Annotated in this window: 59 protein-coding genes (2 of these 59 running past the window's edge); 32 read left to right on the top strand and 27 right to left on the bottom strand. The window is 65.0% G+C overall.

Features of this window, described 5'->3' with window-relative positions:
- The 8 genes from gyrB to mutM form a co-directional block, all read right to left on the bottom strand.
- Positions 1-608: the beginning of a DNA topoisomerase (ATP-hydrolyzing) subunit B gene (gene gyrB / locus N3C64_RS07685; protein WP_260013666.1), read on the bottom strand. The gene continues 1,843 nt to the left of window position 1, outside the view; only the first 608 of its 2,451 coding nucleotides appear in the window; the start codon lies at positions 606-608; its stop codon lies beyond the left edge, outside the window.
- Positions 609-690: 82 nt separating this feature from the next.
- Positions 691-1,128, bottom strand: coding sequence for a VOC family protein (locus N3C64_RS07680; RefSeq protein WP_260013664.1), 438 nt, complete (start codon positions 1,126-1,128; stop codon positions 691-693).
- Positions 1,125-2,186 (bottom strand): DNA replication/repair protein RecF, encoded by a 1,062-nt coding sequence (recF, locus tag N3C64_RS07675; protein WP_260013662.1) that lies wholly within the window; start codon positions 2,184-2,186, stop codon positions 1,125-1,127. Before recF ends, N3C64_RS07680 begins: the two co-directional genes overlap by 4 nt.
- A 46-nt stretch (positions 2,187-2,232) precedes the next feature.
- Positions 2,233-3,351, bottom strand: a complete 1,119-nt coding sequence (dnaN, locus tag N3C64_RS07670; RefSeq protein ID WP_218629993.1) for a DNA polymerase III subunit beta — start codon at positions 3,349-3,351, stop codon at positions 2,233-2,235.
- 114 nt (positions 3,352-3,465) lie between these two features.
- Positions 3,466-4,839 carry a chromosomal replication initiator protein DnaA gene (dnaA, locus tag N3C64_RS07665; RefSeq protein ID WP_260013659.1) on the bottom strand — a complete coding sequence of 458 codons (1,374 nt, stop codon included), beginning with the start codon at positions 4,837-4,839 and terminating at the stop codon, positions 3,466-3,468.
- 477 nt (positions 4,840-5,316) lie between these two features.
- On the bottom strand, positions 5,317-5,583 hold the full coding sequence (gene rpsT, locus N3C64_RS07660; protein WP_218629995.1) for a 30S ribosomal protein S20: 267 nt from the start codon (positions 5,581-5,583) through the stop codon (positions 5,317-5,319).
- A 164-nt stretch (positions 5,584-5,747) separates the two neighbouring features.
- Positions 5,748-6,524, bottom strand: coding sequence for an enoyl-CoA hydratase (locus N3C64_RS07655; protein ID WP_260013651.1), 777 nt, complete (start codon positions 6,522-6,524; stop codon positions 5,748-5,750).
- Positions 6,525-6,607: 83 nt separating this feature from the next.
- The gene (mutM, locus tag N3C64_RS07650) at positions 6,608-7,453 is read right to left on the bottom strand and encodes a bifunctional DNA-formamidopyrimidine glycosylase/DNA-(apurinic or apyrimidinic site) lyase (protein WP_260013649.1); all 846 of its coding nucleotides are present in this window, start codon (positions 7,451-7,453) and stop codon (positions 6,608-6,610) included.
- A 75-nt stretch (positions 7,454-7,528) separates the two neighbouring features.
- Here mutM and ubiE point away from each other — a divergent pair, with 75 nt between their 5' ends.
- Complete coding sequence (ubiE, locus tag N3C64_RS07645) at positions 7,529-8,281, top strand: bifunctional demethylmenaquinone methyltransferase/2-methoxy-6-polyprenyl-1,4-benzoquinol methylase UbiE (RefSeq protein WP_218629998.1); 753 nt, start codon at positions 7,529-7,531, stop codon at positions 8,279-8,281.
- A 1-nt stretch (position 8,282) separates the two neighbouring features.
- Complete coding sequence (ubiB, locus tag N3C64_RS07640; protein WP_218629999.1) at positions 8,283-9,812, top strand: 2-polyprenylphenol 6-hydroxylase; 1,530 nt, start codon at positions 8,283-8,285, stop codon at positions 9,810-9,812.
- Here ubiB and N3C64_RS07635 read toward each other — a convergent pair.
- Positions 9,809-10,471, bottom strand: a complete 663-nt coding sequence (locus N3C64_RS07635; RefSeq protein ID WP_260013646.1) for a flagellar hook capping FlgD N-terminal domain-containing protein — start codon at positions 10,469-10,471, stop codon at positions 9,809-9,811. The genes ubiB and N3C64_RS07635 overlap by 4 nt on opposite strands.
- Positions 10,472-10,485: 14 nt before the next feature.
- A complete protein-coding gene (locus N3C64_RS07630; protein ID WP_260013645.1) occupies positions 10,486-11,310 on the bottom strand; it encodes a flagellar hook-length control protein FliK in 825 nt (274 codons plus the stop codon).
- Between the two features lie 688 nt (positions 11,311-11,998).
- Here N3C64_RS07630 and N3C64_RS07625 point away from each other — a divergent pair.
- The 8 genes from N3C64_RS07625 to N3C64_RS07590 all read left to right on the top strand — a co-directional run bounded on the left by N3C64_RS07625 (position 11,999) and on the right by N3C64_RS07590 (position 19,084).
- Entirely contained in the window at positions 11,999-12,280 is a 282-nt protein-coding gene (locus N3C64_RS07625) for a rod-binding protein (protein ID WP_218630002.1), read from the top strand.
- Positions 12,273-12,617, top strand: a complete 345-nt coding sequence (locus N3C64_RS07620) for a flagellar protein FlgN (RefSeq protein ID WP_260013642.1) — start codon at positions 12,273-12,275, stop codon at positions 12,615-12,617. Before N3C64_RS07625 ends, N3C64_RS07620 begins: the two co-directional genes overlap by 8 nt.
- 206 nt (positions 12,618-12,823) lie before the next feature.
- Complete coding sequence (locus N3C64_RS07615; RefSeq protein ID WP_260013640.1) at positions 12,824-14,092, top strand: flagellin N-terminal helical domain-containing protein; 1,269 nt, start codon at positions 12,824-12,826, stop codon at positions 14,090-14,092.
- Between the two features lie 86 nt (positions 14,093-14,178).
- Positions 14,179-14,559 carry a flagellar biosynthesis regulator FlaF gene (gene flaF, locus N3C64_RS07610; protein ID WP_260013638.1) on the top strand — a complete coding sequence of 127 codons (381 nt, stop codon included), beginning with the start codon at positions 14,179-14,181 and terminating at the stop codon, positions 14,557-14,559.
- Entirely contained in the window at positions 14,556-14,960 is a 405-nt protein-coding gene (flbT, locus tag N3C64_RS07605; protein WP_260013636.1) for a flagellar biosynthesis repressor FlbT, read from the top strand. The genes flaF and flbT overlap by 4 nt, the downstream gene beginning before the upstream one ends.
- Complete coding sequence (locus N3C64_RS07600) at positions 14,957-15,775, top strand: DUF1217 domain-containing protein (RefSeq protein WP_260013635.1); 819 nt, start codon at positions 14,957-14,959, stop codon at positions 15,773-15,775. Before flbT ends, N3C64_RS07600 begins: the two co-directional genes overlap by 4 nt.
- A 172-nt stretch (positions 15,776-15,947) precedes the next feature.
- A complete protein-coding gene (locus N3C64_RS07595; protein WP_236021136.1) occupies positions 15,948-16,475 on the top strand; it encodes a putative pterin-binding protein in 528 nt (175 codons plus the stop codon).
- Positions 16,476-16,666: 191 nt separating this feature from the next.
- On the top strand, positions 16,667-19,084 hold the full coding sequence (locus N3C64_RS07590; RefSeq protein WP_260013634.1) for a hybrid sensor histidine kinase/response regulator: 2,418 nt from the start codon (positions 16,667-16,669) through the stop codon (positions 19,082-19,084).
- On the opposite strand, the gene N3C64_RS07585 is transcribed toward N3C64_RS07590, so the two are convergent.
- Positions 19,081-19,698 carry a response regulator transcription factor gene (locus N3C64_RS07585; protein ID WP_218630009.1) on the bottom strand — a complete coding sequence of 206 codons (618 nt, stop codon included), beginning with the start codon at positions 19,696-19,698 and terminating at the stop codon, positions 19,081-19,083. The two genes, N3C64_RS07590 and N3C64_RS07585, sit on opposite strands and share 4 nt — an antisense overlap.
- Before the next feature lie 84 nt (positions 19,699-19,782).
- Positions 19,783-21,099, bottom strand: a complete 1,317-nt coding sequence (locus N3C64_RS07580; protein ID WP_260013633.1) for a FliI/YscN family ATPase — start codon at positions 21,097-21,099, stop codon at positions 19,783-19,785.
- Between the two features lie 80 nt (positions 21,100-21,179).
- Between N3C64_RS07580 and N3C64_RS07575 the strand changes: the two genes are divergently transcribed.
- The 9 genes from N3C64_RS07575 to N3C64_RS07535 are packed head-to-tail and all read left to right on the top strand — an operon-like array spanning position 21,180 to position 25,716.
- Positions 21,180-21,560, top strand: coding sequence for a FlgB family protein (locus N3C64_RS07575; protein ID WP_260013632.1), 381 nt, complete (start codon positions 21,180-21,182; stop codon positions 21,558-21,560).
- A 2-nt stretch (positions 21,561-21,562) separates the two neighbouring features.
- A complete protein-coding gene (gene flgC / locus N3C64_RS07570; protein ID WP_260013630.1) occupies positions 21,563-21,955 on the top strand; it encodes a flagellar basal body rod protein FlgC in 393 nt (130 codons plus the stop codon).
- A gap of 17 nt (positions 21,956-21,972) precedes the next feature.
- A complete protein-coding gene (gene fliE, locus N3C64_RS07565) occupies positions 21,973-22,257 on the top strand; it encodes a flagellar hook-basal body complex protein FliE (protein WP_233677031.1) in 285 nt (94 codons plus the stop codon).
- Between the two features lie 2 nt (positions 22,258-22,259).
- Entirely contained in the window at positions 22,260-22,526 is a 267-nt protein-coding gene (locus tag N3C64_RS07560; protein WP_218630195.1) for a flagellar biosynthetic protein FliQ, read from the top strand.
- A gap of 3 nt (positions 22,527-22,529) precedes the next feature.
- Positions 22,530-23,243: a flagellar hook-basal body complex protein gene (locus tag N3C64_RS07555; protein ID WP_260013620.1), complete on the top strand. Its 714-nt coding sequence runs from the start codon at positions 22,530-22,532 to the stop codon at positions 23,241-23,243.
- Positions 23,244-23,251: 8 nt separating this feature from the next.
- The gene (flgG, locus tag N3C64_RS07550) at positions 23,252-24,037 is read left to right on the top strand and encodes a flagellar basal-body rod protein FlgG (protein ID WP_260013619.1); all 786 of its coding nucleotides are present in this window, start codon (positions 23,252-23,254) and stop codon (positions 24,035-24,037) included.
- Positions 24,037-24,456 carry a flagellar basal body P-ring formation chaperone FlgA gene (flgA, locus tag N3C64_RS07545; protein WP_260013617.1) on the top strand — a complete coding sequence of 140 codons (420 nt, stop codon included), beginning with the start codon at positions 24,037-24,039 and terminating at the stop codon, positions 24,454-24,456. The genes flgG and flgA overlap by 1 nt, the downstream gene beginning before the upstream one ends.
- Positions 24,457-24,466: 10 nt before the next feature.
- Complete coding sequence (flgH, locus tag N3C64_RS07540; RefSeq protein ID WP_260013615.1) at positions 24,467-25,195, top strand: flagellar basal body L-ring protein FlgH; 729 nt, start codon at positions 24,467-24,469, stop codon at positions 25,193-25,195.
- Between the two features lie 5 nt (positions 25,196-25,200).
- Positions 25,201-25,716, top strand: coding sequence for a flagellar basal body-associated FliL family protein (locus N3C64_RS07535; protein ID WP_260013894.1), 516 nt, complete (start codon positions 25,201-25,203; stop codon positions 25,714-25,716).
- On the opposite strand, the gene N3C64_RS07530 is transcribed toward N3C64_RS07535, so the two are convergent.
- The 8 genes from N3C64_RS07530 to N3C64_RS07495 all read right to left on the bottom strand — a co-directional run bounded on the left by N3C64_RS07530 (position 25,701) and on the right by N3C64_RS07495 (position 34,499).
- Complete coding sequence (locus N3C64_RS07530) at positions 25,701-26,057, bottom strand: hypothetical protein (protein WP_260013610.1); 357 nt, start codon at positions 26,055-26,057, stop codon at positions 25,701-25,703. The two genes, N3C64_RS07535 and N3C64_RS07530, sit on opposite strands and share 16 nt — an antisense overlap.
- On the bottom strand, positions 26,054-27,133 hold the full coding sequence (flhB, locus tag N3C64_RS07525) for a flagellar type III secretion system protein FlhB (protein ID WP_260013608.1): 1,080 nt from the start codon (positions 27,131-27,133) through the stop codon (positions 26,054-26,056). The genes N3C64_RS07530 and flhB overlap by 4 nt, the downstream gene beginning before the upstream one ends.
- Positions 27,130-27,885 (bottom strand): flagellar biosynthetic protein FliR, encoded by a 756-nt coding sequence (locus tag N3C64_RS07520; RefSeq protein ID WP_260013606.1) that lies wholly within the window; start codon positions 27,883-27,885, stop codon positions 27,130-27,132. The genes flhB and N3C64_RS07520 overlap by 4 nt, the downstream gene beginning before the upstream one ends.
- On the bottom strand, positions 27,882-29,966 hold the full coding sequence (gene flhA / locus N3C64_RS07515; protein ID WP_260013893.1) for a flagellar biosynthesis protein FlhA: 2,085 nt from the start codon (positions 29,964-29,966) through the stop codon (positions 27,882-27,884). The genes N3C64_RS07520 and flhA overlap by 4 nt, the downstream gene beginning before the upstream one ends.
- Positions 29,966-30,718 carry a transglycosylase SLT domain-containing protein gene (locus tag N3C64_RS07510; protein ID WP_260013605.1) on the bottom strand — a complete coding sequence of 251 codons (753 nt, stop codon included), beginning with the start codon at positions 30,716-30,718 and terminating at the stop codon, positions 29,966-29,968. Before N3C64_RS07510 ends, flhA begins: the two co-directional genes overlap by 1 nt.
- 75 nt (positions 30,719-30,793) lie before the next feature.
- Positions 30,794-31,591, bottom strand: coding sequence for a 3'(2'),5'-bisphosphate nucleotidase CysQ (locus tag N3C64_RS07505; RefSeq protein WP_260013600.1), 798 nt, complete (start codon positions 31,589-31,591; stop codon positions 30,794-30,796).
- Complete coding sequence (locus N3C64_RS07500; RefSeq protein ID WP_260013598.1) at positions 31,578-32,927, bottom strand: TldD/PmbA family protein; 1,350 nt, start codon at positions 32,925-32,927, stop codon at positions 31,578-31,580. Before N3C64_RS07500 ends, N3C64_RS07505 begins: the two co-directional genes overlap by 14 nt.
- A 60-nt stretch (positions 32,928-32,987) precedes the next feature.
- Complete coding sequence (locus N3C64_RS07495) at positions 32,988-34,499, bottom strand: DUF2125 domain-containing protein (RefSeq protein WP_260013595.1); 1,512 nt, start codon at positions 34,497-34,499, stop codon at positions 32,988-32,990.
- Positions 34,500-34,613: 114 nt separating this feature from the next.
- Here N3C64_RS07495 and N3C64_RS07490 point away from each other — a divergent pair, with 114 nt between their 5' ends.
- Complete coding sequence (locus tag N3C64_RS07490; protein ID WP_260013594.1) at positions 34,614-35,225, top strand: enoyl-CoA hydratase/isomerase family protein; 612 nt, start codon at positions 34,614-34,616, stop codon at positions 35,223-35,225.
- A 52-nt stretch (positions 35,226-35,277) separates the two neighbouring features.
- Here N3C64_RS07490 and N3C64_RS07485 read toward each other — a convergent pair whose 3' ends face one another.
- The 3 genes from N3C64_RS07485 to ahcY form a co-directional block, all read right to left on the bottom strand.
- Positions 35,278-35,619, bottom strand: coding sequence for a DUF2853 family protein (locus N3C64_RS07485; RefSeq protein WP_260013593.1), 342 nt, complete (start codon positions 35,617-35,619; stop codon positions 35,278-35,280).
- Between the two features lie 142 nt (positions 35,620-35,761).
- Entirely contained in the window at positions 35,762-36,298 is a 537-nt protein-coding gene (locus N3C64_RS07480; protein ID WP_260013592.1) for a class I SAM-dependent methyltransferase, read from the bottom strand.
- Between the two features lie 156 nt (positions 36,299-36,454).
- A complete protein-coding gene (gene ahcY / locus N3C64_RS07475; RefSeq protein ID WP_260013590.1) occupies positions 36,455-37,852 on the bottom strand; it encodes an adenosylhomocysteinase in 1,398 nt (465 codons plus the stop codon).
- 130 nt (positions 37,853-37,982) lie between these two features.
- On the opposite strand from ahcY, the gene N3C64_RS07470 reads away from it, so the two are divergent.
- A complete protein-coding gene (locus N3C64_RS07470; protein WP_260013588.1) occupies positions 37,983-38,573 on the top strand; it encodes an HD domain-containing protein in 591 nt (196 codons plus the stop codon).
- A 181-nt stretch (positions 38,574-38,754) separates the two neighbouring features.
- The gene (locus N3C64_RS07465) at positions 38,755-39,633 is read left to right on the top strand and encodes a LysR family transcriptional regulator (RefSeq protein ID WP_260013587.1); all 879 of its coding nucleotides are present in this window, start codon (positions 38,755-38,757) and stop codon (positions 39,631-39,633) included.
- On the opposite strand, the gene N3C64_RS07460 is transcribed toward N3C64_RS07465, so the two are convergent.
- From N3C64_RS07460 to N3C64_RS07450, 3 genes are all read right to left on the bottom strand, one after another.
- Complete coding sequence (locus N3C64_RS07460) at positions 39,634-39,948, bottom strand: H-NS histone family protein (protein WP_218630031.1); 315 nt, start codon at positions 39,946-39,948, stop codon at positions 39,634-39,636. It abuts the gene before it with no gap.
- A gap of 74 nt (positions 39,949-40,022) precedes the next feature.
- Positions 40,023-40,577 carry an ActR/PrrA/RegA family redox response regulator transcription factor gene (locus tag N3C64_RS07455; protein WP_218630032.1) on the bottom strand — a complete coding sequence of 185 codons (555 nt, stop codon included), beginning with the start codon at positions 40,575-40,577 and terminating at the stop codon, positions 40,023-40,025.
- 65 nt (positions 40,578-40,642) lie between these two features.
- Positions 40,643-41,278 carry an SCO family protein gene (locus tag N3C64_RS07450; RefSeq protein WP_218630033.1) on the bottom strand — a complete coding sequence of 212 codons (636 nt, stop codon included), beginning with the start codon at positions 41,276-41,278 and terminating at the stop codon, positions 40,643-40,645.
- 109 nt (positions 41,279-41,387) lie between these two features.
- Here N3C64_RS07450 and regB point away from each other — a divergent pair, with 109 nt between their 5' ends.
- The 8 genes from regB (at position 41,388) to trxA (ending at position 53,234) form a co-directional block, all read left to right on the top strand.
- The gene (gene regB, locus N3C64_RS07445) at positions 41,388-42,773 is read left to right on the top strand and encodes a sensor histidine kinase RegB (protein WP_260013581.1); all 1,386 of its coding nucleotides are present in this window, start codon (positions 41,388-41,390) and stop codon (positions 42,771-42,773) included.
- Positions 42,774-42,855: 82 nt separating this feature from the next.
- Entirely contained in the window at positions 42,856-44,385 is a 1,530-nt protein-coding gene (locus tag N3C64_RS07440) for a PAS-domain containing protein (RefSeq protein ID WP_260013579.1), read from the top strand.
- Between the two features lie 42 nt (positions 44,386-44,427).
- A complete protein-coding gene (tsaE, locus tag N3C64_RS07435) occupies positions 44,428-44,907 on the top strand; it encodes a tRNA (adenosine(37)-N6)-threonylcarbamoyltransferase complex ATPase subunit type 1 TsaE (RefSeq protein ID WP_260013576.1) in 480 nt (159 codons plus the stop codon).
- On the top strand, positions 44,900-45,901 hold the full coding sequence (locus tag N3C64_RS07430; protein WP_260013570.1) for an aminoglycoside phosphotransferase family protein: 1,002 nt from the start codon (positions 44,900-44,902) through the stop codon (positions 45,899-45,901). Before tsaE ends, N3C64_RS07430 begins: the two co-directional genes overlap by 8 nt.
- Positions 45,877-46,569 carry a nucleotidyltransferase family protein gene (locus N3C64_RS07425; RefSeq protein WP_260013568.1) on the top strand — a complete coding sequence of 231 codons (693 nt, stop codon included), beginning with the start codon at positions 45,877-45,879 and terminating at the stop codon, positions 46,567-46,569. Before N3C64_RS07430 ends, N3C64_RS07425 begins: the two co-directional genes overlap by 25 nt.
- Positions 46,562-49,492 carry a double-strand break repair protein AddB gene (gene addB, locus N3C64_RS07420; RefSeq protein WP_260013566.1) on the top strand — a complete coding sequence of 977 codons (2,931 nt, stop codon included), beginning with the start codon at positions 46,562-46,564 and terminating at the stop codon, positions 49,490-49,492. Before N3C64_RS07425 ends, addB begins: the two co-directional genes overlap by 8 nt.
- The gene (gene addA, locus N3C64_RS07415) at positions 49,489-52,860 is read left to right on the top strand and encodes a double-strand break repair helicase AddA (protein WP_260013564.1); all 3,372 of its coding nucleotides are present in this window, start codon (positions 49,489-49,491) and stop codon (positions 52,858-52,860) included. Before addB ends, addA begins: the two co-directional genes overlap by 4 nt.
- A 56-nt stretch (positions 52,861-52,916) precedes the next feature.
- The gene (gene trxA / locus N3C64_RS07410) at positions 52,917-53,234 is read left to right on the top strand and encodes a thioredoxin (protein WP_218630040.1); all 318 of its coding nucleotides are present in this window, start codon (positions 52,917-52,919) and stop codon (positions 53,232-53,234) included.
- 45 nt (positions 53,235-53,279) lie between these two features.
- On the opposite strand, the gene N3C64_RS07405 is transcribed toward trxA, so the two are convergent.
- Entirely contained in the window at positions 53,280-54,188 is a 909-nt protein-coding gene (locus N3C64_RS07405) for a hypothetical protein (RefSeq protein ID WP_260013560.1), read from the bottom strand.
- Between the two features lie 89 nt (positions 54,189-54,277).
- On the opposite strand from N3C64_RS07405, the gene hslV reads away from it, so the two are divergent.
- A complete protein-coding gene (gene hslV / locus N3C64_RS07400; RefSeq protein ID WP_260013559.1) occupies positions 54,278-54,835 on the top strand; it encodes an ATP-dependent protease subunit HslV in 558 nt (185 codons plus the stop codon).
- Positions 54,832-55,690: the 5' portion of an ATP-dependent protease ATPase subunit HslU gene (gene hslU / locus N3C64_RS07395; RefSeq protein WP_260013558.1), read on the top strand. Its footprint extends 449 nt past the window's final position; 859 of the gene's 1,308 nt are visible here — the first part of the coding sequence; its start codon is at positions 54,832-54,834; its stop codon lies off the right edge, out of view. Before hslV ends, hslU begins: the two co-directional genes overlap by 4 nt.

Here is a 55,690-nt window from a genome sequence, read left to right as displayed (position 1 = left end):
GTCTTGAACACATAGTCGAGGTTCGAGAACGTGCCCTCGGGGTCGTTGATCTTGGACGAGGCCATGAAGCGCACCTCGGTGCCCTTCTCGCCGGGCGCATCGCCCACTTCGCGCACATGCTCGACGCATTCGCCCTTTTCGAAACGGGCGTAATATTCCTTGTCGTTGCGCCAGACGCGCAGTTCCAGCCAATCCGAGAGCGCGTTCACAACCGACACGCCCACGCCATGCAGACCGCCCGAGACCTTGTAGGCGTTGCCGCCCTCATCGGTGTTGTTGAACTTACCGCCCGCATGCAGCTGGGTCATGATGACCTCGGCCGCCGAGACACCCTCTTCGGCATGGATATCGACCGGAATCCCGCGCCCGTTGTCGCGCACCGAGACCGAGCTGTCGGCGTGAATCTTCACCGCAACGTAGTTGGCATGGCCCGCCAGAGCCTCGTCGATGCCGTTATCGACGACCTCGTAGACCATGTGATGCAGACCCGAGCCATCGTCGGTATCGCCGATATACATGCCCGGCCGTTTGCGCACCGCTTCCAGGCCCTTGAGAACCTTGATGGAATCGGCGCCGTATTCGGCCTTGTTCTTGGTGTTCTCGGTCATGCCCGCCCATCCTCAATATCACCGGCGATTTATAGTGGGTCGGCGGGGGAATGTCACGTCCAAGACACAAGATTTGGTGGGCTTATGACGTGGGCGGAATGCTGAGCGCCCCATCGGCAGAGAGCGCCCAGAACGGGTTCATCGCCAATTCCCAGACATGGCCGTCGGGATCGGTGAAATAGCCCGAGTATCCGCCCCAGAAGACCTTTTCAGGCGCCTTCAGCGCCGTAGCCCCCGCCGCCAGCGCGGCAGCAAAAGCGGCATCCACCTCGGCCTCGGTATCGAAGTTCTGTGCCAGCGTCATCGCGCCGGTGCCAAGCGCGGCGCCCGGCCGCCCCTGATCGGCCGCCAGATCCGCGCGCCCGAAGAGGCCCAGGGCCATCCCGGAAAGCTGGAAAAAGACCACGCTATCGAGCGCCTGAACCGGGCGCCAGCCAAGCGCCTCGTAAAACGCCCGCGCCCGCGGGATGTCAGCCACGCCGAGGGTGATCAGGGTGACGCGCTGCTTGGGATAACTCATAGTGCGCTCCTTTCGTTGACCTGCGAGACGCCTTCGTGCTCGACGACCTCGTAATAGCGCCCACGCGGCCCGAGGCTGTCGTAAAGTTCGGCCCCCGTCCCGGTCATCACGACCTGCGCGGGCAGGGTGCAGATCTCGTCATAAAGCGCCGCGCGCCGCCCCGCATCAAGATGCGCGGCCACCTCATCAAGCAGCACCACGACCGGCTCCCCCGCCAGCGCGCGGGCATTCGCCAGCACGAGCGAAATCAACAGCGCCTTTTGCTCTCCGGTCGAGCAGAGCGCGGCGGGCACGTCCTTCTCGGCATAGATCGCCTCAAGATCGACGCGGTGCGGTCCTTCGAGCGTGCGCCCCGCCGCCATGTCGCGCCGCCGCCCCTCTGCCAGCGCGGCGGCCAGATCCTCGGGGCCGCCATTGACGATGGCCAGATGCGCGGCGGGAAAGGCGGTGGCCCCGCCATCCTGCGCGGCGGTGATGCGCGCCAGCGCCTCGGCACGATTGGCGGCGATCTGTGCGGCGGCCTCGGCCATCTGGCCCTCCAGCGCGTGATACCAGCGCTGATCGCTCACCTGATCCTTGAGCAGCCGGTTACGTTCACGCATGGCCTTCTCATAGGCCAGCACCGCCTCGGCATGGGCGGGCACGAAGGACAGGGTGATCCGATCGAGAAACCGTCGCCGTCCCTCGGCCCCCTCGATCCACAGCCGGTCCATCGCGGGCACCAGCCAGAGCACCCGCAGGATGCGCCCAAGCGCTACCTGAGGCGCCGCCTTGCCGTCGATCAGCACCTCGCGCGAGGCACCAGGTAGGGCCGTGGTTTCGATCTCGTGCAACTCGGTCTCGGCGCGGATCTTCCAGCCCACCGCCTCGGCGCGGCGCATCAACTCTTCGGCCGAGGCCCGCCGCAACCCGCGGCCGGGGCTGAGCAAGGAAATCGCCTCAAGGATATTGGTCTTGCCCGCGCCATTCGGCCCGTAGATCGCCACCGGCCGCCCGTCGAACGCCAGATGCGAACGCCGATGCGAGCGGAACTGCAATAGAGTCAGCTCCCTCAGCATCGGCGCCCTTTCACTGCATTGGATCGCAGGCCGGAACCGGCCCCGATCACACGCGCATCGGCATCACGACATAGACCGCCGAGGTATCGTTACCCTCGCGCATCAGCGTCGGATCGCCGGAAGAGTTGAACATGAAGACGGCGTTCTCGCGGTCCACCTGGCTTGCGATTTCAAGCAGATACTTGGCGTTGAAGCCAATTTCGAGCCGCTCGTCGCCATAGGCCACGGCCAGTTCTTCCTCGGCCGCGCCTGCGTCGGGCGCATTGACCGAAAGCACCAGCCGGTCTTCGTCGAGGCTGAGCTTGACGGCGCGCGAACGCTCGGACGAGACGGTCGCCACGCGGTCCACGGCCTTGGCAAATTCCGAGGCATCGACCTCAAGCCGGCGGGTGTTACCCATCGGAATGACGCGCGTGTAATCAGGGAAGGTGCCGTCGATGACTTTCGAGGTCAACGTGATCACCGGGGTGGCAAAGCGCACCTTGGTTTCGGAAACAGAAACCGCGATGGCGGTTTCGTCGTCATCCAGCAGCTTGCGCAGCTCGTTCACCGTCTTGCGCGGCACGATCACGCCGGGCATGCCTTGCGCACCATCGGGCAGGGGCGCATCGATCCGCGCCAGCCGGTGGCCATCGGTCGCCACGCAGCGCAGCGCCGGGCCATCTTCGCCCGTCGCGACATGCATATAGACGCCGTTGAGGTAATAGCGCGTCTCTTCGGTCGAGATCGCGAATTTCGACTTGTCAAAGAGGCGCCGCAGCACGCCCGCCTTGGCCGAGAAATTCGCCGTATATTCCGACGAGGCCATGACCGGGAAATCTTCCTTGGGCAGCGTCGCCAGGTTGAAGCTCGACCGCCCCGCCTGAATCGTCAGCCGCCCCGCCGCCGCATCATCGGTCAGCGAGATCAGCGCGCCATCGGGCAGTTTGCGCACAATCTCATGCAGCATCACCGCCGAAACGGTGGTGGCACCGGCGCGCTCGACCTGCGCGGGGGCCTTGTCGACCACCTCGATATCAAGGTCGGTGGCGCGGAACGATACCGTGCTGCCTTCCGCCTCGATCAGCACATTCGCGAGGATCGGAATCGTGTTGCGGCGCTCGACGACCGACTGAGCCTGAGCCACCGCCTTCAGAAGCGCGGCACGTTCGATGCTGAATTTCATTTCCATCCCCCACGGCAGACCGGAACGGAAAGGTAACATCTCTCCGCTCAGGCTCAAGATTTTTCAGGACATTCGGCCGCTTTGGCGCGGGCGTCAAGGGCTCGGCGTGTCGCGTCAGCTTTCCAGAAGCCGACGCAGCAGCGCGATATCCTCGGCCAGTTGCCGATCGCCGTCCTTCAATTCCTCGATCTTGCGGATGCCATGCATGATCGTGGTGTGGTCACGGCCACCGAAACGACGCCCGATTTCGGGCAGGCTGCGGGTGGTCAGCTGCTTGGACAGATACATCGCCACCTGACGCGGACGCGCGATGGTGCGCACGCGCTTGGGCCCGATCATATCGGACAGGCGGACGTTGTAATGCTCGGCCACCTTGCGCTGGATCTCCTCGATCGACACCTTGCGATCCGAGGCTCGCAGGATGTCGGTCAGGCATTCCTGCGCCAGATCCAGCGTGATCTCGCGCCCGACCAGCGAGGCGAAGGCGAAGAGACGGGTCAGCGCGCCTTCCAGCACGCGAACGTTGGTCGTGATGCGATGCGCGAGGAACTCCAGCACGCCCGGGGCCAGCTTGAGGCCGGGATACTGGGCGCGGTAGGCCTCGGTCTTGGTCTGAAGGATGCCAAGGCGCAGCTCATAGTCGGTCGGGTGCAGATCGACCACGAGGCCGCATTGCAGGCGCGACTTGATACGCTCTTCGAGATCCTTGATCTCGCCCGGCGCGCGGTCGGCCGAGATGACGATCTGCTTGCCCTGATCGACAAGCGCGTTGAACGTGTGGAAGAACTCTTCTTGCGTGCTGTCCTTGCCGGCGATGAATTGCACGTCATCGACCATCAGCACGTCGACCGAGCGGAACAGCTCCTTGAAGTCCATGATCTGGCGCTCACGCAGGGCCTGCACGAAGCGATACATGAACTGTTCGGCCGAGAGATAGAGCACGCGCAGGTCGGGGCGGCGGATCTGCAGCTCATGCGCGATGGCATGCATCAGGTGGGTCTTACCAAGACCCACGCCGCCATAAAGGAACAGCGGGTTGAAGGTAACCGGACCGCCCTCGGCCACGCGGCGCGCGGCGGCATGGGCCAGCTCGTTCGGTTTGCCGACAACGAAACTGTCGAAGGTGAAGCGCGCATCGAGCGGCGCGCCGGGAAGCTCGGCGCCATCGACCGGGCGCGCAACACGGGCGCGCGCCGGAGCCGGGGCCACGACGGGTTTTGAGATCTCGGCTGCGGGAATCGCACGCAGGGCAGGCACACGGATGTCGATCCGCTCGGCCGCGACACCAGCCGCGCGCAGCTCGCGCAGAATCGGTTCGGCGAAATTGCGCGACACCCAGTCACGCATGAATTTGGTCGGTGCTTCGAAGGCCGCGATGCCTTCGGACATCTCGATCAGCCGAAGCGGCGCGATCCAGGTCGAGTAGTTGTTCTTGCCAACGCTCTTGAGAAGCTCATCACACACCCGCCCCCAGGTCTCGTCCGTCATTTTCTTGCCTATTCAAAACACACACGGTCAGCCGCATCCGCATCCCCTGGCATTGCTGGCCTTAACCCCGCGTGAGCGGAGCGCGCAGCCTGCGATTGGGACACAGAAAACCGGCCCGGGAATCCCGAGTCAGGCAGTATCTGCCGATGGCGAGGGCGCAGAGCCCTCAGGAATCGGATTCGCATCATTCGAGGCCAGGAGACCCGGCTGTTTTTACTTGTCGTGGCAGACGTTTATGCCTGCTCCAGTCCCGAAAAGATGCGTCATGTCCCCCAAGGCGACGTGAATCGCAAGTAGACGCTAGCGCGCTGCGGAGCCCCCACGCAACCGATCTTCACTCTTGACGCAGGATTCGTGTCACCGAATCTGCGCCAGTTGGTCAAACCTGCAACACTTCATTTTAAACATTTGAAAAACAACAAAAAATAAAAGGCGCCCGATTGGGCGCCTTTGGCAACAGTCTGTTTCAGCGGACAATCAGACCGCGAGAGCTTTCACGCGCGCAGCAAGGCGCGAGATCTTGCGCGACACGGTATTCTTGTGCAGCACGCCCTTGGTCACGCCACGGGCCAGTTCCGGCTGAGCGGCACGCAGAGCAGCAACGGCAGCTTCGGCATTGCCCGAAGCGATCGCTTCTTCGACCTTGCGCACATAGGTGCGGATGCGCGAACGGCGAGCTTTGTTGATGTCGTTGCGGCGCTCGTTCTGGCGGGCGCGTTTCTTGGACTGGGGCGTATTGGCCATGTGTTTTTCCGACTTTCCGGGTCTGTTACAATTTCGATTGCGCAACAAAGCCCGGTCGTCCCAGCGAACCGGTTGATTCTAGCCTGAGCGGGCTCCACGCGCATGTGAGGCGGCCTCATAAGCGAGAATCGCCAAAAAGAAAAGCCCCGAAGGGGGCCTTTCGCTTATTTGTCGCGGAACTGCGGCTGGCGCTTTTCGAGGAAGGCCGACATCCCTTCCTTCTGATCCTCGGTCGAGAACAGCGAGAAGAAGATCCGGCGTTCGAAATGCACGCCCTCTTGCAGCGTGGTCTCGTAGGAGCGGTTGACGCATTCCTTGACGACCATCGAGGTCAGCACCGACTTCTCGGCGACCTTCTGGGCCACGGCCATTGCTTCCTGCATCAGCTTGGCGGCGGGTACGACGCGGCTCACCAGCCCCGAGCGCTCGGCCTCGGCGGCATCCATGAAACGGCCGGTCAGGTGCATGTCCATCGACTTCGACTTGCCGACAAAGCGCGTCAGGCGTTGCGTGCCCCCGATCCCGGCGACGACGCCCAGGTTGATCTCGGGCTGGCCGAACTTGGCGTTGTCCGCGCAGATGATGAAGTCGCACATCATCGCCAACTCGCAACCGCCGCCAAGCGCATAGCCCGCGACCGCCGCGATGATCGGCTTGCGCGTGCGCAGGATGCTGTCGGAATTGTCGGAGAAGTAGTTCTGGGTATACATGTCGACAAAAGACTTGTCGGCCATTTCCTTGATGTCAGCACCGGCCGCAAAGGCCTTCTCGGAGCCGGTAATGACGATGCAGCGCACCTTTTCATTGGCGTCCGCCGCCTTCAGCGCCTCGGCCAACTCTCCCAGCAGGGTCGAGTTCAGCGCGTTCAGGGCTTCGGGGCGATTCAACCGGATCAGGGCGACATAGTCTTCGATCTCGACGATCAGGGTCTGGTAGGCCATGTGGCGTTGCCTTTCCTTGTGATGGCAGGAGTCCTATCAGGACCGCCGCGATTATCAAGCCTGACTTCGCGGATGCAGCATCACTAGCGCTGGCAGCTGGGGCAGAAGAAGCTCGAGCGCCCCGATTGCACGATGCGCCGGATGGGCGTGGCGCAGGTGATGCAGGGTTCGTCCTCGCGGTCGTAAACGCGGAAGCTGTGTTGGAAATAGCCCAGCTCTCCATCGGCCTGGCGGTGGTCGCGCAGGCTCGATCCGCCCGCCTCGATCGCCTCGGCCAGAACCTCGCGAATGATCGGCACAAGGCCCGCCACGCGCTTTGCAGCGATCTTGCCGGCCTGGCGGCGTGGGTCGATGCCCGCGCGAAACAGCACTTCGGAGACGTAGATATTGCCCAAGCCCGCCACCACGCGCTGATCGAGCAGCACGGCCTTGATCGGTGTCGCGCGGCCTTTCAGGCGCGCCACAAGGTAGTCTTCGTGGAAATCGTTGCCGAAGGGTTCGGGGCCAAGGCCCGCAAGCAGCCAGTAGGCCTCTTCGCGGTCGGTACGCACCAGATCCATCGCACCAAAGCGCCGCGCGTCATTGAAGGTCACCCGTGCGCCGCCCTCCATGTGCAGAACGACGTGATCATGCTTTTGCGGCGCGGGATGGTCGAGGTGAAAGCCCCCCAGCATCACCCCCGACACCAGCATCCGCCCCGACATGCCCAGATGGATCAGAAGGCTCTCGCCCCGGTCCAGATCGGCCAGGATATATTTCGAGCGCCGCCGCAGCTGCACCACCCGCGCGCCGGTCAGCCGCCCGGCCATGTTCTCGGGCAGGGGCCAGCGCAGATCGGGGCGATTGACCTCGGCCTGCACGATCAGTCGCCCCTCCATCGCAGGCAAAAGGCCGCGCCGGACGGTTTCTACCTCGGGCAGTTCGGGCATCGTTGCTCCTGTCGCATTGTCATGGCCGCTGGGGTCCCTATAAGAAGGGGGAGTTTTTCAGATCGGCAAGAGCGCATGAGCACGGATCAGACCAGGACCACGCATTTCGGCTTCAAGACCGTCGATGAAGGGGAGAAGGCCGGGCTTGTCCATGGCGTCTTCTCACGCGTGGCATCGAAATACGACATCATGAACGATCTGATGAGCCTGGGCATCCACCGGGTCTGGAAGGACGCGATGATGGACTGGCTTGCGCCGCGCCCCGGACAAAAGCTGCTCGACGTGGCGGGCGGCACGGGCGATGTGGCTTTCCGCTTCCTCAAGCGCGCGCCGGGTGCCAGCGCCACGGTCTGCGACATGACCGAGTCGATGCTGATCGAGGGCCAGAAGCGCGCCGAAGCCGAGGACATGGCCGATCGCCTCAAATGGGTGGTGGGCGATGCGATGGCCCTACCCTTCGAGGACAACACCTTCGACGTCTATACGATCTCGTTCGGCATCCGGAACGTGACCCGCATCCCCGACGCGCTGCGCGAGGCCTACCGCGTGCTGCGCCCCGGCGGGCGGCTGATGGTGCTTGAATTCAGCCAGATCCCGAATGACATGCTGCAATCGCTTTATGACGCCTATTCGTTCAACGTCATCCCGGTGATGGGCCAGATCGTCGCCGACGACCGCGACAGCTACCAGTATCTGGTCGAATCGATCCGCAAGTTCCCGACGCAGGAAATCTTCGCCTCGATGATCCGTGAGGCGGGATTCGAGCGCGTGAAATACCGCAACCTTTCGATGGGGATTGCGGCGCTCCATTCCGGCTGGAAGATCTGAGATGCGGGGACCTCATAACATCTGGCGGCTGATCCGCACCGGCGCCACCTTTGAGCGCACCGGGGCGATGAAGGTCGCACTCGAGGCCGTTGAAGCGCCGCCGCGCCTGCGGTTGGTGGCACGCATCATGGGCTGGCCGTTCAAATGGCTGGGTTACAAGGGCGATCCGAATCTGCCGCCGGTGACCCGCGCGATCACCGCGCTCGGACCGGCTTATATCAAGTTCGGACAGGTCCTCTCGACCCGCCCCGATGTGGTGGGCGAGGAACTGGCCGATCAGCTGCGTGTGCTGCAAGACAAGCTGCCGCCCTTCCCGACCGAAGTCGCCAAACGCATGATCGCGGCCGAGCTTGATCGCCCGGTGGACGAGATGTTCTTCGATTTCTCGGAACCCGTCGCCGCCGCCTCGATCGCGCAGGTCCATTCCGCGCGCCGCGCCGATACTGGCGCCTGCGTCGCCGTCAAGGTCCTGCGCCCCGAGATCGAGCGCGCCTTCCGCCGCGACCTCGACGCCTTCCATTTCGCCGCCGACATGATCGAGCGGCTCTCTCCCGCCTCGCGCCGACTGCGCCCGACCGATGTCGTCAAGCATTTCGAAGGCGTGGTGATGGGGGAGCTTGACCTGCGGCTCGAGGCCTCGGCCGCCTCGCAGTTCGCGGCCAACACGGCAGGCGACACGGGTTTTGCCGTGCCGCAGCCGATCTGGTCGATGTCGAGCCGCCGCGTGATGACCATGGACTGGGCCGAGGGCGTGTCAATCGGCGACCCCGACGCGATCCGCGCCGCGGGCCACGATGTCGTGGCGATCTCCGAGCGCGTGCTACAACTCTTCCTCAGTCACGCGCTGCGCGACGGTTATTTCCACGCCGACATGCATCACGGCAACCTCAAGGTGGCCGCGAATGGCGATGTCATCGCCTATGATTTCGGCATCATGGGGCAGATCGACGAATATACCCGTCGGGTCTATGCCGAGATCCTGATGGGCTTCATCCGCCGCGATTATCGCCGCGTGGCCGAGGTACATTTCGAGGCGGGCTACGTGCCCGCCGACCGTGACGTGAACGAATTCGCCCTGGCTCTGCGCGCCGTGGGCGAGCCGATCTTTGGCATGGACGCCACGCATATCTCGATGGCGCGCCTGCTGGCCTACCTCTTCGAGGTGACCGAGCGCTTCGGGATGCAGACCCGAACCGAGCTGATCTTGCTGCAACGCACCATGGTCGTGGTCGAGGGCGTCGCGCGTTCGCTCAACCCCGCGATCAACATCTGGGAAACCGCGCAGCCGGTGGTCGAGAAATACATCCGCGAGAACCTCGGCCCGCGCGCGGCGATCCGCGATCTGGTGCGTACGGTAATGATCTTGGGCGATTTCGGTCCGCGCCTGCCCGAGCTTCTACGCTCGGCGCTGGAACGGCAGGCCGCGCCGGTCGCACCGCCCGAGCCGAAAAGCCGGATGCACATTGCCGGGCTTGCGGCAGTCGGTCTCGCGTTGCTGGCGGTTGGCGTGGCCGTCGGGCAGATCCTCTAGGACCTGCCCGCCTCGCGCAGCGCGGTGACATCGCTGGCCGCAACGGTCGCCCCCCCGTCAAGCACCAGCATCGTGCCGTTGCCGGTGCCTTGCGCCTCGACGATCCGGCTATAGACCTCGACCGTGTCCGTCGAGATCAGCGTGCCGTTATTGTAGCTTTCCAGCCGGAACGAATAGTTGCCCGCAGGCAGCGGTGCGCCATTCGCATCCGTCCCCGCCCAGTCGAGCGTCTCGGCGCTGGCTGCAATCGTCTGGCGCATGACCTCGACCCCGCTTGCGTCATAGGCAACCAGCACCGCCTGATCGGCCCCAACAGCCGGGTTCGGCGCCAGGGTAATCGGCGCGCCATCGAATCGGGCGGGTGCGGCCACGCGCGCCTCCATCCCGACCCAGCCAGCCATCTCTGCCATCCCCGCGACCCCCATCTGCGCTGCAAGCGCCTGCAGCAGCGTATTGGTCTGGACCTGCTGCTCGACCCCCGAGAAGGTCGCCAATTGCACCGCGTAATCCGAGCTTTCGATCGGGTTCAGCGGATCCTGGTTTTGCATCTGCACCGTCAGCATCTTGAGAAACGTCTGAAAGTCCGAAGTCAGCGCACCCTTGCTTTGGGTCGCCGTGCTGGTGGCGGGGGTGCTGGTAACCGGGGCAACGCTGGTCATGGCGGAGAACTCCTTCACATTCGCAAATCGAGGCCGCGTCCTGCGGCGGAGGGTTTCGGCGGGATCGGCAACGGTCGGGCGGGATCGATCGTCGGGGCCAACTCCATCCCTTCGTCGGGATCGGGAGGCGGGGCGGGCCTCTGGCCTGAATGCTCGGCAAAGCTGAAAGCCACGTCGCGAAATCCGAGGTCGCGAAAATCGCGCGCCAGAAGATCCGCATGGCGGCGCATCAGATCCAGCGTTTCGGGGCGTTCGGCCTGAATCGAGACGCTCATGACCCCGTCATGGGCCTGCAATCGCAGTTTCACCTTGCCCAGTTCCTCGGGGGCCAGCGCCACTTCAACCATGCCGTCGCGCTGCGCGCCCGCTGCCTCGGCCAGTTGCCGGGAGACGTGAACCGGGGTTGCGGGCGGTTCGGCCGCACCTGGGCGCGGCGACAGGGGCACAGCCTGAACCTCGACAGCGGGACCGCGCGCGGTCGGGGCCACAACCTCGGCAATCCCCCCGAGGCTTTCCGCATCCCCCCGCCCGCGCTGCTGGCGCTGATCGGCCCCGTCCCCCACCATGAACGCCTGCATCGGCATTCGCGGCGAACCTGCCGCCCCTGACACGGGAGAGGAGGCAACCTGATCCTCCGGCTTGTCGGGGACGGGTGACGAAGGCACGACCATCGCGCCGGAGGTTTCGCCCTTCGGCACATCAGGCACGTTGCGCGGCGAGATTTCTGCAAGACCCGGCGCGGGCACGCCGCCGTTTGCAAGTTCCGCGCGGCGGGCCGATTCCAACGCGGTAGCGGATGTAGGGTTTTGCGCCGCAGCGGGCGCGGGATCACGTGCCACCCGCTGCGTAGAACCGGGCGTGAATGCTGGCCCAAACGCCACCGCAGCCGCAAGCGCGGCGGCCGCCGCCGGAAGCTGCGAACCTGCCGGGGGCGGATCAACGCTGGCAGCGGGCCCCACAACGCAGGCGCTATCGGCAGGCTCTGCGGGAACCATGGCAGCGAGCTCCGGGCCAAGGGAAACTGCGTTCCCAACGACATTATTCCGGGCTGCTGGCGGCTCTGAAGCGGGGAGGTCGGATGGGACCTGATCCGACGTGACCAGCGCCCCCCTGTCGGGCAGCGGGGATGTTCGGATGAGCGCTTCGGCGCTGCCCCCCGCGCCGGGCGCGGCCGGGTCAGGCATGGCAGGGGCGGAGGGCAAGGGCAGGACAAGCGCCGTGCAACTCAGCGACTCGGGGCGCGGGCCGACATCCGTTTTCGCCGGATCGTCCTGTCGCGGCGAGGCGAGATCTGCCCCACCCTCAAGCAAGTTCCCGAACGCGTAGTCTGGCAGACCAAGGCCTTTCGCCTTGCCTCCCGGATTGGCGGCAAGCGGCGCTCCCGTCGCCAGGCGGTCTGCGGGTATCAACTGCGGCATCGTCCCCTCGACTTCTGTCGATCCGCCGCCAGCCTGTCAGCGAGAGGTTACCGCTTCTTTACTCCTGACGCGGATAGTGGACGAAATCGATTCAATTGGAGCGACCGCCATGTTCGATCCGACCGCCCGCACCGGTGCCGCGACAGCGCCGAGCGCCCCGAAACCCGCGCTGCGGCAAGCCGCGCAGGATTTGGAGGCCGCTTTCCTGGCCGAGATGCTCAAACAGGCGGGCCTTGGCAAAAGCCAGCAGGCCTTCGGCGGCGGCGCTGGAGAAGAGCAGTTTTCCTCGTTCCTCGTGCAGGAACAGGCAAGCCTGATGGCGCAGCGCGGCGGCATCGGCCTGGCAGAGCGGCTGTTCGCGGCCATGCAGAAGGATCAGGCCAATGGCTGAGCCCAAATCCCCCGCCGATCAGATGCGCGCCGTGTTGCAGGCTGAACGTGAGGCCATCCGCAGCGGCGATTTTGCTGCGCTCGAGACGCTGGTCCGGCGCAAGACCGACCTGCTTGCGCGGCTTGAAGGCGAATCGGGGGCCGCGCTTTCAGCCCTGCGTGATGCCGCGCAACAAAACGGCCGGATGCTGGCCGCCGCACTTGAGGGCGTGCGCGCCGCGCAGCGCCGGCTTAGCCTGATCCGCGAGGCCGTGCGCGGCTTCCAAAGCTATGACAGCACCGGGCGCGCGCAGCGCATCAGCCGCGAGGGCGGCTCCGGCCTCGAGCATCGCGCCTGAGGCAATCGACTAAAATCCAAACGATTCAGGGGCCGGCAACTTGCCGACCTTAGCTTTCTGTTAGGTGATCCGCTGCAAGGATCGCCTTGCATCCTTGGGATGGCGCGGCACCCGACTCAGCGCCGCATCGGTCAGAACGCCACGAGCGCCGTTTGAAAACGGCAAGCGAAACCCGGCGCAAAGCGCCGTTTTTGGAAGGACATGACATGTCGAGCATTCTGACGAACTCCAGCGCGATGGTGGCGCTGCAAACGCTCAAGGGCATCAACTCGGGTCTGGCCAAGACCCAGGCCGAAATCTCGACCGGCAAATCCATCGCCTCGGCCAAGGATAACGCGGCGATCTGGGCCATCTCGAAAGTGATGGAATCGGATGTGAAGGGCTTCTCAGGCATCTCCGATAGCCTTGCGCTTGGCGAATCGACCGTTGCTGTGGCGCGCCAGGCTTCGGAAACCATCACCGACCTGCTGACGGACATGAAGGGCAAGATCGTCGCGGCGCAGGAATCGAACGTCGATCGCGGCAAGATCCAGAACGACATCAACGCGCTCAAGGATCAGATCAACTCGGTCATCGGCGCGGCACAGTTCAACGGGCTGAACCTGGTCGATGGCAGCAATTCGAGCGTGAACGTGCTTTCGTCGCTCGACCGCACCGCGACGGGGGTGAATGCTGCCCATATCCAGGTCGACGGGCAGAACCTGTCGACCGGCGGCTACACCGCCAAGGCGGTGTTCAGCTCGGCCAACGCCTCGACGACCAAAGATGTCGCCGCCGCCACGCTGGCCAAGGCGGATACCAGCACCGTCTCGTTCACCCTCGACCGGACGATCACCTATGCCGAGGGCGACGCGATCTCGATGCGGATCGGTGAACAGGAAGTGCGCTATACCGTCAGTGCGGGGGACGCGGCACAGACGGCAACCGAACAGTCGAACCGGATCCTTGCCGGGCTTGCCTCGGCGATCGATTCGCTTGGCATTGCCGACCTCGAGATCACCACCAGCGCTGCGGACGGCTCGAACGACGGCGCGATCACGCTGACGGTTACCGACACCGCAATCGACGGTCTTGCCACCGATACCCCGGCCGATGTGGTCGGGCTCGACCAGGACCTCAACATCACCGCGCAGTTCCATTCGGCGGGCGCGGGTGGCCTGTCGGCGCTGACCGGCCTTGATGTCACGACCAACACCGGCGCAACTGCGGCGCTAGGCGCGATCGAATCGCTGATCGACACGGCCACCAATGCCGCGGCCAACTTCGGTTCGATCGAGGGGCGCATCCAGACCCAGTCGGAGTTCATCTCGAACCTTTCGGACGCGATGAAGACCGGGATCGGCTCGCTCGTCGATGCGGATATGGAAGAGGCCTCGGCCCGCCTGCAGGCACTGCAAACCCAGCAGCAGCTTGGCATCCAGGCGCTGTCGATCGCCAACCAGCAGCCTCAGAACATCCTGTCGCTGTTTCGCTGATACGAACGGGGGGCGCCTGACACGGGCGCCCCCTTCTTCGCGGCAAAGCCGCGTTCCGATGCATCCAGCCACAGGAAGGACTTCCCGTGTACGCAACGACTCTGGCCAAAACGGCCTATGGCAACCCCGCTCAGCCGACCCGCACCCTGCGCGGCACCGAATACGAACTGTTCGCCCGCATCACCCATAGCCTCAAGCAATCGAGCGCGGGCGGGCCGACGCAGTTCGCAGCGCTTGCCGCGGCGCTCTATGAAAACCGCCGCCTCTGGACGACGCTGGCCGCCGATGTGGCCTCGCCCGAGAATGGCTTGCCGTCCGAACTGCGCGCGCGGCTTTTCTACCTGAACGAATTCACGCAGATCCACAGCCGCAAGGTGCTTGCTGGCGCGGCCTCGGCGGATGTCCTGGTCGAGATCAACACCGCGATCATGCGCGGTCTGCGCCATGAAGACGGGGCCGCAGCATGAGCGGCCTTGTCCTGAAACTCGCCCCCAAGGAGCGGGTGCTGATCAACGGCGCGGTGATCGAGAATGGCGACCGGCGCTCGCGCCTCGCGATCATGACGCCCAATGCGCATATCCTGCGCCTTCGCGATGCGATCCACCCCGAAGAGGTCAACACGCCCGTGCGCCGCGTGTGCTACATCGTACAGCTGGTGTTGTCAGGGGATGCCAACCCGCAAGAAGCGCGAATGCAGCTCTTGCGCGGGATCGAACAACTCAGCCAGGCCCTGACCGATCACGACAGTCGGGCGCAACTGACATTGGCCACCGAGGCGGTACTTGAGGCGCAGTATTACCAGGCACTCAAGGCCCTGCGCAGCCTCTTGCCGCGCGAGGCGCGTCTGCTGGCGGCAGCGCGGGCATGAGCTACGCGCCGGTGATACCGATGGGCGGCTACGCCGGCTGGAAGTTCCTCAACCGGACGATGGAGAAGCAGCAGGCGGCCTTTACGGCCTCGGCCCAGATCCAGCGCAACGAAGATTATTTCCGCGAAAAGATAGGCTCGGTGACCACGGCGGCCGAGCTTGTCGCGGACCGGCGCCTGCTGTCTGTGGCGCTTGGGGCCTTTGGCCTCGATGACGATATCAACAACCGCTACTTCATCCAAAAGGTGCTGGACGAGGGGTCGCTTGACGGCGACGCATTGGCGAACAAGCTGGCCGACAAGCGCTATCTGGCCCTGACCAAGGCCTTCGGTTTTGGCGATTTCTCGACCCCGCGCACGGTGCTGAGCGACTTTCCCGACGAGATCGTGGCGCAATACCGCGAGCGCCAGTTCGAGATCGCGGTGGGCGAGGCAGATAATTCGATGCGGCTCGCACTGTCGCTGCGGCGTGACCTGCCCGAACTGGCGGCGCAGGGCACTTCGGAAAAGACCAAATGGTTCACCATCATCGGCTCCAACACCATGAGCACGGTGTTCCGCACCGCTCTAGGGCTACCCGAGAGCGTCTCGTCTCTCAATATCGATCAGCAGCTTGAGATCTACCGGAGCCGGACCGAGCAAGCCTTCGGCTCATCTGATCCCGGCCAGTTCGCGCAGCCCGACAGGATCGAAGAACTGATCAAGACCTACCTGCTGCGCGCGGAACTGGGGAGCGGCGCGGCTGCAAGCTCGCAATCGATTGCGCTGCAATTGCTCAGCGCCTCGGCAGGATCGGGTCTGTCCATCTTGCTCTAGCACGGCATTGCGTCGAATCTGATGCGCCCCGAACCGGTTTGCGGCACTATCCCAAAGAATAGGCCGCTAGCCTTCTGCCCAGATAGCAGCGGCATCGTGTCAAAGCTAGGATTTCCGGGTGCCGGAGGTGCTCCGGTGCGGCGCGGCTGATTTGCTGCCCCACGAGGTGAAAATGAATTTTGAACTGCGAATTGGTAGGGGCGGCATTTTGCAGGCAGTCGCATTTGGCTGCCTGATGTGCGGCGGGGCATTTGCCGGAACCCTGCCGACGCCGCAATCCAATGTCTTGCTGACCATTGCGGGGGAAATCGCCAATACCAACGCCGAAGGGCGGGCCGAGTTTGACATGGCGCTGCTGCAGACGCTGCCTGCGGTGACAATCCGCACGAACACGATCTGGACCGAGGGCGTTCAGGAGTTTCGCGGCGTTCAGCTAAGCGACCTGCTGGAGGTCGTGGGCGCGCAGGGCGACATGATCTACGCCACCGCAGTGAATGACTATGCGATCGAGATCCCCGTGAGCGACGGAGTGGACGGGGGCCCGATCATCGCCTACCAACAGAATGGTCAGCAGATGTCCGTCCGGACGCAGGGGCCGCTGTGGTTGGTGTATCCGTATGATGCGAACGCCGCTTACCAGAGCGAGGTGATCTACTCGCGCAGCATCTGGCAACTGGTTCGAATGGACATAAGCGATTGACAGAACACAGGAAAAGATAGCCGAAAACCACTGTTTTGACTCACGGAACAGAAAAACCAACAAGCTATCTCAGAGAGCTCAGGGGAATCACTCTTCTCCTGGCTCTCGCAATTTTTTTGCTCCCCATTCTTTACCTGGCGCGTGATGTAAAAGCTCAGCTCGACCTTTTGGCGGCATCGCGCTCCGACAACGTGCAGTGGTCGCTCTCGCAGGTCGAGCTTGAGTACTACCGCTACGAGAACAACCTGCTGATGGCACAGGAGAACCCGGAGGACTCGCTCGACGAGTTGCGCCGGTCGTTCGACGTGTTTTTCAGCCGCATCCGGATCGTAAAGAGCGGCGATGCCTATTCGTCGATCCATGACGAGCCCCAGATCGCCGAGGCACTGAACTCGGTCAGCACCTACCTTGAATCGGCCGCCCGCCTCATGGACGGCGACGACCAGACGCTTGTTGCGGCGCTGCCGACACTTCTGAGCAATGCACGCGCTCTGCACGCGCAGCTTCGGGCGATATCGCTGCGCGGCATCATGGTTTCCGCCGCGCGTTCGGACCAGCAACGCGAGGATATCTCGCACACCCTTCTGCGACTGGCGGCCGGTACGCTGTTTCTGATCTTCGCGCTGACCGCGCTGCTTTTGTGGCTGATCCACCTGACCCGGCTGAACGCAAGGCGCGAACAGCAGCTCAAGCGCTCCAGCCAGCAGACCGAGGCGATCGTGGCGACATCGCTTGATGCCGTCATCGTGGCAAACCGCTGTGGCCAGATAATCGAGTTCAACGGCGCCGCCGAACAGATCTTTGGCTATGCCCGGGCCGAGGCCATCGGCCAGCCGATGCAGGAACTGATTATCCCCGACGATCTTCGCGCACGCCACAAGGGGGCGATGGAGCGCTACCTGCGAACGGGAGAGAAGCGCTTTCTGGGCGCTGGCCGGATCAGATTGCGCGCCAAGCGCAAATCGGGCGCGGTCTTTCCGGTCGAGGTCTCGGTCTCATCGGTGCTGGCCGGCAAGGATGAGATCTTCGTTTCCTATATCCGCGACATCACCAAAAGCCTCGAGCACGAGGAGGCCCTGCAGAGGGCGCGCGACGATGCGCTGGTGGGCGAGCGCGCCAAGACGCAATTCCTCGCGGTGATGAGCCACGAGATGCGCACCCCGCTCAACGGTCTCTTGGGCACGCTGGAGCTGATGGACGATACCGCGCTGACGCCACAGCAGCGCAAATACCTCGACACAATGCGGGTCTCGGGGCGCCTGTTGCTGCACCATGTGAATGACGTGCTGCAGATTTCGCGTTCGGACTCGGGCACCGAGACCCTGTCCGAAGCGCCGTTCGATATCGACACCACCGTCGCCGAAATCGTCGAGTCGCAGCGTGCACTGGCGCATCGCAACGGCAATATCATCCGGACAGAACGGATCGGCGCCTTGCCGCGCGCCGTCTCGGGCGATGAGCGCAAGCTGCGTCAGATCCTGCTGAACCTGGTCGGCAACGCGGTGAAGTTCACCACGGACGGCACCATCACCATCGAGATCGAGCGCGTCGGCCAGATCCGGGGCGCTGCCATGATCGAGTTTCGCGTGATCGACAGCGGTATCGGCATCGCCGAGGCCGACCTGACGCGCATCTTCGACGATTTCGTGACGCTGGACACGACCTACGGCCGACGCGCCGAGGGCACCGGTCTTGGCCTGGGCATCGCGCGCCGCTATGCCGAGGCGATGGGCGGCGAGATCGGTGTGGAAAGCGAGGAAGGGGAGGGTTGCGCCTTCTGGCTGCGCGTGCCTCTGACCGAGGTCACGAAAGCCGCCGCTACCGAACCTGCGCAAGAGCCTGTGCCGCGGGTTGCCGCCAAGCCGCTCGACATCCTGATCGTCGAGGATAATGAGATCAACCGCTTCGTGCTGCGCGAGTTGCTTTACAAGATGGGCCATCGCGTGGACGAGGCGCATAACGGGCGCGACGGCGTCGATAAAGCCGCCTCTCGCCATTATGACGTGATCTTCATGGATGTCTCGATGCCGCAGATGGACGGTTTCGAGGCCACGCATGCGATCCGTTCGGGCAATGGCCCCTCGCACGCCACGCGCATCGTTGCCGTGACCGCCCATGCCCTGCCCACCGAGGTCGCGCTGTTCGAAGCGGCGGGCATGAACGACTGGGTCATCAAGCCGGTCAGCAGACAGAAGCTGCAGACACTCTTCGGTGCGCCGCCCACGGCGACAGCGCGCAAGGCCACTGGTGCCGCGCCGAGAACGCTGGACCACGACGCCTTGCAGGAACTGCGCGACAGCCTGCCCGCAGGCAGCTTCGCCAAGCTGCTTCGGGGTTTCATGGAGGAAACCGATGCGGCCATCGCGGCGCTGCCGGACCGTGTCTCGGCCAGCGAAACGCCCGAGGCGGTGTCACTGATCCATCAGACCGCCGGCGCCTGCGGCACCTTTGGCGCTGAACGCCTACGCAAGGCTCTGAGCGGGATCGAAACCCGCTGCAAGGCTGGCGAGACGGTCGAGATTGACGGCAAGCTGACCCCGATCTGGAACGAGACCCGCGAAGCCCTGCGACCGCTGCTGTCGCGCGCGCAGGCCGCAGCCGGAAACTAGTGGAAATGCGCTTCCTTGGCGATGATCGCCGCCTGCGTGCGGTTGCGCGCGCCGATCTTGCGGCACAGCGTTTTCACATGCAGCTTCACGGTCACTTCCTGAATGCCCATGTCGCGCGCGATTTCCTTGTTCGACTGACCGCGCAAGAGCCCGCGCATGACCTCGCCTTCGCGCTCGGTCAACTGCTTGGCCAGTTCGGTCTTGTCGTCATCCTCATCGCCCGCGAGGAATTCGAAGGGCGCATAGACCTCGCCCGAGGCCATGAAGCGCACCGCGTTGATCAGGGATTTCGCCGAGAGGCTTTTGGGCAGGAAACCCGCCGCCCCAAGTGCCAGCGCCTCATTGGCCACATGGCGCGTCGCGGTGCCCGAGATCAGGCCCACCGGGCGCCCGCCATTGGCGCGCATCGCCTCTTGCAACCCGTTCAGACCGTTCATGCCATGCATCGTATAATCCAGCAGCACCAGATCGAAGCCGCCGTGATCGACGGTCTTTCTCAGTGCACTGGGCATGTCTTTCGCGACTTCGGTCTGAATATCCTGTTCGTTCTCAAGATATGCCGCAATCGAGTCGCGTACCATTTCATGATCGTCGGCGATCAGGACCGTGATCATTGTAATGCCTCTTGGATCAAATGACTTGTCTTACGAACGATATAATACACCGCCGAAGCGCGCGACCAAAAATCTTAATGAATTCTACCGTTGCGTCAGAATCCCCGCCAGGGTTCGGAAGCTTGCCTGAATATCGGCCGGCTCATCTTGCGAAATGAACCCGTCGAGTGCGGGCCAGAGCGCAATCGCGCGATCCACCAGCGCGTCCGAACCCTGCGCATAAAGCCCCGCCTGAACCATCATCTCGGCCCGGTCATAAGCACCGAGCAAGCGCCGCGCCGTGCCGATCATATCGTTCTCCTCGGCGCTTGCCGCATCGGGCAAGGAACGCGAGACCGAGCGCAACAGATCGATCGCGGGAAAGCGTCCGCGTTCGGCGATCGCTCGATCCAGCACGACATGCCCGTCAAGCACACCGCGCAGGATGTCTGCCACCGGCTCGTCCATATCCGACCCCGCGACGAGCACGCTGAAGATCGCTGTGATGTCGCCCGTGCCCTCGGGCCCCGGCCCCGCGCGTTCGGCCAGTGCCATGATCTGATGCGAGGTAGAGGGGGGAAAGCCCCGCAGGCTTGGCGGTTCGCCCCCGGCGAGGGCAACCTCACGATGCGCCTCGGCGAAGCGGGTGACGCTGTCGGCAAGGAACAGCACGTGCTGCCCCTGATCGCGGAAATGCTCGGCCACGGCCATCGCACTCCAGGCGCAGCGGCGCCGCACGAGGGGCGACTGATCCGAGGTTGCCGCCACGACGACCGAGCGCGCCATCCCCTCGGGGCCAAGAACGCCCTCGACGAATTCGCGCAGCTCGCGGCCACGCTCGCCCACCAGGGCGATGACGACGACATCGGCACGCACCCCACGCGCGAGTTTTCCAAGCAGCGAGGATTTGCCCACGCCCGAGCCAGCGAAAAGCCCGACGCGCTGACCGCGCACCAGCGGCAGAAATGTGTTGAAGACCGCAAGCCCCGTCTCAAGCCGCTCGCCAAGACGTCGCCGTTGCGCGGCGGGCGGCGGCGGGGCGCGCAGCGCCCGTTCATGCTTGCCGCGCGCCAGCGGCCGACCGTCGAGCGGACGCCCGAAAGGATCGACGATCCGCCCGACCCAACTGTCATCCGGCGCGAGGCCAGCCTGCCCCATCAGCTCGACCCGGTCACCGATCGCAAGCCCCTCGGCCCCGCCATCGGCCAGAAGCGTCACGATCTGCGGCCGCAGCGCCAGAACCTCGGCCCCGACCACACGCCCCTGACACCAGATCCGCGCCCGATCCCCAAGCGCCGCATGCGCCGCGAGGCCCGACACCTCGATCATGCCCCGCCCGACCTCGCACACGCGCCCGACCGGGCGGGCCACGACAATATCCGAGATCTCGGCCTGCAAGGGTTCAAACCCGATGAATGCCATTCTGGCCTCCCTGCTGCATGAAACGGTTTCTAAACGATTCGCTCTTAAGCCTTGGTTGATAGCTCGGAGGAGAAGCCCCGATGTTCGACAGGCTCGAAATCATGCAGATGGCCCAGTCCATGGCGCGCCACGCCGCGCTGCGCCAGACCGCCGTCACGCAGAACATCGCCAATGCCGATACGCCCGGATACCGGGCGCGCGATGCGGCATCCTTTGCCCAGACCTACGAGGCGGACGATGCCATGGCCCTGCGTCAAAGCCGGGCGGGTCATATGGGCGCCGAGGTTTCGGCCAGTGCAAAACTGCTGGTTCAGGACGGCACGCCCTCGCCCAACGGAAACTCGGTCTCGCTGGAGGAAGAGATGGTGCGCGCGGTCGATATCCGGCGCGAACACGATCTCGCGCTGAGCATCTACAAAAGCTCGCTCGGTATTCTGCGCAGCTCTCTGGGCCGGAGTTGAGCATGAGCGATTTCTCCAACGCCCTCTCGCTCTCGGCGTCCGGCATGAAGGCCCAGGCGGCGCGCCTGCGCCACGTGTCCGAGAACATCGCCAATGCCAACACGCCCGGCTACCACCGCAAGACCGCCGCATTCGAAGAGGTTGTGGCAGAGGGTCAACGGACGGGCGCAGTGGCGCTCGGCCCCGTGACGCTCGATCCGCGCGCGCTGGAGCGGGTCTATGACCCCGGCCACCCGCTGGCCGATGACGCTGGCTATTACGACGGATCGAATGTCGATCTGGTGCTCGAGATCGCCGACGCCCGCGAAGCGCAGCGTAGCTACGACGCAAATCTGAGGATGTTCGACCAGACGCGGCAGATGTCGTCCTCGCTGCTCGATCTCCTGCGCCGATAACCGGAAGGCTGTTCAGAATGGACATCAAGACCTCATTCGCAACACAGGGCTATACACAGGCCCGCGCGGCGGCCGCAGCCCGCCCCGAGGCCGCGCAGCAAAGCATCGGCAAGGTCGCGACCAGCTTTGCCGAGACGCTGCGCGCGGGCGAAGAAACCGCCAAATCCGCGATGCTGGGCGGGGCCGACCCGCACGCGCTGGTGCAGGCGCTGGCGCAGACCGAACTCGCCGTCGAGACGGCGGTGACCCTGCGCAACAAGGTGGTCGAGGCTTATCAGGAAATCCTTCGGATGCCGGTGTGATGATGCAGGAGGCCGTCTTCTTCGACACGATGCGCCAGGGGCTGTGGATCGCCGTGATGATCTCAGCGCCGATGCTGGGTGTGGCGCTGGTCGCCGGGGTGGCAATCGGCCTCTTTCAAGCGCTGACCTCGGTGCAGGAGATGACGCTGACCTTCGTGCCCAAGGTGGGAGCGATGCTGATCGTCTTCTGGGTGTCGATGTCCTTCATGTCGGACACGCTGGTGGATTTCTTCACCACGCGGATCGTGCCGCTGATCGCGGGGGGCTGATCCATGGACAACGCAATCTACGCCACGCTCGCCCGCCAATCCGGCCTAATGCAGGAAATGCAGGCCGTCGCGAACAACATCTCGAACCTCTCGACGTCCGGGTTCCGCCGCGAAGGCGTGATCTTCTCGGAACATGTGAAGGCGCTTGAGGGCGATGAGAGCCTGTCGATGGCCTATGCGCATGGTCGCAATGTCTCGCTCGTGCAGGGGCCTCTGACGCAGACCGGCGGCAGTTTCGATTTCGCGATCGAGGGCGAGGGCTTCTTTCTGATCGAAACGCCCCAGGGCAACCAGCTGACCCGCGCGGGTAGCTTTTCTGCGAACCCCGAGGGCGAATTGGTGACGCCCGACGGGCACCGGCTACTCGATATCGGCGGCGCGCCCGTGTTCGCGCCCTCCGACGCCGGGCCGATCACGCTTGCACCCGACGGCACGCTGTCGGCTGGTGCCACGCCGCTGGCGCAGGTCGGCATCTACCTGCCCGCCGATCCGACGGGCCTGATCCATACCGGCGGCACGCGGTTCACCGTCGAGGCTGGCGTGATCCCTGCCGAGGGCGCCACGCTGCTGCAAGGTTTCATCGAGGAATCGAATGTCGATCCGGTCGCCGAAATCGCCCGAATGATAGAGGTCCAGCGCGCCTATGAGTTGGGCCAGACCTTCCTCGACCGTGAAGACGAACGTATCCGCAGCGTCATCTCGACGCTCAGCCGATAGGAGGCCCCATGCGTGCCCTGCAAATCGCCGCAACTGGAATGAGTGCCCAGCAGATGCGGGTCGAGGTGATCTCGAACAACCTCGCCAACATGTCCACCACGGGCTACAACGCCCGCCGCGCCGAGTTCGCTGACCTGCATTACCAGCAGTTGACGCGCCCCGGCACGATCTCGGCCAGCGACGGCACGGTGATCCCGGCCGGGGTGCAGCTTGGCCTTGGCGTGCGCCCCAGCTCGGTCACCGTGAACCTCGCGCAGGGATCGCTGTCGCAAACCGGCGGAGATCTCGATGTGGCAATCGACGGTCAGGGCTATCTGGAGGTGACGCTTCCCTCGGGCATCTCGGCCTATACCCGCGATGGCGGACTCAAACGCTCGCCCGATGGCCAGGTCGTCACCTCGGACGGCTATCCCGTCGCCCCCGGCATTACCATTCCCGAGGACGCGCGCACCCTGTCGATCAACGCCGCGGGCGAGGTTTACGCCTATTTCAGCGACCGGGTCGAGCCCGAGCTGCTCGGGCAACTGACGCTGGCGGGGTTCCCCAATGAAAAGGGGCTCGAGGCGACGGGCTCGAACCTGTTTCTGGAAACCGGCGCCTCGGGCCCGCCGCAGGTCTCGACGCCCGGCGAGAACGGGCTTGGCACCCTGCGCCAGGGCTATCTGGAGGAGAGCTCGGTCGATCCGGTGCGCGAGATCACCGAGCTGATCAAGGCACAGCGCGGATATGAGCTGAACGCCAAGGTCATCACCGCCGCCGACCAGATGCTGGGCGCAACAACGCAGGTGCGCTGATGCGCTGGCTGCTCTTCATGCTTGCGCTGATCCCGGGTAGCGCGCAGGCCGACACGCTGATCGCAACCCGAACCCTGCGCGCGCAGACCGTTCTCACCCCCGCCGATCTTGCGCTTGAGCCGGGCACTCTGCCGGGTGCGCTGACCACCCCCGAAGAGGCCATCGGGTTGGAAACCCGCGTAGCGATCTATGCCGGGCGGCCGCTGCACCCCGAGGAACTCGGCCCCCCCGCCATTGTCGAGCGCAACCAGATCGTGCCGCTGACCTATCGTCAGGGCGGACTTCTCATCCAGACCGAGGGGCGGGCTCTCGACCGCGCCGGGGTCGGCGACACGATCCGGGTCATGAATGTCGGCTCGCGCTCCACCGTCTTTGCCCGGATCGCCGCCGATGGCACGGCGATCGTCTCAACCCAGTGAAAGGCCCATCATGCGCCCCTTTGTGATCCTGCTTGCCGCCACCGCGCTTGTTGCCTGCCAGCGATTGGAAGACGTCGGCAAGGCGCCCGGCTTCACCCCGGTCGAGAGCGGCAGCGAGTTCTTCGCGATGAACACGCGCCCCCTGCCCGAGACCCTGGGCTACCCGCAACCCGCCGCGCAGGAGGCCTCGCTCTGGTCCGGCACGCGCGGTTCGCTGCTCGGAGACCGGCGGGCAGCGCAGCGCGGCGACATCCTGACCGTCGTGATCGAGATCGACGACAAGGCAGAGATCTCGAACAGTTCGGGGCGCAGCCGCAAGGGGTCGGATTCGATGGGGATCCCCGCGATGCTCGGCTTGCCGCAACGCATCGACGCCGAACTGCCCGAAGGCGCCAGCATGGCCGATGCCTTCTCGACCAACTCACGCTCATCCTATCAGGGCGATGGCTCGGTCAGCCGGAAGGAAAAGCTGACGCTGCGCATTGCCGCAACCGTGCTCGACCGGCTGCCCAATGGCGCCTTGCAGATTCAGGGCAGCCAGGAGGTGCGCGTGAACTTCGAGATGCGCGAGTTGATCGTGACCGGCTTCGTGCGCCCCGAGGACGTCAGCCGCCAAAACGAGATCACCTATGACAAGATCGCGGGCGCACGGATTTCCTACGGCGGGCGCGGACAGATCACCGATGTGCAGCAACCCCGGATCGGCCAGCAGGTCGCCGATGTGCTGCTGCCGTTCTGAGGCCCCTGATGCGCAAGCTCTTGCCCATCCTTCTTGCCCTGATCGGGGTTCTCGCCGGTGGCGGCGCGGGGTATTTCCTGCGCCCGCCCCCCGCTGACGAGATCAGCCCCGCGACAGACGCACATGCGCTGACGCCCGAAGCGCATCCGACCGACCACGCCGCACCCGAGGGCGACGGCCATGGCGAGGGCGCGACGGTTGAGTACGTCAAGCTCAACAACCAGTTCGTCGTGCCGGTGGTCGAGGATGGCCGGGTTGCCTCGCTCGTCATCTTGTCGCTTAGCCTGGAAGTCGGGCTTGGCGCGACCGAGCGTGTCTATGCGGTCGAGCCGAAGCTGCGCGATGCCTTCCTTCAGGTTCTGTTTGACCACGCCAACGCCGGTGGCTTTCGCGGCGCATTCACCGATGCCAGCCAGCTCGACGACCTGCGCCGCGCGCTATTGGAGGTCGCACGCAAGACCCTCGGAGCCGAGGCGAAAAGCGTCCTGATCTCGGATATCGTGCGTCAGGATAACGGCTGACGCCGCCCTTTTATCGCCTGGCGGGCGGCAAGCTTTTCCAGCGCCTCATTGCGGCCGAATGCCTTTGCGGCAGCCGCGCGCTGTTGCGCGATTTCCGGGCCAAGGGCCGCCTCTTGCCGCGCAAGTGCCGCGCATTGGCCCTGCACCCAATCGAGATACTTCCCGAGCGTAGCCGGGTCGGACAACCCCGCGCCCTCCTGAGCACCAAGACCCGCGCGCAGGGCCCGCTGCTGCTCGCGCAGATCTGTTTGCTGTTGCGCAAGCTTTGCCAAGCGGGCCAGTTCGATCTCTTGGCGAAGCTGTGCGAGCATCTGCAGATTGGCCAGCTTCTTGCCTGTCATCTCCGCATCCCTTTCGCGCGCCGACGCATCTTCTCGGCAAACCGGATCGCGGCGGCCACGGGCTTGTAATGTTCGGGCCGGATTTCCTCGCCAACCTGCATTGCCGCGTGCAGGGCCCGCGCTGTGGGCGGATCGGAATGGATCGGAACGCCGTTTTCCATTGCCACGGCCCGGATCCGCGCGGCGAGCTCATCAACGCCCTTGGCCACGCAAACCGGCGCGCGGCCGCTTGACCGCTGCCATTTCAGCGCAACCGCGTAATGGGTGGGGTTCACGATCACGACGTCTGCGGTCTTTACATCGGCAATCATCTGGCGTGTCGCGATCTCGACGCCTTTCTGGCGGCGCTGCGCCTTGAGATGCGGATCGCCCTCGGATTGCTTCATCTCATCCATCAGTTCCTTGCGGTTCATGCGATTGCGGCGCAGGAACTCGGCCCGCTGCCACAGGAAATCGAGCGCGCCGACGACCAAAGCGATCAAAAAGACCAGGGCCAGGAACTCGCGCAACATGACCATCGCCGCGACCGAACTGATCCCCGGCGCGGTGCGTTGCATCGCCAGGATCCCCTCGATCCGGCTGCTGAGGAAGACCCCGAGGATACCCGCGATGACCATCAGCTTGACGAAGCTCTTGGCGAATTCAAACAGCCCCGCGCGGCCGAACTTCTGCGTCGCATTGGCGAACGGGTTGATCCGGCTCAGCTTCGGCTGGATCTTGTCGGGGGCAAAAACCAGTGCCCGCTGCGCCGCGAGAACCGCAAGCACCAGTACCAGCGGCAGCGCGAACCACGGGGCAATCGCCACGACGATGCCGCCGATCATCCCGCCGACCGGCGCGGTAGACGAGCCGAAGACCAGGCTCGAAAGGCTGTCAGCCTGATCGAGGAGCACCATCGCCCGCTGGCCGAACAACGTCAGGCTGCTCGCCCCCAACCCCATCGCGACCAGCAAAACACCGCCATAGCTTGCCGCCACGCTCAGCTCGGCCGAGCGGATCAGATCGCCTTTGCGCCGCGCCTGCTCAAGCTTTTGCGGGGTCGGTTCGAACTCCTTTTCGCCGTCGTCCTCGCTCATGGGGCCACCTCGAAGGGATTGCCAAGAAACCCCTCGAACGCGCCGAGCCAGACCATCAGCCCGGTCGGCGCGGCGATCATCAGCAAGACGAGCCCCCCGGCGGTCAGCGCAGGCGCACCCACGAAAGCCACCATCAACTGCGGCATCGCCCGGTTGATCGCGCCAAGGGCGACGTTGTAGATCAGCCCCGCCACCACGAAGGGCGCGGCGATCGAGAAGGCCAGCGCGAAAGCCTGCGCAACCCCCGCCAGCCCCCAGGCGCGCACCAGCGCCGCATCGGGAAAACCGCCGGGCGGCAGTGCGTCATAGGACCCTATCATCAGCTGGGCAAAGCGGACATGCAGCCCCGATTGCACCGCCAGCGCCAGCCCGCCCAGCATCAGCAGATGGCCGATCGCGGGCTGCGGCTCTCCGCTCGAACCCCCGAAGAGCTGCGAGAGCGAGGTCGCCTGCGCGGCAAGCGTGCCCGCGATCTGCAAGGCGATGACGAAAAGCCGAAGCACCGCGCCGATCAGCAGCCCGATCATCACCTCGGCGGCACAGATCAGCGCGGTTGGCACGGGCACCTCGACGGCGGGCAGAACGACGACGGTGAAGGCAAGACCAAGCGCAAGGCGCACTCGCGTCGGGATGCTTTGTTCGCCGAAGGCCGGAAGCAGGGCCATCATGCCGCCGATCCGCAGGAACACGACAAAGCCCGTAACAAGCAGCGTCTGGCTGATCTGCAGCAGCTCGGCCAGTGCGGCGCTCATGCCGGCACCACGCCGACCATGGCGGGTTTTGCGTCGATGCCGATCTCTTCGAAGCTAAGCACCGGGGCCGAGATGCCCTTGGCCGCCAGCACCGTGCGCAGGAAACGGCGGCGGCGGGTCGAGGTGATGATGGCGGGGAAAACGCCGGTCTCGCCCGCCCGCGCGATCTTGTCCGAGACATTGGCGACCAGCCGGTTGAACTTGTCGGGCGGCAGGGCGACATCGGCCGGGCCGCGATCAGTCTGGAGCTGGTAGGTGGTAAAGGTGTCCTCCCACTCGGGCGCGAGTTGCAGCAGCGGCAGCGTGCCGTCCTCGCGTCGGTATTCGGCCACCAGCTGGAACCCGAGGCGCTGGCGCACATGCTCGCAGATCGCCTCGGGCGATTGCAACCCGCGCACCTCGGCGATGGCCTCGACGATCAGCAGGAGGTTGCGGATCGACACGCGCTCTTCCAGCAGCAGGCGCAAGACCGCCAGCAGCAGGTCGAGAGGCACCTTCTCGGGGATCAGCTCATCAAGGATGCGCCGGTTGGCGTCGGCGCGCGTGGGGTCGGAGAGGTTCGCGGTCTCTTCCAGCAGGCGGCGCAGCGCGCGCAGCCCCATGAGGCGCGCGAAGTTGCGCTTGATGACCTCAAGCAGATGGGTTGCCAGCACCTCGGTCGGGGACACCACGGTCGAGCCGGTCAGCACGGCCTCTTCCTGCGCGGCGGCGGGAACCCATCGCGCGGGGGCGCCATAGACCGGCTCGCGCACGTCCTCGCCTGCGGGCAGCAGATCGCGATTATCGGCGATCAGGGCCAGCACGCGCTCGGGGCGGAGGCGGTCGCGCGCCTGCTCGACCCCCTGAATTCTGATGCGATAGGTGCCCGGAGGCAGGGCGCCGTCATCGGTCAGGCGGATCTCGGGCAGGATCAGCCCGAAGGAGGCCGCCACGTGGTTGCGCATATTGGCAATCCGCGCATCGAGGCCCGTCGCCGGATCCAGCGCCATCGCGACCAGGTCGGGCGCGAATTCGACGTGGATGTCATCGACATCCAGAATGTCGCCCATGGATTTGCGCCGCGCGGGCTCGGGCGGGGGCATCTTCATTGCCTCGCGCCGCGCGCGTTTCTGATCGGCGCGGCGCAGCAGTTGCGCGGCGCCCCCCAGCACCAGCGCCCCCACCATGAAGGGCAGGAACGGCAGGCCCGGCACCAGCGCGAACAGCGCCATCAGCACGCCCACCGTCATCAGGGCGGGCGGATATTTTCCGAGCTGGCGAAACAGCTCCATATCGGCCGAACCCTTCGCGCCCCCCCGCGACAGCAAGATGGCCGAAGCAATCGAGATGATGACCGCCGGTATTTGGCTGACCAGCCCGTCACCCACGGTCAGGATCGCATAGGTCTCAAGCGCGCGGCCAATCGGCATACCATGCACCGCAGTGCCGATGATCAGCCCCATGACCAGATTGAGCAGCGTGATCAAAAGCCCCGCCACCGCATCGCCCTTGACGAATTTCGACGCCCCGTCGAGCGAACCGAAGAAGGTCGTCTCGGCCTGTTCGCGTTCGCGCCGGGCGCGCGCCTCGGCATGGTCGATGGCGCCCGCGTTCATGTCGCTGTCGATGGCCAATTGCTTGCCCGGCATCGCGTCGAGGGCAAAGCGCGCGCCCACCTCGGCCATGCGGCCCGCGCCCTTCGTGATAACGATGAAGTTCACGATCAGGATGACGCCGAAGACCACGAGGCCGATCAGCACCGACCCGCTCATGATGAAATTGGCAAAGCCCTCGATCACATCGCCCGCCGCCCCGGTGCCGGTATGCCCCTGCCCGATGATCAACTTGGTTGACGAGACGTTGAGCGACAGCCGCAGCATCAGCGAGGCCAGCAGCACCGTCGGGAAGGCCGAGAAATCGAGCGGCCTCTCGATGAACAGCGTCACGGTGAAGATCAGGATGGCCATGGCGAAGGACGCCGCCAAACCCACGTCGAGCACCCAGGCAGGCACCGGCAGGATCATCATCACGATGATCGCCATCAGCGCGAGGGCCAGCAGGATCGTCGGCTGAAAGATCGCAAGCAGCGTGACGCGCGGCATCATTCGGCCTCGACGCGCCGCAACGCCGAGGCAAACAGGCTCGCTCCCGGCGCGCCGCCCAGAGGCGGGCGCACATCGCCGCTGCGCTGCAAGAGCGGATAGGTGTTCACCCGGGGCGGCCCGACCTCGAGCCCGCCGCCATTCGCCGCCAGAACGATATCGGGAATGTCGGGGATCGCATCGCCCGGCTGGATCGGTGCCTGCCCTACATCTTCGGCCAGATAGCGGCGGCGCAGCTCGGCGAAGCGAGCGGAGTAGCGATCCGCATATTCGCGGGTGCGTGAATGATAGGCCCCGGCGGCGGCGTTCCAAGACCCTGTTTCAGCGTAAAGCTCGCGCAGGAAGCGCGCGGCATAGAGCGCGTTGGCCATCGGATCGAACATCTCGTCGATCGAAGAGAACCCCTCTTTGTGCCATTTGTAATTGATCTGGAAGCAGCCGACATCAAAGCTGCGCGCCCCGCGCTGGTATTCGCGCACGACAAAGGCGCGGGCCTCGGGGAGGGTATCAAACCAGTGTCCCGCCCCCTCCATGTTCACCGTCCAGGGCCAGGGGCGGAACTGGCCTTCGAGCTTGCGACCCGTCTCGGTCAGCGAGATCGCCTTCATCACCGACACCGGCACACCCGAGCGCCGCGCGGCTTCGGCCGCGACCTGCTCGCAGACCGAGGCGAGGCGCGCGTTGCTGGCCAGCGCCCATGACGGCGCCAGCAGCGACAGGATCACGATCAGAATGCGCCCGATACCCGGCATGGGATTCGCCCCGCGACAGCAGTTCTTGCTGGGGGCAGGCTAGGGGCCAAGTCTTGCCAATTGGTTAGCCGCGTCTCACTCGGGCCAGTGACGCAGTTGCGCGATGTAATCGGCGTGCAGCCGAGGCGCGGCGACGACAAGGCCGTTCGACTGCGCGTTGGGCCGGTTGAAGCGCAGCGGGCTGCCGTTGCGATCGGTCGCCATCGCGCCCGCGCATTCGGCGATCAGGCTGGCGGCGGCGATGTCCCACTCCCATGCGGGCCGCAGCGAGATTGTCGCGTCATAGCGCCCCTCGGCCACCAGGCACAGCCGCCACGCCAGCGAGGGCCGCAGGCTACGCCGATAACGCGGCACGCCCCGCCGCCAATGCCCCGGATCATCGGACAGCTTCGAGGTCAGCACGGTGCTACCCTCGACATGCTGCGCCGTGCTCGGGCGGATGGGTTCGCCATTGAGCAGCGCCGGGCCGCCAAGCGCCGCCGCATAGGTCAGTTCGAGCGCGGGCAGATGCACCACACCAGCCACCGCGCGGCCATCTTCAACCATCGCCAGCGCATGGGCAAAACCGCCGTCATGGGCAAGGAAGGCGCGCGTGCCGTCGATCGGATCGACGATGAAGACCCGCTTGGCCGCGAGACGCTCGGTGCTGTCGGCGCTTTCCTCGGACAGCCATCCGTAGTCGGGCCGCGCGGCGCGCAGATCGCGCTCCAGCATCGCGTTGACTGCCAGATCGGCCTCGGACACCGGACCGGCGCCACCGCCCTTGTCCCAGGCCTCGGGGCCCTGCTTCCAGTAACCAAGCGCGATTTCACCCGCAGCCTTCGCAGCGTCGGTCAACAGCGCCAGATCCTCCTGATAATCACTGGCCGGCAAGCGTCAGCCCCTCGACCAGAAGCGACGGCACCAGATGGCTCAGATGCGCGCGGGCATCATTCGCGGGGATGATCCGCATCAGCATCTCGCGCAGATTGCCCGCCACGGTGCATTCGTTGACCGGATACTGGATCTGTCCGTTCTCGACCCAGAACCCCGAGGCACCGCGCGAATAATCGCCCGTATTGGGGTTGACCGTCGCGCCGATGAACGAGGTCACCAGAAGCCCCGTGCCCATGTCGCGCAGCAACTCCGCGCGGCTCTGCACGCCCGGCGTCAGGGTGACATTGCCCACCGAGGGCGCCGGCGGCGAGGCCGTCCCGCGCGTGGCATTGGCGGTACTGTCCAGCCCCAACTTGCGCGCCGTCGCCAGATCCAGCGTCCAGCTGCGCAGCACACCGTTTTCCACGATTGCACGGCGGCGCGTCGCCAGCCCCTCGGCATCGAATGGGCGCGAGCCCGAGATACGCGGGCGGTGCGGCTCTTCGGTCAGCGAAAGCGCCTCGGGCAGAACCGGCGTGTCCATCGCGTCGCGCAGCCACGAGGCGCCGCGTGAAATCGCCGAGCCGTTGATCGCCGCCAGCAGATGCGCGATCAGGCTGCCCGAGATCCGTTCATCGAACAGCACCGGATAGGCGCCGGTCTTGGGGCGGCGGGGGTTGGCGCGCTCGACCGCGCGCTGACCTGCCTGTGCGCCAATCGAGGCCGCATCGGGCAGATCGGCCTGAAAGGTGCGGCTTTCGGCGGCCCAGTCGCGCTCCATCGACAGCCCCTCGCCCGAGATCGCGACGGCCGACACCGCGCGCGAGCTGCGCCCGTAGCCGCCGGAAAACCCGTTCGAGGCCGCGATATGCACGCGCTTGCGCGAGTAAGAGGCCGAGGCGGATTGCACCTGCGAAACCCCCGCAACCTCCAGCGCCGCAGCCTCGGCGGTACGCGCATCGGCCTCAAGCGCGCTCGCGGCGGGTTCGGCGGAATTATCCTCAAGCTCGAAGGCGGCGATGTCCCAGCTTTGGGCCAGTTGCGCGGGATCGGCCAGACCCGCATAGGGGTCGTTCGGCGCCTCGCGCGCCATGGCAACCGCGCGTTCGGCCATGTCCGACAGGGTCCGCGCCGAGATATCCGAGGCCGAAACGCAGGCCTGACGCCCGCCGATCAGCACACGCAAACCGATCTCGACACCTTCCGACCGCTCGGCCTGCTCCAGCTTGCCGCCGCGCACGTCGATCGAGATCGAACGGCCATCAACCGCCATGGCATCCGCGGCATCCGCCCCGGCGCGCTTGGCCACTTCCAGCAAGGCCTGGGTCAGGTCGGACAGGCGAGTATCGGACATGCTATCTCCGCAATGAAAAGGCCGCCCGGAACGCCCGGGCGGCCTGACGTGTCGATTGTCTTACTGGATACGCTGGCCGTTGGCGAGGATTTCGCCGCCCTCGTTGAACTCGATGGTCGAGGTATAGGCATCGTCACCCGCGGGCTTGGCGTAAAGGCCCAGCATCATGTTCACGAACATGGTCTGATCCTGCGGCACCATACCCATCGCCACCAACTTCTCCATCAGCGCATTGCTGCCGGTCAGATCAAGCGTGATCGACCCCAGAGGCATCGGCACGCCCATGGTGTTGTCAAAGGTCAGCGCACCCTTGCCCGACAGGTCGGCGCCCAGCAGGGTCAGCTGCACCTTGTTCACATCGAGGCTCTGAAGCTCGGCCGGCGGGCCTTCCAGCGTCGCCATCTCTTCCGAGAAGAAGTCCACGAGCGGGCGCAGCGAACCGGTCAGATCGATGATCAGCGTCGCCGGATCATGCGGCAGTTGCCCGGTCGGGTCGAACAGGCCCCAGATATCGTCCGAAACGGTCAGATCCTTCATCGTCAGCTTTGCGGTATAGGGCGCGGCCTCTTCACTTTTCGCGACCGGTGCGGCCAGACGGAACTCGCTGTCTCCCATGGCGCCTGCAATCGGGAAGGGAACGTCAGGCGAGCTGAGGCTGAAGGTCGAGGGGCCCGATGTCACACCGTAATCGAAGGTTTCGCCGTTCAGCAGAACGTCGATGCGCCCGGATTCAGCGGCGCTTTCCATATAGACCGGGCCCTCCGCCGCGGTGCCCTCGATCACGAATTTCGACGCGCCATAGCCGACGTAGCCTTTAACCTCGGCACCGCCCGCCATCATGCTGAAGAAATCCGCCTTGCCCGGCGCAAGGTTCATGCGGCTCGTGCCCTCGGTGCGCAGGTCTGCCATCTGGCCGCTCATCGTGAAATTCTCGGAGGCGGTCGGGTCACTGACTTCCATCGAGAACTTGAGCGCCGACATGCTCATGTCCGAGAGCGTCTCGGTCATCTCGCCCTGCGTCACCTCATAGAAGCCCGAGGTGCCGGTCATCGTGGCCGCCAGCTTCATCGCAGGTTGATCCCCTTCGGCCGAGGATTCCATGTCCCCTTCCACGACCATTTCGGGCGCGGTGATGTCATAGCGGATCTTCTCGGGGCTGCCCGAGGCCACGGCGACCGAATTCGCCTGCGTCATGACCATGTTCATATTGGTGGTGACGGTCTCCTGCTCGGCCTGCACGGCCGACGAGGTCACCATGGTGATCTTCTCGGCGCCGGTGATCTCTACCGTGCCATCGCCGCGCTCACGCAGGCGCAGCTCATCCAGGCTCATCTCGCTGCGGGTTTGCATCTGCAGCTCTTCCTGGTTCTGCTCGGACACCACCGTCACGCCGCTCAGAACCAGCGTATCGCCCGAACGCTCGCTTTTCTCGGCGGAGATAACGGAACCATAGTCGGCATTGCTCTTCTGGATGCTTTCCCAGACCTGCTCGGCGGTGACATCGGCATAAAGCGCGGTCGTACCCATCAGGGAGAAAATGGCGCCGAGACTGGCGAGACGCGTCGATTTCATCTGAAATTCCCTTCCGAATTTAATGTCGGCGGCATCCTCTTTTGATGCCGGGCAATGGTCAAGACCCGATGGCCTTGTTAACAGGGAAACAGCGTTGCCTTACAGGGGACAGTGATGATCCGACTTGACCAGACCGACGGGCTTTGGACCGTCACCATCGACCGGCCCGAGAAAGCCAACTCGCTGACCCGCGGGATGCTTGCCGAGATCGCCGATATCGCCGAACGCGCCGCGGCCGAGGGTGCGCGCGTCTTCGTGCTGCGCGGCGAGGGCAAGGTGTTTTCCGCCGGCGCCGACCTTGACGAGGCCCGCGCGGGCCTCGCGACCGACCCGGTGTGGGAGCGCTTGTCTGGCGCCATCGCCGCCCTGCCCTGCCTGAGTATCGCGGCGCTCAATGGCACGCTCGCGGGCGGCGCGATGGGGATGGTTCTGGCCTGCGATCTGCGCATCGCGGTGGCCTCGGCCAAGTTCTTCTATCCGGTGATGAAGCTGGGCTTCCTGCCGCAGCCCTCGGACCCGAAACGTATGGCCGCGCTGATCGGCCCCGCACGGGCCAAGATGATCCTGATGGCAGGCCAGAAGGTCGAAGCCGAAGAAGCGCTGATCTGGGGCCTGATCGACCGCATCGTCGCCCCCGAGGCGCTGATGGATACGGTGACGGCACTCGCCGCCGATGCCTGCGGCGCCAGCGCCGCCCATGTCGCCGGGATCAAGAACCTGATCTGAAACGCAAGACGCCCGGAGACCGGCCCCGGGCGTCGCATCCGCTCGCTTCGGCTCAGCCGTAAACGGCTTCTTTGCGGAAATGCTTGGTCAGCATGTAATAGACCACGGCGCGATACTTGTTGCGCTCCGAGCGGCCATAGGTCTCGACCACGGCGTCGATCGCATCCATCAGCTCGGGGCCATCGGCCAGGCCCAGCTTCTTGACGAGGAAATTGTTCTTGACGGTTTCGAGCTCGCTCTTGTCCGAGGCGGCGACGGTTTCGGCATCGGCATTGTAAATCGCCGGGCCACAGCCGATGGTCACCTTGGTCAGAAGATCCATGTCGGGCTCCATCCCGCATTTGGATTTCAGATCCGCGGCATATTTCGCGATCAGCTCGTCACGTTTTCCCATTTATCCACTCCCACAAAGTCCGGTTGATCAAAATGCACAGGCAGCCCCCATGTCGGTGCAGAGGGTAAGGCGAAACTTTGGCCCTCTCCAAGGGAAAACTGACGCGAACTTCCCCTGCCCGTAGCGACCGGCGGCAAATGGCTCAGCTACGATTGAGTTGAATGAAATACTGGTTCGCCATCAGAGTCAGTTTTGCCCGATTGCCGAGCAGTCCCAGCACCGCCTCGACCGCACGCTTGACTGGCGCACCGCTGCGCTCGCTTTGCCAATTGAAATCGTCACCGGCAATAATCCCGTCCAGCTTCACCTTGCGCAGGCTCATTTCCAGATCCTGGCCGATAAAAGGCTCGTTGTGGTTGCCGTCGAGATAGACCCAGTCAAGGCTGTGATCGGGCAGCGCGGCAAATGCTTCCTCGGATTTGGCGCGATGGATGGAAACACGCGGGTCATCCTTGAACTTGTCGACGACCGTAAGGTAACGCTCTTCCATCAGATGCTCGTTCTTGCGGCGACCAAACGCCGTATTGCCGAACTCGGGCTGATAGAGCCAAGGGTCGATCAGATGCAATGCGCTCGGCTCACATTCGTTCAGGATGCGCTCAGAGAAATTGCCTTCCCAGACCCCCACCTCGGCACAGACCGCCCCTTTAGGCATCATGGCCAAAAGCCGGCCGCGCATCTGATGCCGCCTCGAGTTCTCCATTTATAACCTCATGCTCGGAAAGGGTCACTGGTCCGGGAATTTTGCGCAGATTAGCGCGCAGCGCCTGATGCGCAACCCGAGTGCAAGCCGGCGGCGGAGGGAAACCCTGCTCCGCCGCCGGCACGTATGCAATCAGTAGCGGTAGTGCTCCGACTTGAACGGGCCTTCGACGGTGACGCCGATATAGGCGGCCTGGTCGGGGCGCAGTTCGGTCAGCTTGACGCCGATCTTGGCGAGATGCAGGCGGGCGACCTTCTCGTCGAGATGCTTGGGCAGGATATAGACGCCGGGGCCGTAGTCGTCGCCCTTGGTCCAGAGCTCGATCTGCGCCAGTACCTGGTTGGTGAAGGAGGCCGACATCACGAAGCTCGGGTGGCCAGTCGCGTTGCCGAGGTTCAGGAGGCGCCCTTCGGACAGCAGGATGATCCGCGCGCCCGAGGGCATCTCGATCATGTCCACCTGGTCCTTGATGTTGGTCCATTTGTGGTTGCGCAGGGCGGCGACCTGGATCTCGTTGTCGAAGTGGCCGATGTTGCCGACGATCGCCATATCCTTCATCGCGCGCATATGCTCGATGCGGATGACGTCCTTGTTGCCGGTGGTGGTGATGAAGATGTCGGCGCTGTCGACCACGTCCTCAAGCACGACGACCTCGAAGCCGTCCATCGCGGCTTGCAGCGCACAGATCGGGTCGACCTCAGTCACCTTCACACGGGCGCCGGCACCACGCAGCGAGGCAGCCGAGCCCTTGCCCACATCGCCATAGCCGCAAACCACGGCAACCTTGCCGGCCATCATCACGTCGGTTGCGCGGCGGATGCCGTCCACCAGCGATTCCTTGCAGCCGTACTTGTTGTCGAATTTCGACTTGGTGACGGAATCGTTTACGTTGATCGCCGGAAAGGGCAGCAGGCCCTTCTTGTGCAGGTCGTAAAGGCGATGCACGCCGGTGGTGGTCTCTTCGGAGACGCCCTGGATCGCGTCGCGCTGCTTGGTGAACCAGCCGGGGCTGGCGGCAAGACGCTTCTTGATCTGGTTGAACAGGCACACTTCCTCGTCCGAGGTCGGCACGGCGATCAGGTCGGTCTCGCCCGCTTCGACGCGCGCGCCCAGAAGGATGTAGAGCGTCGCGTCCCCGCCATCGTCGAGGATCATGTTGCAGGTGCCGCCCTCGCCGCCGAACTGGAAGATCTTGTCGGTATATTCCCAATATTCCTCAAGGGTTTCTCCCTTGACCGCGAAAACCGGCGTGCCACCCGCCGCAATCGCCGCCGCCGCGTGATCCTGCGTCGAGAAGATGTTGCACGAGGCCCAACGCACATCCGCGCCAAGCGCCTTGAGCGTCTCGATCAGCACGGCGGTCTGCACCGTCATGTGCAGCGAACCCGCGATCCGCGCGCCCTTGAGCGGCTGCGATGCGCCGAATTCCTCGCGGCAGGCCATCAGACCCGGCATTTCGGTTTCGGCAATGTCCAGCTCCTTGCGGCCGAATTCGGCCAGAGCGATGTCCTTGATGATGTAATCAGCCACGGAAGGCCCCCATTCCTTGATTTGGGCGCTATGTAGCACCGCCACCCTTGCGCGGCAATGCAACGCCGGAAGGGCGGTTTACAGCCAACCGCGCATTCGCTAGCACCATTGCCAGAAACAGGGGGCCGCGATGGCACGCGCATGGCAAAGGATGCTCTCGGGGCGCAGGCTTGACCTGCTGGACCCGACGCCGCTCGATATCGAGATCGAGGACATCGCGCATGGGCTGGCCTTCGTTGCGCGCTGGAACGGGCAGACACTTGGCGATTTCGCCTATTCGGTGGCCGAGCACTCGCTACTGGTCGAAGAGATCTTCGCCCGCCAGAACCCTGGCATCGGCGCGCGCTGGCGTCTGGCCGCGCTGCTGCACGACGCACCCGAATATGTTCTGGGCGACATGATCAGCCCGGTGAAGGCCGCGATCGGGAAAGGGTATAACGAACTCGACACGCGGCTGACGGCTGCGGTTCATCTGCGCTTTGGCCTGCCCGCCACCCTGCCCGCCCCCATCAAGAAGGCGATCAAGGTGGCCGACCTGATCTCGGCCCGGCTGGAGGCCGAGCAGATCGCAGGGTTTTCCAAGGCTGAGGCGGATAGGTTGTTCGGAAAGACCGATGCTTCGGTCATCCGGGGGCTGACGATCCGCCTGCGTCCGCCCGCCGAGGTGCGCGCGGCCTATACCGCGCGCCACACAGAGTTGCTTGCCGAAATCACCGCGTGAATTTCTGGACGCGGTTCCGCGGCGCACGCTGCGCCTGGCCACCCATGGCAAGAGTGAGCACATCTGCAAGAATCCGGATCATTTTCTGATCTCCTTTGTTATGGTCATGCCCCTTATTTGCATTGACTTGCGGTGATTTGCGAGTCAGGAATTTTTCATCATCTGTTAGATAAATTTACATATGAGCGAAATCGACTGGAGAAAGATGCCGGCCCTGACCTCGTTGCGCGCCTTCGCGGCGACCGCACGCGAGGGGGGATTCAGCGCGGCTGCGCGGCGGCTGAACGTGACTCATGCGGCCATCGCCCAGCAGGTGCGTGCGCTGGAATCCGACCTCGGGCTGAGCCTCGTGTGGCGCGAGGGGCGCAACCTGAACCTCACGCCCGAGGGCGAACGCCTGGCCGCCGCGCTTGAGGATGGCTTCGGGCAGATTCAGTCGACGCTTGAAGCACTGCAAAGCCAGAAGACCGACAAGCCGCTGACCATCACCCTGCCGCCGACCTTCGCGGCCGAGTGGCTGATGCCGCGTCTTGCCAAGTTCTGGAAGGCCCACCCCGAGATCGCGCTGTCGCTGCTGCCCGACCCGCGCAATGTCGAGCTGCGCGAGGTGGGCGCAAGCCTCGGCATCCGCTTTGGCACCGGACGCTGGCCCGGTGTGGTCTCGGAATATCTGACCGCCGCGCCGCAGGTGGTGGTGGCCGCGCCGGAATTGCTGAACGGGCGCTCGAAGCTCTCGCTGCGGGAAATGTCGATGATGCCCTGGATCCGCGAGCGCGGCTGGCCCGAGCTGATGCAATTGCTGGAATCCATCGGGCTAAAACCCGCCGCGCTGAAATTCACCGATTTCCCGAATGAGGAATTGGCGCTGTCCGCCGCGCGCGAGGGAATTGGCTTGCATCTCGAAACCGAGGCGCTGATCGAGGAAGATCTCGAGAACGGCTGGCTCGTGAAAATCCACGAGATGAATGACGAAAGCCTGGGGTATTATGTGGTCAGGCCGCCGGGGCCAATAAGCCCGGCGGCCCGAACGCTGATCGACTGGCTCAGATCGCAGGTCTGATCAGATCGCCAGATCTTCAAGCGATTTACCGGCATCGAGTGCGGCCTGCACCCATTGCGGTTTGCGCCCGCGCCCGGTCCAGGTTTGCGAAGGATCGGCCGGGTTGGCATATTTGGGCGCGACGGGCTTGCGGGTTTTCGCAACTGAAACCCCGGTCAGTTCCGCGAGGGTAAAACCCATTTTCTTCGCGGCTTCTTCCAGCTCGGCCAGGGCTTCGTTTTTCTTGCGCTCTTCGAAAGAGGCAATCGCACGATCCACCTTGGCGCGCAGCGCCTTGAGTTCGTTCATCGAGAGGTCGTCGAGTTTGATATCCATGATCTTCCCTGAAATGTTTTTCAGAGATAACCATTTAATGCCCGAAAAGGCCAATTGTACTTTTGTCAGCTTAATTAACGCGGGCTGCGCTTGGCCAGAATACGCTGAAGCGTCCGGCGGTGCATATTCAGACGCCGCGCGGTTTCCGAAACATTGCGGTCGCAAAGCTCGTAAACGCGCTGAATATGTTCCCAACGCACGCGATCCGCGCTCATCGGATTTTCGGGCGGGGGCGGCAGGGTTTCCCCCTTTGCCAGCAGCGCATTGGTAATATCGTTGGCGTCCGCGGGTTTCGACAGATAATCGGTCGCGCCCATTTTCACCGCCGCCACGGCGGTGGCGATGGCGCCATAGCCGGTCAGCACGACGATCCGCGCATCGGGGCGCCGCTCGCGCAGCGCCTCGACCACGTCGAGGCCATTGCCGTCCTCCAGCCGCAGATCCACGACTGCATAAGCCGGGGGGCGGCTTTGCGCGATGGCCTTGCCCGCCGAAACCGTCTCGGCCGTTTCGGTCTGAAAGCCGCGTTTCTCCATGGCGCGCGCGAGGCGGGACAGGAAGGGAACGTCGTCATCCACCAGCAAAAGCGTGCGGTCAGACCCGAGTTCGGCAAATTGATCGTCGGCCATGTGCTCTCCCCATGCGTTCCGAAAGTCTTAGGCGGTCGGAACCGTCTGGTCAAATTCCCTTTATGTTACTGGGAGTTTTTCCATGCATCGACGAAACAGGAAACCTGCTCCGCCATTTGCTCGGGCGTCGTGTCACGATTGAAGAATTCGACGAAACCGATTTCGGGGAACACCAGATAGGTCTGGGTCGAATGGTCGATCAGAGTATAGGGGTCGCCGGGGTTCTGAACCTTGAAATAGGTCCGATAGGCTTTGGAAGCGACCGCGATCTGCTCGGCCGAGCCGGACAGGCCCAACATCTTCGGATGCATAATCTCGGTGAACTCGGTCAGAAGCTCGGGCGTGTCGCGCTCGGAATCGACCGAAACGAATACCGGCGTCACGTCATAGCCGCGCTCATCAAGAAGGGTGACCGCTTCGGCATTGCGCGAGCTGTCCAGCGGGCAGACGTCGGGGCAATAGGTATAGCCGAAGTAAAGCAGGCTCGGTTTGGTGAAGACATCCTTGTCGGTAACCGTCGCGCCGGTTTCCGAAACCAGCGTGAACGGCCCGCCCAATTGGCCCGTCCCGCCCACCACGCCACGACGGCACTGGGCGAAAATATCCTCATCGCCGCCCTGCGTGAACAGCACGGTTGCGCCAAGACCGGCGACGACGGCGGCCGAGGCCAGAATGGCGGCGAAGCGCGGAGTAAGTGCCATGGGTAGTTCGTTCCTTGTCCTGCATTGATCGCTTGGGCGCACCCTACTATCAAGTTAGGCGGGATAAAATGTGACAACCAGACCCATCTTTGGGTCGATCGGGGGCAGAATGGCGGAACGGCTTGAAGCAGGCGCGCAATTCGCCGAGGCGCATCACGACTGGGTTCGCCTGCGCACGCTGATCTTTCTGCGCTGGACCGCGATCATCGGGCAGCTCGGCGCGATCTTCGTGGGCTGGTGCTGCTATGATATCGCGCTGGATCTGCCGCTAGCGCTGGCAACGGTGGGCGCGGCGGTCGCGGCCAATATCGTGGCGATCTTCCTGTTCCCGCACAGCCGCCGCCTCAGCCAGGCCGAGGTGACCGCGACGCTGCTCTTTGATACCGCGCAGCTTGGCCTGTTGCTGGCGCTCACGGGCGGGCTGAACAACCCCTTCGCGCTGCTGATCCTCGTGCCAGTCACCATCGCCGCCACCGCGCTTGAACGGCGCCCGACAATCCTGCTCGGGATCGCGACGATCCTGATCATCTCGATCGTCAGCCAGTTCCACCTGCCGCTGATCACCCGCGACGGCACCATGATCGAGATGCCCAGTGTCGTCGAGTTCGGCTTCTGGGTCGCCATCGTGATTGGCGTCGTCTTTCTGGGCGCCTATGCCCATCGCATCTCGAGCGAGATCCACTCGATGAGCGATGCTCTGCTGGCCACGCAGCTTGCGCTGGCGCGCGAGCAGAAACTGACCGATCTGGGCGGGGTTGTCGCGGCGGCAGCGCATGAACTGGGCACACCGCTGGCGACGATCAAGCTGGTGTCCTCCGAGCTTGCCGATGAGCTGACGGACAGCCCCGATCTGCATAGCGACGCCATCCTGATCCGCGAACAGGCCGACCGCTGCCGCGATATTCTGCGCTCGATGGGTCGGGCGGGCAAAGACGATCTGCACCTGCGCTCGGCCCCGGTTCTGGCCGTGTTGCGCGAGGCGGCAGAGCCGCATCTCGATCGCGGCAAAGAGATCCTGTTTGACGTGAACCCCGGCGAAGCCGGCGCCGAACGCCAGCCAACCGTCTACCGCTACCCCGAGGTGATCCACGCCCTGCGCAACCTGGTGCAGAACGCCGTGGATTTCGCGCGCAGCACCGTCTGGGTCGAGGCCGAATGGACCGACCAGACAATCCTCGTGCGGATCACCGACGACGGGCGCGGCTATGCGCCGGGCGTAAAAAACCGGATCGGGGATCCGTTCCTGCAAAACCGTTCGGGCGACCGGAGCCAGCGCCCGGAATACGAGGGCATGGGCCTTGGCCTCTTCATCGCCAAGACGCTGCTTGAGCGCACCGGCGCCCATCTGCGCTTCAGCAACGGCCCCGAATCCTTCATCCCCGAGGTCAGCCACGCGACCCGCTCGGGTGCCATGGTCGAGGTCAGCTGGCCGCTCGCGCGTCTTGTGATTGAGGATGGCACCGGGCTTGGAGAGAACCAGCCGATCACCGCGTGAGGCTCGGTTTTCCTACGGATTAACCGGCTGTTAACCATTCTCTCGCGAAACTCCGCCGGATACGGGGCGGAAGGGCGCGCGGATGCAGTTCGAGTGGATGCAGGCACTGGTCATCGTGGTAACCTCGGTCGGTGCGGCCTTTCTGGCCCTGTTTGGGCTCAGCGTTCTGGCGCCGCGCAGACCCGCCGGGTTGGCGCCGACCGAGGGCCATCTGGAACCCGTCGTCTTCCTGTTTGACGAGCACCGGCTTGTCGATGCCACCGCTCCGGCCCGCGCGCTGCTTGACGGCGCCGCCACCGGGCAAAATGAATGGGCGCGGCTGTCGGCCTTCCTTGCGCCCCGCTTCGACGATTTCACCCAAAGCCTCGCGCAACTGGCGCAGCGCGGGCGGATCGAGTTGACCGGGCGCGACGGCGAAGATGCGCTGCGCCTGACCGCCGAGGATGTGAACGGCCTTGCCCGCATCACCCTGGCCGATCCCGCGGCCGAAGGGGCTGGCGTGATGGTTGACGGGTTGTCACATCGCGCGCAGGGGCTGGAACTCGATCAGCTGCGCCAGACGCTTGATCACGCGCCCTGCCCGATCTGGCGTGAGGATGCAGGCGGGGCAGTCATCTGGGCCAACCGCGCCTATGCGCAGCAGGCGGGTGTGCTGGACGCGCTGGCGTGGCCCCTGCCCCGGCTGTTCGAAACGCCGGGCAGCCCGGTCTCGAACCCCGCCCGGCTGCGCAGCATCATTGACGGCCATTGGTTCGACTGCCACAGCCACGCTCTCGGGCGCGAGGCACTGCATTTCGCCCTGCCCGCCGATGCCACCGTACGCGCAGAGACCAGCCTGCGCGAATTCGTCCAGACGCTGACCAAGACCTTCGCCGACCTGCCCATCGGCCTTGCGATCTTCGACCGCCAGCGCCAGTTGCAGATGTTCAACCCCGCGCTGCTTGATCTGACGCATCTGACGCCGCAGTTCCTCTCGGCCCGACCCACGCTTTACGCCTTCCTCGACCGGCTGCGCGAGGCCCGCATGATGCCCGAGCCACGCGACTATGCCAGCTGGCGCCAGCAGATGAGCGCGCTCGAACAGGCCTCGGCCGCCGGATACCATACCGAGACATGGTCGCTGCCCAATGGTCAAACCTACCGCGTGACCGGGCGACCGCATCCCGATGGCGCCGTGGCCTTCCTGTTCGAGGATATCACCTCTGAGATCGGCCTGACCCGCCGCTTCCGCGCCGAGCTTGAGATGGGGCAGGAGGCGCTTGACCTGATGCCTGATGCGCTCGCGGTGTTCCTGCCCTCGGGCGAGTTGGCGTTGTCGAACGCCGCCTATGGCGTGCTTTGGGGGGTCGAGCCGGAGGCCACGCTCGGCATCTTGACGATGCAGGACTCGCTTGGCCAATGGCGCGCGCAGTGCGAGATTGAGGGGCTTAGCACGGCCATACGCAATCGCACCGCGCAGGGCGGGCGCGGGGAAGCGGTCGAAGGCTTGGCGCAGATGCATGGTGGTCAGACCCTGCGCTGGCGCGTTGCCCCGATGAGCGGGGGTGCAACACTGGTCAGCTTTACCCCCGCCATGGTGGCCGCCGCACCCCAGGAGGCCACCATGCCGTGATACGGGCTTGCGGCAGCTACCGGGCAGGGTAAAACTGCCGCCATGCCCGATTTGCTGTTTCGCCTGCCCCTGCCCGACGCCGATGCCACCGCCCGTCTGGGTCAGCGGATGGCGCAGCTTGTCCGGCCCGGCGATGTGCTGCTGCTTGAAGGCCAGATCGGCGCGGGCAAGACCCATTTCGCCCGCAGCCTGATCCAGACCCGTCTTGCCGCGCTGGACCGGAGCGAGGATATCCCCTCGCCCACGTTCACGCTGGTGCAGGTCTATGATGCCGCGCCCGAGATCTGGCACGCCGACCTTTACCGGCTTACCCATCCCGACGAGGCAATCGAACTGGGGCTCGAGGAGGCCTTCGACACCGCGATCTGCCTGATCGAATGGCCCGACCGGCTGGCCGAGCTGGCACCGCGCAAGGCCCTGACCCTGCGCTTCGAGCTGACCGATGCCGGGGCCTCGCGCTGCGTGAGCTTCCTTGGCGATGCCGACTGGGCCGAGCGCCTGACGGATCTGCGCGATGCCTGATCGCGCCGCACAAATCACGCGCTTTCTGGTGCAGGCCGGGTGGGGGCAGGCACAGCGGGCACCGCTTGCGGGCGATGCCTCGGCCCGGCGCTATGAACGGCTGACGCAGGGCACAGCGCGTGCCGTGCTGATGGATGCCCCTCCGGGGGATGAGGTGATGCGTTTCCTGCGCATGGCACGCTGGCTGCGGCAAAATGGGTTTTCCGCCCCTGAGATTCTGGTAGAAGCGCCGGAACAGGGTCTACTGCTGCTTGAAGACTTGGGCGATGCGCTGATCTCGCGCCTGGTCGCGCAAGACCCCGCGCGCGAGGGTGCGCTTTACGCCGAGATCACCGGCTTTCTTCTGGCCCTCCACCGCCTGCTTCCGCCCGATTTCCTCGCCCCGCTCGATGGCCCCGCACTGGCCGAACTGCTGCGCCTGACGCCGGAATGGTATCCGGTGCGCTCGCGCGACGCGGCCGAGGCCCTGCCCGACCTGATCGCGCAGCACTACGCGGCGCTGAATCGTGAGGCCCCGGTCACCTGCCTGCGCGACTTCCACGCCGAAAACGCGCTCTGGCTGCCCGACCGCCAAGGGGCCGCGCGGCTTGGGCTGCTCGACTTTCAGGACGCCGTGGCCGCGCATCCGGCCTATGATCTCGTCTCGGCGCTGCAAGACGCGCGGCGCGATGTCTCGCCCGAGACCGAAGCGCGCGAGCGCCGCCGCTATGCCGAGGCCGCCACCATCGATTTGCCTCGGTTCGAGGCGCTCTATGCCCTGCTTGGCGCGCAACGCGGGCTGCGGATCATAGGCGTCTTCGCGCGGCTCTGCATGGCCATGGGCAAGGCGCATTACGTCGATCTGATGCCCCGCACCTGGGCGCATATAGCGCGCAACCTGACCCACCCGGCCCTGGAAGACGTCGCCCGCACCGTCCGCGCCGCCTTCCCTGCCCCCACGCCCGACCTGATGCAAAGGATCAAGGAGCAATGCGCACAACGCCCGATGCATTGATGCTGTTCGCGGCCGGATTCGGCACGCGCATGGGCGCGCTGACTGCGAACCGCCCCAAGCCGCTGATCCCGGTGGCGGGCAAGGCGCTCATTGATCACGCGCTTGACCTGACACGCGCGGCCGGGATGGCGCGCGTCGTGGCCAATGTGCATTACTTCGGCGATCAGGTCGTGCGCCACTTGGCCGGTCGTGATGTGCTGATCTCGGATGAGACCGAGGCGATCCTTGAAACCGGCGGCGGGCTGCGCAAGGCGCTGCCACTTCTGGGTCAGGGGCCGGTTTTCACACTCAACACCGATGCGGTCTGGAACGGGCCGAACGTCATCTCGACCCTGCGCAGCCAGTGGGACGGGGCGCGGATGTCGGCACTTCTGGCGCTGATCCCGGCGGAAAAGGCCGTCGGTCATCGCGGCACGGGCGACTTCGCGCTGGATGCCGAAGGGCGGATCTCGCGCGGCGGTCCCTATGTCTATACCGGTGCGCAGATCCTCAATCCCGCTGGAATAGAGACGATTTCGGAGGCTGCCTTCTCGCTCAACCGGCTCTGGGATCGCATGATCGCCGAGGGGCGCGCTTATGGCGTGCTGCATCAGGGCGGCTGGTGTGACGTTGGCCGCCCCGAAAGCATCCCTCTGGCCGAAGCCATGCTGGAGCAGGCCGATGGCTGAGGGCACCGTCTTCGCCCTGCCCCCCGGCGTCGATTTCGCACGGGAGTTGGTACAGGGCCTCATCGCGCGGATGGAGGGCCAGCCGCCCGAGGCCATGGCCCGCGTGCAGCTAATTGTGAACACCGGGCGGATGCAGCGCCGCGTCCGCGAGGAATTCGACCGCCACGGCGCGCGGCTGCTGCCACGCCTGCGGCTCGTCACCGACCTCGGGCGCGATCCGCTGGCAGGGCTTCCGCCTGCGGTGCCCTCGCTCCGGCGGCGGTTGGAACTGGCGCAACTGGTCGCGCGTATGGTCGCGCACCTGCCGGGGTTCGAGGCGGGCTCGGGCATCTTCAGCCTTGCCGACAGCCTCGCCGATCTGATGGCCGAGATGCATAACGAAGGCGTCACCCCCGACCGCTTCGATCAGGTCGAAATCGCCGAAACCCATGCCGAGCACTGGCGCCACGCGCTGGCCTTCATCCGCATCGTCACCCGGTTTTTCGAGGATGAAACCATCCCCGATGCCGATGCCCGCCAGCGCCGCGTGATCGAGGCGCTGGAGCGCAGCTGGCCCATCGATCCGCCCCAGGATCCGGTCATCGTGGCAGGCTCGACCGGCTCACGCGGGACTACGGCGTTGTTGCTGCGGGCCGTGGCGCGACTGCCCAAGGGGATGATCGTCCTGCCGGGGTTTGACTTCGATATGCCTGAAAATAGCTGGAATAGTCTCTATTCCGGCGATGTTCCGATCGAGGATCACCCCCAATTCCGCTTCCATGCGCTGCTGCAAAGCCTGAATCTGCCGCGCGACCAGGTCGCGCGCTGGACCAAGGCCGCGCCTCCGGCACCCGAGCGCAACGCGCTCCTGTCGCTGGCGTTGCGGCCCGCACCGGTCACCGATCAGTGGCTCAGCGATGGCCCCACCTTGGGCGATCTGCACCCCGCCTGCGAGGGAATGACCCTGATCGCCGCGCCCGATCCGCGGCGCGAGGCCAATGCCATCGCCCTGATCCTGCGCGAAGCCGCCGAAACCGGCACGAAAGCCGCGCTGATCACCCCCGACCGGATGCTGAGCCGCCGCGTCACCGCAGCACTCGGCCGTTGGGGCATCATCCCCGACGACAGCGCGGGGGCGCCGCTGCATCACACCGCGCCGGGGCGCTTCCTGCGCCATATCGCGACCATGCGCGGGCGCCGCCTGACGTTGGAGTCGCTGCTCATCCTGCTCAAGCACCCGCTGACGGCGACCGGCTCGACCGAGCGCGGCAACCACTTGCGTTACACGCGCGAGCTGGAACTGCGCCTGCGCCGCTACGGCCCTGCCTTCCCCGATGGCGACGCCCTGCGCGCCTGGGGTCTGCGCGGAGATATCGCGCAGCAGCAATGGGCCGACTGGCTTGCGGGCGCGATTGCCGGGCTGGAAGAGGCGCCAAAGATGGTGCTTTCTGCCTGTATAGAGACACATTTGCGCTTCGCTACTGCCTTTGCGGCGGGCCCGGGCGGAGCGGTCGAGGCATCGGGCCTTTGGGGGGGTGACGCGGGGATGGCCTGCCTGCGCACGATGAATGAGCTGTCCTCCGAGGCCACCCATGCCGGGGATTACTCGGCCGGCGATTATGCCGATCTGATCAGCCGCCTCTTGCAACGGGGTATGGTGCGTCAGACCGGTGCGGCGCATCCCGGCATCGCTATTCTCGGCACGCTCGAGGCCCGCGCCCATGCGGCGGATCTGATGATCCTGGCCGGGCTGAACGAAGGAAGCTGGCCCGAAACGCCCGCGCCGGACCCTTGGCTGAGTCGCCGGATGCGGCTGGAATCGGGTCTGTTATTGCCTGAACGGCAGATTGGCCTGTCGGCGCATGACTTCCAGCAAGCAATGGGTGCGCGGCGCGTGGTGATCAGCCGCGCCCGCCGCGATGCCGAAGCCGAGACGGTGCCCTCGCGCTGGCTGAACCGTCTGACCAACCTTCTGGGCGGGCTACCCGCGCAACACGGCCCCGAGGCGCTGGCCGCGATGGAGGCGCGCGGCAAACACTGGCTGGACCTCGCCGAGGCGGTGGAAACACCGCGCGAACCGATCCCGCCCGCACCGCGCCCCTCTCCCCGCCCGCCGGTCGCCGCGCGCCCGCGCGAGCTGCCCGTCACCGCGATCCGCAGCCTGATCCGCGACCCTTACGCGATCTACGCCGGGCGTATCCTCCGCCTGCGCCCGCTTGACCCGATGCGCCCCGCACCCGACCCGCGCCTGCGCGGGCAGGTGCTGCACCTGATCGTCGAGCGGTTCATCCGCGAGCGCACGGACAACGAGCCGCCCGAAGCCGCCGAGGCCCGCCTGATGCAGATTTCGCAAAGCGTGATGGAAAGCGAGATCCCCTGGCCCAGTGTGCAACGCCTCTGGCTTGGCCGGATCGCGCGCATCGCCCGCAAGTTCCTGCGCGACGAGGCCGAGCGGATGCAGCGCGGCACCCCCGCCGTGATTGAGAAAAAAGGCTCTGTTCCGCTGCAAACTAGCCTTTTCACCCTTACCGCCAAACCCGACCGGATCGACATTCTCGAAGACGGGCGGGCGCAGATCTACGATTATAAATCGGGCAAGCCCCCCAGCGACGATGCCGTGCTGCATTTCGACAAGCAGATGCTGCTGGAAGCCGCGATGGTCGAACGCGGCGGGTTTGACGCGCTCGGGCCTGCCGGGGTGGCGGGGATGACCTATATCCGGCTTGGCGGCGATGGCGAGACGCGCGACATCAAGCCCAAGGAGACCCTTGATGAGGTCTGGGACAAGTTTGAGACTCTGATCGCGCGCTACCTGACGCCGGAGCAGGGCTACTCGGCCCGCCGCGCCTTACAGAAATCGACCGACGCCAGCGATTACGACCACCTCTCGCGCTTTGGCGAGTGGGAGATGAGCGACGACCCGACACCGGAGGATCTGGAATGAGCGCCCCCGACCAGGCCACGCAGCGCCAGATCGCGGCGGCGAACCCGGTAGCATCGACCTGGCTCTCGGCCAATGCCGGATCGGGCAAGACCAAAGTGCTGACAGACCGCGTCGCACGTCTGCTTTTAGGCGGAACAGAGCCGCAAAAGGTGCTTTGCCTGACCTACACCAAGGCCGCCGCCGCCGAGATGCAGAACCGCTTGCTCAAGCGCCTCGGCTCCTGGGCGATGCTAGGCGATGCCGAGTTGCGCGCCGAGTTGCGCAAACTGGGCGAAGAGGGCGAGATCAGCCCCGAACGCCTTGGCCGCGCGCGACGCCTGTTCGCGCAGGCGATCGAGACGCCGGGCGGCTTGAAGATCCAGACGATCCACTCGTTCTGCGCGGCTCTGCTGCGGCGCTTTCCGCTGGAGGCCGGCGTTGCCCACGGTTTTCGCGAGATGGATGACCGCACGGCGGCCGTGCTGCGCCATGATATCCTCGAAGAGATCGCCGGGGGCGAGGACCGCGCGGCCTTCGACGGGCTGGCGCGGTATTTCTCGGGTGACGATCTGACCAAGCTGATCAACGATATCAGCCGTAATAGACACGCTTTTCCGGCTGATTTCGACCATTCGGCGGCGCTTGAGGTCTTCGGCCTGCCGCCCGATTACACCATCACGCAGTTGCTCGACGATGTGTTCGGGCCGGGCGATCTGAGGCTGCTGCATGACCTCGCACCGATCCTTTTGGCCAGCAGCCCGAGTGATATCAAGCTAGGCACCGTCTTCGCCGGGATCGAAGAGTTGACGCTTGAGGCCCTGATAAAGCTCGAATCCGCCCTGCTGTTCGGCAGCGGGCCTAACGCCACCCGGCCCAAGATCGGCTCGATCCCCACGAAAGCGCTGCGCGAAGGCCCCGCCGCCCCCTTTATGAGCGGACTGAGCGCCCTGATGGAGCGCGTGGCCGATGCCCGACCGCGCCGACTTGCCCTTGCCGCGGCCGATCGCACCCTGGCCCTGCACCGCTTCGCCCGCGCCTTCCTGCCGCGCATGGCCGCGCGCAAGGCCGCGCAGGGTTGGCTTGATTTCGACGACCTGATCGAACGAGCGGCGCATCTGCTGTCCACCCCCTCGGTCGCACAGTGGGTCCTGTTTCGTCTCGATGGCGGGATCGACCATATCCTTGTTGATGAGGCGCAGGACACGAGCCCCGAGCAATGGATCGTCATCGAGCGCCTGACCGACGAGTTCACCGCCGGCGAAGGCGCGCGCGGCGTGCAGCGCACGATCTTTGTCGTCGGCGATCGCAAGCAGTCGATATATTCATTCCAGGGCGCGGATTTGCGGCGTTTTGAGGCGATGCAGAGCCACTTTTCAGCGAAGTTCGCAGCCGTTTCGCGCCCCTTGCAGGAAACCGCACTGCTGCACTCGTTCCGCTCTTCCGAGGCGGTTCTGCGGCTGACAGACCTGACCTTTGCAGGTGCCGCGCAGGGCCTTGGCGGCGCGCCCGAACACATCGCCTTCCACAACCTGCTGCCCGGGCGCGTCGATCTGTGGCCGCCCGTCGAAAAGCCCGAAAAGCCCGAGGATGGCCATTGGGAAGACCCGGTGGATCAGCGCGGCGCCAGCGATGCGCCGCTGGTGCTGGCACGCGCCATCGCGGCCGAGATCCGCGCGATGATCGACGCAGGCACGCAAATCCCCGGCACCCCCGCGCCCCGCCCCGTGCATGAGGGTGATTTCCTGATCCTGGTGCAGCGCCGCTCGGCGCTGTTTGCCGAGATCATCCGCGCCTGCAAGGCCGCTGGCTTGGCGGTTGCGGGGGTCGATCGGCTCAAGCTTGGCGCGGAACTCGCTGTCAAGGATATCCGTGCGACGCTGGCCTTCCTGGCCACGCCCGAAGACGATCTCGCGCTGGCGGAGGCTCTGAAATCGCCGCTTTTCGGCTGGAGCGAGGCGATGCTCTACCGCCTTGCGCAGCCCCGCAAGGGCTACCTGTGGGAGGCGCTGCGCAACAGCGACATCGCCCGGCATACCGTCGAGGTGCTGCAAGACCTGCGCGATCACACCGACTTCCTGCGCCCCTTCGACCTGATCGAGCGCCTGTTGACCCGCCATGGCGGCCGCCAGCGGCTGATCGCGCGGCTCGGGATCGAGGCGGAGGACGGCATCGACGAGTTGATCTCGCAGGCGCTGGCCTTCGAGCATATGGAGGTGCCAAGCCTCACCGGCTTCCTCGGCTGGCTCGATGCCGAGGATATCGAGGTCAAGCGCCAGCTTGAGGGCGGCGGCCGCGCGATCCGGGTGATGACCGTGCATGGCGCCAAAGGGCTTGAGGCGCCGATCGTCATCCTGCCCGACACGGCCAAGCGCAAACCGCCGCAGGGCTCGGAGATCTACCGGCTCAACGACCGGATCGGCGCCTGGAGCACGGCGAAGGCGGAAATGCCCGAGGCGCTGGCGCAAGCGCAGGCTGATGAGGTCGCCCGCGCCGAGGAAGAACGTATGCGCCTGCTTTACGTGGCGCTGACGCGGGCCGAGAAATGGCTGATCGTTGCCGCGGCGGGCGAGGTCGGCACTGGCGGCGATAGCTGGTATTCGCTGGTTGCCGAGGGCCTTTCGCGCGCGGGTGCGCAAGAAAGCCAGGCAATCTCGCCGGACGTGCGCGATCTGGGTTCGATCCGCAGGCTTAGCCACGGCGACTGGCCCGCGGCGGGCGCGACCGCCAGCGCGACCGCCGCGCAGGCGCCGGACATTCCGGCTTGGGCTACGACCTCGGCCCCGCGGCCCGAGCGCGCGGCGCGGGCGCTCTCGCCCTCGGATCTGGGGGGCGCCAAGGCGCTGCCCGGCGATGCGGCCCTGCCCGAAGAAGAGGCCAAGCGCTACGGGCGCCAGCTGCATAGCCTGCTGGAGCACCTGCCCGGCTGGCCCGAGGATCGCTGGTCCGAGATCGCGCACAGCCTGCTTTCCACAGGCGAAGATGCGGCGGATTGTGCTGAAATAGATACTATTCTGGCCGCCGCGCGCCATGTCTTGCAGCTTCCGGAGATGGCCCCTTTCCTTGCGCCCGAGGCCTTGGCCGAGGTTGATCTGACCGCGCGCTTGCCGGAACTCGACGGGCAGCAGATCCACGGCATCGTCGACCGGCTGGTGATCACGGCGGAATGCGTGCGAGTGCTTGATTACAAGTCGAATGCCGTGGTGCCGGGCAGCCCCGACGACGTGCCGCTCGGCATCTTGCGCCAAATGGCCGCCTATCGCGCCGCGCTGCGCCAGATCTACCCCGCGCACCCAATCGAGTGCCTGATCCTCTGGACGCGGAGCGGGCTGTTGATGCCGCTACCCCCCGCACAGTTAGATGCGGCATTGCGCACAGCCACCGCATCTTGACGGGCTGCGGGGTGGGCCCTACCTTCCCCCGCAACCGACCTTTCAGGAGAAGCCCCATGACCACCGCCGTCACCGATGCGACCTTCGATCAGGAAGTTCGCAAGTCCGATATCCCCGTCGTCGTTGATTTCTGGGCCGAATGGTGTGGCCCTTGCCGCCAGATCGGTCCCTCGCTCGAAGAGCTGTCCAAGGAACTGGCCGGCAAGGTAAAAATCGTGAAGGTCAACGTGGACGAGAACCCCGACAGCCCGGCGATGCTGGGTGTTCGCGGCATTCCGGCGCTGTTCCTGTTCAAGGATGGCCAGGTTGTCTCGAACAAGGTTGGCGCCGCGCCGAAGGCCGCGCTTCAGTCCTGGATCGAATCGTCGATCTGAGTCGACACCGACAATTTGCGAAACGGGCGCCTTCGGGCGCCCTTTTCATATCGGCCAGCCGCGCTTGCGCAGATGGCCGAGCAGCGCCGCTTCAAATTCGGGGCGGCCAGCGTTCAGCGCGCGCTTTTGCAAGAACCAGAAGAGGTAGCGGTCGAACTCGGACCGGGTCTTGAGGCTGGCGAAAGCCACATCGATCCCGTCGCGCGGCACCGAGCCCGCAATATGGTGAAAATCGATCCGGGCAAACAGGACGGCGGGCTTGCGGTGAAAATAGCCCTCAAACGCGAGGCTGCTGTTTTGCGTGACGACAAAGCGGCAATTGCGCAGTGCCGCGTCCGACCCGCCCTTCTCGATGCGCAGGCGCGGATGACGCGCGGCGAGGCGCTCCAGCGCCGTGATTTCCTCGGCTGTGTAGCTCTCCCTCGGATGCAGGGTCGCCAGAACCGGCAGATCGGTGCGGGCAAGGGTTTCCTTGATCATCGCGACCGGGCTCATTGCCTGAAAGCTGCGGGTCTCTAACAAACGTCCTTGCAGCGGGAGGAAGCAAAACCCCGCGTCCGAGGGCAGACTTTTGCTGGAATAGAGCCTGTTTCTCCAGTGATCGACAAAGCGCGCGGCCGCGACCGGATCGACGGTCTCAGGCTCAAACCGCGCCTTGGCGACGGGCCAATCCCACCGGGCGGCGACGCGCTCGATCCGCCAGAAGGCGCCCACATAGGCCCGCCGACAGGTCAGCGCGCGGTCATGCGTGGGCTCTTCCATGTGATAAAGCGCATAGCCCTCGCGCCCTGGCGCGGCCAGCCGCTCGGCCAGCGTGCTTTCGCGCAGGTTCACCTGCCAGCCCGCGCCCTGAACCGCGCCGATCAGACGAGCAAGGAAATTGTGCTGGCCCGCCCTGACCCGACCCAATGTCGGCGCGTCGAGATAGATCCAGAGGAGGGGCGCGGTGCTCATGCCGGCAGGTTATCGCCGCCGCGATCTGGCCCGCAAGGCTTGCATGGCCCGCCCGCGCCCCTCATATCTGCACCAACACGGAGGAACACATGGCCGAAGACAAATTTCCGGGCTGGCATGGCACCACGATCATCGGTGTGCGCAAGGGCGGCAAGGTTGTGGTCGCGGGCGACGGGCAGGTCAGCCTGGGCCAGACCGTCATCAAGGGCACTGCGCGCAAAGTGCGCCGCCTCAGCCCCGGCGGGCGCGACGTGGTGGCGGGCTTTGCCGGTTCGACCGCCGATGCCTTCACCTTGCTTGAGCGGCTTGAGAAAAAGCTAGAGGCCGCGCCGGGGCAGCTTGCACGCGCCTGCGTCGATCTGGCCAAGGACTGGCGCATGGACAAATACCTGCGCAACCTCGAGGCCATGCTGATCGTCACCGACGGCGCCGATCTCTACGTCATCACCGGCGCGGGCGACGTGCTGGAACCCGAGCATAACGTGGCCGCCATCGGATCGGGCGGCAATTTCGCGCTGGCAGCGGCGCGGGGGCTGATGGAAAGCGACCTTGATGCCGAAACCGTCGCGCGCAAGGCCATGGCGATCGCCGCCGACATCTGTGTCTATACCAACGGAAATCTGACGGTGGAGAGCATCTCGAAATGACCAATCTCACCCCGCGCGAAATCGTCTCGGAGCTTGACCGCTTCATCATCGGCCAGCAGGACGCCAAGCGCGCCGTGGCCGTCGCCCTGCGCAACCGCTGGCGCCGCAAACAGCTGCCCACCGACCTGCGCGAAGAGGTCTATCCCAAGAATATCCTGATGATCGGCCCGACCGGCGTCGGCAAGACCGAGATCTCGCGCCGCCTCGCCAAGCTGGCGAAAGCGCCGTTCCTCAAGGTCGAGGCCACCAAGTTCACCGAGGTCGGCTATGTCGGGCGCGATGTCGAACAGATCATCCGCGATCTGACAGATGCCGCCATGATCGAAACGCGCGAGCGAATGCGCGAGGACGTCAAGGCCCGCGCCCACAAGGCCGCCGAGGATCGCGTGATCGAGGCCCTTGCCGGCACCGACGCGCGCGAGGCCACGCGCGAGATGTTCCGCCGCAAGCTGCGCGACGGCGTGTTGGACGACAAGATCATCGAGCTTGAACTGGCCGATGCGCCGGGCGGCATGCCGCTTGGCGTCATGGGCGGCCAGCCCGGCATGGAAATGCAGATGCAGGGGCTGCAAGACCTGTTCAAGGCCTTTGGTGGCGCGCGTCGCACCCGGCGCAAGCTGACCGTCTCGGAAAGCTACGAGATCCTGATCTCGGAAGAGGCGGACAAGCTGCTGGACGACGAGGCGGTCAAGACCGCAGCACTTGAGGCCGTGCAGGAATCGGGCATCGTCTTCATCGACGAGATCGACAAGGTCGCCGCCCGCGCCGAGACCCGCGGGGCGGATGTATCGCGCGAAGGGGTACAGCGCGACCTGCTGCCGCTGATCGAGGGCACAACGGTCAGCACCAAATACG

Source organism: Sedimentimonas flavescens (assembly GCF_025154035.1).
GTDB classification, from domain to species: domain Bacteria; phylum Pseudomonadota; class Alphaproteobacteria; order Rhodobacterales; family Rhodobacteraceae; genus Rhodobacter; species Rhodobacter flavescens.
The sequence above is the reverse complement of the archived record's forward strand: the minus strand, read 5'-3'. Positions and strand labels throughout refer to the sequence as shown.

Coding starts and splice junctions, on each gene's coding strand:
- N3C64_RS07620 (WP_260013642.1), top strand. CDS start 12,273: ATGGCTGAGCCCAAATCCCCCGCCGATCAGATGCGCGCCGTGTTGCAG.
- N3C64_RS07560 (WP_218630195.1), top strand. CDS start 22,260: ATGCAGGAGGCCGTCTTCTTCGACACGATGCGCCAGGGGCTGTGGATC.
- N3C64_RS07460 (WP_218630031.1), bottom strand. CDS start 39,948: ATGGATATCAAACTCGACGACCTCTCGATGAACGAACTCAAGGCGCTG.
- N3C64_RS07500 (WP_260013598.1), bottom strand. CDS start 32,927: ATGTCCGATACTCGCCTGTCCGACCTGACCCAGGCCTTGCTGGAAGTG.
- N3C64_RS07655 (WP_260013651.1), bottom strand. CDS start 6,524: ATGGCCTACCAGACCCTGATCGTCGAGATCGAAGACTATGTCGCCCTG.
- fliE (WP_233677031.1), top strand. CDS start 21,973: ATGGACATCAAGACCTCATTCGCAACACAGGGCTATACACAGGCCCGC.
- tsaE (WP_260013576.1), top strand. CDS start 44,428: ATGCCCGATTTGCTGTTTCGCCTGCCCCTGCCCGACGCCGATGCCACC.
- N3C64_RS07455 (WP_218630032.1), bottom strand. CDS start 40,577: ATGGCCGACGATCAATTTGCCGAACTCGGGTCTGACCGCACGCTTTTG.
- N3C64_RS07510 (WP_260013605.1), bottom strand. CDS start 30,718: ATGCCGGGTATCGGGCGCATTCTGATCGTGATCCTGTCGCTGCTGGCG.
- N3C64_RS07600 (WP_260013635.1), top strand. CDS start 14,957: ATGAGCTACGCGCCGGTGATACCGATGGGCGGCTACGCCGGCTGGAAG.
- ubiB (WP_218629999.1), top strand. CDS start 8,283: ATGCGGGGACCTCATAACATCTGGCGGCTGATCCGCACCGGCGCCACC.
- mutM (WP_260013649.1), bottom strand. CDS start 7,453: ATGCCCGAACTGCCCGAGGTAGAAACCGTCCGGCGCGGCCTTTTGCCT.
- N3C64_RS07585 (WP_218630009.1), bottom strand. CDS start 19,698: ATGATCACGGTCCTGATCGCCGACGATCATGAAATGGTACGCGACTCG.
- flhB (WP_260013608.1), bottom strand. CDS start 27,133: ATGAGCGAGGACGACGGCGAAAAGGAGTTCGAACCGACCCCGCAAAAG.
- N3C64_RS07495 (WP_260013595.1), bottom strand. CDS start 34,499: ATGAAATCGACGCGTCTCGCCAGTCTCGGCGCCATTTTCTCCCTGATG.
- N3C64_RS07680 (WP_260013664.1), bottom strand. CDS start 1,128: ATGAGTTATCCCAAGCAGCGCGTCACCCTGATCACCCTCGGCGTGGCT.
- addB (WP_260013566.1), top strand. CDS start 46,562: ATGGCTGAGGGCACCGTCTTCGCCCTGCCCCCCGGCGTCGATTTCGCA.
- recF (WP_260013662.1), bottom strand. CDS start 2,186: ATGCTGAGGGAGCTGACTCTATTGCAGTTCCGCTCGCATCGGCGTTCG.
- regB (WP_260013581.1), top strand. CDS start 41,388: ATGGCGGAACGGCTTGAAGCAGGCGCGCAATTCGCCGAGGCGCATCAC.
- flgG (WP_260013619.1), top strand. CDS start 23,252: ATGCGTGCCCTGCAAATCGCCGCAACTGGAATGAGTGCCCAGCAGATG.
- N3C64_RS07430 (WP_260013570.1), top strand. CDS start 44,900: ATGCCTGATCGCGCCGCACAAATCACGCGCTTTCTGGTGCAGGCCGGG.
- N3C64_RS07635 (WP_260013646.1), bottom strand. CDS start 10,471: ATGACCAGCGTTGCCCCGGTTACCAGCACCCCCGCCACCAGCACGGCG.
- N3C64_RS07485 (WP_260013593.1), bottom strand. CDS start 35,619: ATGGGAAAACGTGACGAGCTGATCGCGAAATATGCCGCGGATCTGAAA.
- N3C64_RS07555 (WP_260013620.1), top strand. CDS start 22,530: ATGGACAACGCAATCTACGCCACGCTCGCCCGCCAATCCGGCCTAATG.
- N3C64_RS07425 (WP_260013568.1), top strand. CDS start 45,877: ATGCGCACAACGCCCGATGCATTGATGCTGTTCGCGGCCGGATTCGGC.
- dnaA (WP_260013659.1), bottom strand. CDS start 4,839: ATGACGGACGAGACCTGGGGGCGGGTGTGTGATGAGCTTCTCAAGAGC.
- dnaN (WP_218629993.1), bottom strand. CDS start 3,351: ATGAAATTCAGCATCGAACGTGCCGCGCTTCTGAAGGCGGTGGCTCAG.
- N3C64_RS07450 (WP_218630033.1), bottom strand. CDS start 41,278: ATGGCACTTACTCCGCGCTTCGCCGCCATTCTGGCCTCGGCCGCCGTC.
- N3C64_RS07480 (WP_260013592.1), bottom strand. CDS start 36,298: ATGCGCGGCCGGCTTTTGGCCATGATGCCTAAAGGGGCGGTCTGTGCC.
- N3C64_RS07465 (WP_260013587.1), top strand. CDS start 38,755: ATGAGCGAAATCGACTGGAGAAAGATGCCGGCCCTGACCTCGTTGCGC.
- N3C64_RS07575 (WP_260013632.1), top strand. CDS start 21,180: ATGTTCGACAGGCTCGAAATCATGCAGATGGCCCAGTCCATGGCGCGC.
- flgA (WP_260013617.1), top strand. CDS start 24,037: ATGCGCTGGCTGCTCTTCATGCTTGCGCTGATCCCGGGTAGCGCGCAG.
- N3C64_RS07595 (WP_236021136.1), top strand. CDS start 15,948: ATGAATTTTGAACTGCGAATTGGTAGGGGCGGCATTTTGCAGGCAGTC.
- rpsT (WP_218629995.1), bottom strand. CDS start 5,583: ATGGCCAATACGCCCCAGTCCAAGAAACGCGCCCGCCAGAACGAGCGC.
- trxA (WP_218630040.1), top strand. CDS start 52,917: ATGACCACCGCCGTCACCGATGCGACCTTCGATCAGGAAGTTCGCAAG.
- addA (WP_260013564.1), top strand. CDS start 49,489: ATGAGCGCCCCCGACCAGGCCACGCAGCGCCAGATCGCGGCGGCGAAC.
- N3C64_RS07440 (WP_260013579.1), top strand. CDS start 42,856: ATGCAGTTCGAGTGGATGCAGGCACTGGTCATCGTGGTAACCTCGGTC.
- N3C64_RS07490 (WP_260013594.1), top strand. CDS start 34,614: ATGATCCGACTTGACCAGACCGACGGGCTTTGGACCGTCACCATCGAC.
- N3C64_RS07580 (WP_260013633.1), bottom strand. CDS start 21,099: ATGGCATTCATCGGGTTTGAACCCTTGCAGGCCGAGATCTCGGATATT.
- flbT (WP_260013636.1), top strand. CDS start 14,556: ATGAGCGGCCTTGTCCTGAAACTCGCCCCCAAGGAGCGGGTGCTGATC.
- N3C64_RS07470 (WP_260013588.1), top strand. CDS start 37,983: ATGGCACGCGCATGGCAAAGGATGCTCTCGGGGCGCAGGCTTGACCTG.
- N3C64_RS07520 (WP_260013606.1), bottom strand. CDS start 27,885: ATGAGCGCCGCACTGGCCGAGCTGCTGCAGATCAGCCAGACGCTGCTT.
- hslV (WP_260013559.1), top strand. CDS start 54,278: ATGGCCGAAGACAAATTTCCGGGCTGGCATGGCACCACGATCATCGGT.
- N3C64_RS07405 (WP_260013560.1), bottom strand. CDS start 54,188: ATGAGCACCGCGCCCCTCCTCTGGATCTATCTCGACGCGCCGACATTG.
- flgH (WP_260013615.1), top strand. CDS start 24,467: ATGCGCCCCTTTGTGATCCTGCTTGCCGCCACCGCGCTTGTTGCCTGC.
- flgC (WP_260013630.1), top strand. CDS start 21,563: ATGAGCGATTTCTCCAACGCCCTCTCGCTCTCGGCGTCCGGCATGAAG.
- N3C64_RS07530 (WP_260013610.1), bottom strand. CDS start 26,057: ATGACAGGCAAGAAGCTGGCCAATCTGCAGATGCTCGCACAGCTTCGC.
- N3C64_RS07625 (WP_218630002.1), top strand. CDS start 11,999: ATGTTCGATCCGACCGCCCGCACCGGTGCCGCGACAGCGCCGAGCGCC.
- N3C64_RS07615 (WP_260013640.1), top strand. CDS start 12,824: ATGTCGAGCATTCTGACGAACTCCAGCGCGATGGTGGCGCTGCAAACG.
- ubiE (WP_218629998.1), top strand. CDS start 7,529: ATGAGCACGGATCAGACCAGGACCACGCATTTCGGCTTCAAGACCGTC.
- flhA (WP_260013893.1), bottom strand. CDS start 29,966: ATGCCGCGCGTCACGCTGCTTGCGATCTTTCAGCCGACGATCCTGCTG.